The following is a 57,671-nucleotide window of genomic DNA, read 5'->3' on the forward strand; positions in this document are numbered from 1 at the left end:
AAACCGTTGTAGCCTTTGAAAGACGGCACAGCACCTTGACTGCGAATGTATTGATCGGCGATTCTGTCGAGCTCCCCCGTTGTAATGCCAGGCTCAATGGCTTCAGCAATTAGACGGTGACTCTCGGCAACAATACGACCAGCTTCCCTCATAAAGGCAAGTTCCTGTTCGGATTTACAAATGATCATTACATTAACCCCGCAATAAAGATACGATTTCAGAAGAAACGACATTGATTTCGTTTTCTCCATTTACCTGACGCAAAAGACCTTTATTATCATAAAACGCAAGCAGCGGCGCTGTCTTATTATCATACTCATCCAGACGCTTGCCTACACTTTCTTCGTTGTCATCCGGACGTTGATACAATTCACCGCCATCAATGTCGCAAATGCCATCTTGCTTCGGCGGGTTGAAGATTAAATGGTAGGATGCTCCGCAAACTGTACAAATGCGACGTCCAGTAAGACGTGCCATCAGTAGTCCACGGTCAACATTCAAGTTGATGACATGATCCAAAGAAGTGTTCAAACGGCTAAGAATTTCATCCAGCGCTTCCGCTTGCGAAAGAGTTCTTGGAAAACCATCCAATAGAAATCCTTTTTCGCAATCGGACTGCTGAAGCCGTTCTTCAACTATGCCAATGGTCACATCATCTGGTACAAGCAAACCTTGATCAATAAAGGATTTGGCCTTCAATCCAACTGGAGTCTCTTGTTTGATAGCCAAACGGAAAGCGTCTCCTGTCGAAATATGAGGAATTCCAAATTCTTTAATGATTTCAGCTGCTTGTGTTCCCTTGCCTGCCCCAGGAGGGCCCATGAATAATATGTTCACGATTTCTCTCTCCCCCCAAAAGTTCGCCACCAAGCAAGAAACAGCACAATAGGTGCCGGGAAGAATAAAATCTTAAGCTTCACCGGAACCTATCGCCTATTTATTGATGAAGCCTTTGTAATGGCGTTTGATCAATTGGCTCTCGATCTGCTTCATAGTATCCAATGCCACACCGATTACGATTAGCAGTGAGGTACCGCCAATTCGAACTTCTTTAGGCAATCCAGATAAAGCACCGAAGAACATCGGCAATACAGAGATCAAAGCCAGGAACAATGCGCCAGACATAGTCAGACGAGACATTACTCTAGTCAAATACTTCTCAGTAGCTTTACCAGGACGGATACCTGGAATGTAACCACCATTCTTCTTCATGTTATCAGCCATCTGTTGAGGATTCATCTGCACGAACGTATAGAAGAACGTGAACCCGATGATCATCACTACATACAGAAGCATACCAAGTGGTGCATCAGTTGCCAAATACTTAGCAATCCATTGAGCCCAGGCATGTGTTGACCAGAAACTGGAGAGAACAACTGGGAACTGAAGCAGTGATACGGCGAAGATAACCGGAATTACACCAGCCGCATTAATTTTCAGCGGAATGTGCGTATTCTGTCCACCGTACATCTTGTTGCCGACTACGCGTTTAGCGTATTGAACAGGAATCTTCCGAATACCTTGCTGTACGAAGATAACTGCTGTAATAATCGCTACAATCACAATCAGCACAATAACGACTTTAAGAATATTCAGGAACACTTGATCCGGCTGAATAAAGCTTGAGTTAGCCGTACTCGTGATATATCCCGGGATAGCGGCGACGATTCCCGCAAAAATCAGGATCGAAATCCCGTTCCCGATTCCCTTTTCGGTAATCTGTTCACCAAGCCACATCAGGAAAGAAGTACCAGCCGTCAAGATAATGGCAACCAGTAAGTAGTCAGCAAATGTCGCATTCGGCATCATTTGAGTTCCATAAATCCGGTTAAACCCTATCGACGTAGCAAAACCTTGGATCAGGGCCAAAATCACAGTACCATAACGAGTGATTTGCGCCAGTTGTTTTTTACCGTGCTCCCCTTGTTTAGCCCATTCAGCAAACTTAGGAACAACATCCATCGACAGCAATTGCACAATGATGGATGCTGTAATGTACGGATAAATACTGATCGCAAATATCGAGAAGTTTTTGAGCGCTCCGCCCGAGAAGGTGTTCAAAAGTCCCATCAAAGCGTCACCGCTCTGATTTGCTGTTTCCAGTACATCTTTGTTCACACCAGGAACCGGTACAAACGAACCGATACGGTAGATAATCAGAATGAACAAGGTAAACAGGATCTTTTTGCGCAAATCTTCCACATGCCAGATATTCTTAAGCGTCTTGAACATTAGATCACCTCGGTTTTACCGCCGGCAGCCTCGATTTTCTCTACCGCAGATTGAGAGAACTTATTTGCTTGTACAGTCAATTTAACGGTTAACTCACCATTGCCGAGAATCTTAATGCCGCTTTTGGAATTCTTGACAACACCAGTTTCAAGCAACAACTGCGGAGTCACTTCAGTTCCTTCTGCAAAGCTATTCAGATCTTCAAGGTTCACAATCGCGTACTCTTTACGGGTAGGATTAATGAAACCACGTTTAGGCAGACGACGATAGAGTGGATTTTGTCCACCCTCGAAGCCCGGACGAACACCACCGCCAGAACGTGAGTTTTGACCTTTGTGACCGCGACCGGAAGTTTTACCATTTCCGCTACTTGGACCACGACCAACGCGATTGCGTTCTTTTCGTGAACCAGGAGCCGGAGCAAGTTCATGTAACTTCATCGTTTGCACCTCCTTATGTTTGTTAATTTATGCGAGGCGTTTAGCCTTCAATTTCAGTTACAGATAGCAAGTGACTCACTTTATTGATCATTCCGCGAATTGCAGGACTGTCATTGTGAACCACTGTCGTGTTGAGTTTACGTAGGCCGAGCGTCTTAACAGTAACACGTTGTGTTTCTGGACGTCCGATTACACTACGTACGAGGGTAATTTGCAATTTTGCCATTGACGTTCCCCTCCTTAACCGCGCAATTCTTCGACAGATTTGCCGCGAAGTTTCGCGACCTCTTCAATGCGTTTCAGACGGGATAGTCCCTCCAAAGTTGCATTGACCATATTCATGGAATTCGAAGAACCCAGTGATTTTGTCAAAATGTCGCCAACGCCTGCCAATTCCAATACTGCACGAACTGGACCGCCAGCGATAACGCCAGTACCCTCTGATGCTGGTTTCAGCAACACACGTCCTGCGCCGAAGTGGCCAGTAACGAGATGGGGAATCGAAGTTCCTACGATTGGAATGTGAATCAGGTTTTTCTTGGCGTCTTCAATGCCTTTACGGATGGCATCCGGAACTTCGCCGGCTTTACCGATACCAGCACCGACGTAGCCATTGCCATCGCCCACAACAACGAGTGCACTAAAGCTGAAACGGCGTCCGCCTTTTACAACTTTTGCTACACGGTTAATGTGTACAACTCTTTCTGTCAGTTCTAAACTGTTCGGATCTACACGCAAGTCGTTAACCTCCTTTTAAGAATTATTCTAGAATTCAAGACCAGCTTCACGAGCTGCGTCAGCCAATGCTTGAATCCGTCCATGGTACAAGTAACCTCCGCGGTCGAATACGACCACTGCATAGCCTTTTTCTTTAGCGCGCTCAGCGACCAATTGGCCAACTTTTGCTGCAGCTTCAACGCTGCCGCCATTACCGATATTAGCGCTCAATTCTTTATCAAGAGTAGAAGCGGATACGATAGTAACCCCTTTAACATCATCGATCAGTTGAGCGTAGATGTGTTTCGAAGAACGGAACACGTTCAAACGTGGACGCTCAGTAGTACCCTGGATCTTTTTACGAACACGCAGGTGTCTTTTGAGACGAGCCTTGTTTTTATCTTCTTTTGTAATCATGACTTCCCTTTCACTCCCTTCAGTTTGCCGTAAACAGCTTCACTTTAAGATGCACGGGGTATCTTACAATTAAGTTTAAACTGGTTATTTCTTCTTACCAGCTTTACCTTCTTTGCGGATGATACGCTCGCCTTCATATTTGATACCTTTACCTTTATACGGTTCTGGTTCACGAACGGAACGAATTTTAGCAGCGTATGCGCCAACGCGTTCTTTATCGATACCTTTAACGATGATCTTCGTGTTCGCAGGAACTTCGAACTCGATACCTGCTTCCGGTGTAATTTCAACCGGATGGGAGTAACCAACGTTCAGAACGATTTTATCTCCGGATTTGCTTGCACGATATCCGACCCCAACCAATTCCAGAGATTTCGAGAAACCTTCAGTCACGCCTGCTACCATGTTGCTGACAACGGAGCGGGTTGTGCCGTGAAGTGAACGATGCAATTTGTTATCCGACGGACGAACAACGGTAATTTCGTTATTTTCAACTGTAACCTTCATGTCTTTATGAAGCTCACGAGTCAAAGAACCTTTTGGACCTTTTACTGTAATAACGGCGTTGTCCAAAGTGACATCTACACCGCTAGGTACTGCGATTGGTTTACGACCAATACGAGACATGTGTTGCACCTCCTTATCTTGTGACGTTTATTACCAAATGTAGCAGACAACTTCTCCGCCAGATTTTGATTGACGAGCTTCTTTGTCGGTCATAACTCCCTTAGATGTGGAGATAATCGCGATTCCAAGACCACCGAGTACACGAGGCACTTCATTGCTCTTCGTGTATACGCGAAGGCCTGGTTTACTGATTCTTTTCAAACCAGAAATAACACGCTCTTGGTTAGGGCCGTATTTCAAGAAGATACGGATAATCCCTTGTTTGCTATCTTCAACGAATTCCGCATCGCGGATGAAACCTTCACGCTTCAAAATGTCAGCGATTTGTTTCTTCATAGTAGAAGCAGGCATTTCTACCGTTTCGTGACGCACAATGTTAGCGTTACGAATACGAGTAAGCATATCTGCAATAGGATCAGACATAGTCATGTGTGTAAACCTCCTTCCCGTTTATAAACTTCTTACCAACTTGCTTTTTTCACGCCAGGGATCTGGCCTTTATAAGCTAATTCACGGAAACAAATTCTGCAAATTTTGAACTTTTGCAGTACCGAATGTGGACGACCACAACGTTCGCAACGTGTATATGCACGTACTTTAAACTTAGGCGTACGTTGTTGTTTAACTTTCATCGAAGTTTTTGCCACTTAGCCTGACACCTCCTAAACATTTTCGGAGAAAATGGATTAACCGACTTTATTTTGCGAAAGGCATTCCCAGCTGACCCAGCAGCTCGCGGGATTCCTCGTCCGTCTTAGCAGTAGTTACAATAACGATGTCCATACCGCGGACTTTATCCACTTTGTCATATTCGATCTCCGGGAAGATCAATTGTTCTTTAAGACCAAGTGTGTAGTTACCACGGCCGTCAAAGGCTTTAGTGGAAACACCACGGAAGTCACGTACGCGTGGAAGCGTTACGTTGAACAATTTGTCCAAGAAGTAATACATACGCTCACCGCGTAGTGTTACTTTAACCCCAATCGGCATATTTTCGCGTAGTTTGAAACCAGCGATGGATTTTTTAGCTTTAGTGATTACTGGTTTTTGACCAGCGATCAACTGCATGTCATTAACTGCAGCATCAAGTACTTTGGAGTTTTGAACAGCGTCACCCACACCCATGTTGATGACAACCTTCTCGATCTTAGGCACTTGCATAACAGTTGTATAGTTAAACTTCTGCATCAAAGCAGGTGTTATTTCATTGAGATAACGTTCTTTCATTCTTGCTGCCATGAAGATTTAACCTCCTTTCTTAAGGGCTAGATTAGTCGATAATCTCTCCGGATCTTTTTGCAATCCGAACTTTTTTACCGTTGTCCAATACTTTGTAACCGATACGTGTTACTTTGCCGGTCTTCGGATCGATGTGCATTACGTTGGACACATGAATCGAAGCTTCCTGCTCAATAATTCCACCCTGTGGATTCAGCTGGTTCGGCTTTTGGTGTTTCTTCACCATATTGACGCCTTCTACCAGAACGCGGTTTTCACGAGGATAAGCAGCGATGACACGGCCTTTTTTGCCTTTGTCTTTACCACTAATCACAAGCACCACATCATCTTTCTTCACGTGCAGTTTATTGTTATGGGATTCCAGAACTTTTTTCACTCTAGGCATTTATTACACCTCCTATAACTAACCTTCAACTTATTGGTGCTCGTGTTTATTAGATTACTTCCGGTGCCAAGGAAACGATCTTCATGTAGTCTTTATCGCGAAGTTCGCGAGCAACTGGTCCAAAGATACGTGTTCCACGAGGGCTTCTGTCGTCTTTAACAACAACAGCTGCATTTTCGTCGAATGCGATGTAAGATCCATCTTTACGACGAACGGAACGTTTCGTACGAACAACTACCGCTCTAACAACATCACCTTTTTTGACAACGCCGCCTGGTGTTGCTTGTTTTACGGAACAAACGATCAAATCACCGATTGCTGCTGTACGGCGTCCAGTACCACCCAGTACGCGGATACACATCAGTTCCTTCGCACCAGAGTTGTCAGCCACATGCAAACGTGTAAATGGTTGAATCATTATAATTTCCTCCTTCCGGAAAAACTCTTTTGATTATCTTAGATGATAACCGCTTTTTCAACCACTTCAACTAGTCTCCAACGTTTGTCCTTGGACAACGGACGAGTTTCCATGACTTTTACGGTATCGCCAATTTTTGCAACGTTTTCCTCATCATGTGCTTTGAATTTCTTCGTAGACTTGATGCGTTTGTGGTACAAGTTGTGTTTCTTATAGGTTTCAACAGCGACTACGATGGTTTTATCCATTTTATCACTGACCACTTTACCGATTAGCACTTTACGTGCATTACGTTCTTCGCTCATTAGTTAGCCTCCTTCCTGAATACGGATCTGAGATCCGTCTCACTTAACTAATCCCAAGCACTCTTTGATGGATCACGGTTTTAGCACGAGCTATTTCCTTACGCACGTCACGAATCCGAGTCGGGTTGTCCAGTTGGCCTGTTGCCAATTGAAAACGGAGATTAAAAAGTTCCTCTTTGAATCCAGCGATCTTTTGTTCAATCTCAGCAGTGGTTAAGTTGCGAAGTTCATTAGCTTTCATTTGCTTCACCACCCAATTCTTCACGTTTCACAAACTTAGTCTTAACAGGCAGCTTGTGAGCGGCAAGACGCATCGCTTCACGAGCGATTTCTTCCGACACGCCTCCGAGTTCGAACATAATCTTGCCCGGTTTAACTACGGCTACCCATTTCTCAACGTTACCTTTACCACTACCCATACGAACCTCGAGAGGCTTTTGAGTAATAGGCTTATCTGGGAAAATCTTGATCCAAACTTGACCGCCACGTTTGATATAACGTGTCATCGCGATACGAGCAGCTTCGATCTGACGGTTAGTGATCCAAGACGGTTCCATTGCAACTAGGCCGAATTCGCCGAAGTTCAATTCAGTACCGCCTTTTGCCATACCCTTCATGTGTCCGCGTTGTTGCTTGCGGTGTTTTACGCGTTTTGGTACCAACATGATTAGTTGCCTCCTTCCTGAGCAGCTTGTTTCTTAGCTGGGGGAAGAACTTCTCCACGGTAGATCCATACTTTTACGCCGATAAGACCGTAAGTTGTATGTGCTTCAGCCGTTCCGTAATCGATATCGGCACGAAGCGTATGAAGTGGAACTGTTCCTTCGCTATAACCTTCTGAACGAGCGATCTCGGCTCCGCCAAGACGTCCGCCTACTTGAGTTTTAATCCCTTTTGCGCCAGAACGCATAGTTCTTTGAATCGCTTGTTTGAGTGCACGACGGAACGATACACGACGTTCCAATTGTTGAGCAATGCTCTCAGCTACAAGAATTGCATCCAATTCAGGGTGCTTGATTTCATTGATGTTGATGTGTACTTTTTTGCCACCAGCGATTGCTGTAACTGCGCTGCGAAGTACTTCTACTTCTGCTCCGCCCTTACCAATAACCATACCTGGTTTAGCAGTATGAATTGTAACGTTCACTCGGCTAGCCGCTCTTTCGATCTCGATATGGGAAACAGCGGAATCCTTCAACTTACCTTTAAGGTATTCCCGGATTTTGACGTCTTCCATCAGAAGAGTACCGAAATCTTTTCCTGCATACCATTTAGATTCCCAATCGCGAATAATACCGATTCGGAGTCCGATTGGATTTACCTTTTGACCCACGTGTTATCCCTCCTTATTTCTCAGATACCACCAGTGTAATGTGGCTCGTGCGTTTATTGATCCGACTTGCGCGGCCCATGGCGCGCGGACGGAAACGTTTCATAGTAGGTCCTTGGTTAACGAAAACCTCGCTAACGAACAAACTGTTCACGTCCAAAGAATAGTTATGCTCAGCATTCGCAATTGCCGAATTAAGCAACTTCTCAACGACCGGAGAAGCGGATTTCGGAGTGTGGCGAAGAATTGCAATTGCTTCCCCCACTTGCTTACCACGAATCAAGTCAACAACCAGTTTCGCTTTACGAGCGGAAATCCGCACCGATCTTGCATGTGCTTTTGCTTCCATTGTTTAACCTCCTTTCAAACAGAGACCTTATTATTATCTTCTTGTTTTCTTATCGTCACCCGCGTGGCCTTTGTAAGTACGTGTTGGCGCGAACTCGCCCAACTTGTGACCTACCATATCTTCTGTTACGTATACAGGCACGTGTTTACGGCCGTCATATACACCAAACGTATGTCCGATAAACTGAGGGAAAATGGTTGAGCGACGGGACCAAGTTTTAACTACAACCTTTTTCTCAGCCTCGTTCAGTTCCTCAACTTTTTTAAGCAGGTAGCCATCGATAAACGGCCCCTTCTTTAAACTGCGACCCATGTGTGAATCCTCCCTTCATCCGGTTCTTCAAACCGCGAATCGACGCTTCGCGCTTTATTAACTTGCCAGAAGCGTCTTATTTAGTGCGGCGGCGAACGATATATTTATCAGATGCCTTGTTTTTCTTACGCGTTTTGTAACCAAGGGTTGGTTTGCCCCATGGAGACATAGGCGATTTACGTCCGATTGGAGCGCGGCCTTCACCACCACCGTGTGGGTGATCGTTAGGGTTCATTACTACACCGCGAACTTCAGGGCGACGGCCCAGCCAGCGACTACGTCCAGCTTTACCGATTTTGATCAATTCGTGATCTTCGTTACCTACGGAACCGATAGTTGCACGGCATACGCTAAGGATCTTGCGAACCTCACCGGATGACAAACGAACGGAACAGTATTTTTCTTCTTTACCAAGCAATTGAGCTTCTGTACCAGCAGCACGAACCAATTGTCCGCCTTTACCTGGTTTCAACTCGATGTTGTGGATAACTGTACCCACTGGAATGTTTTCCAGTGCAAGTGTGTTACCAATTTTAATGTCGGCTGTTGGGCCGGACTCTACTTTATCCCCAACTTTTAGGCCTTTAGGAGCGATGATATAACGTTTCTCTCCATCAGCATAGTGGATCAAAGCAATATTAGATGTACGGTTCGGGTCATACTCGATTGTAGCAACGCTACCTGGTATGCCGTCTTTAGTACGCTTGAAGTCAATAATACGGTATTTACGTTTGTGTCCGCCGCCATGGTGACGAACCGTAATTTTACCTTGGTTGTTGCGTCCCGCATGTTTGAACAGCGGAGAAAGCAACGATTTCTCTGGCTGGTTTGTTGTGATTTCTTCAAACGTAGACACAGACATGTGTCGTCTTGCCGGAGAGGTCGGTTTGTACTTTTTGATTGGCACTATAGTTTCCTCCTTACTTTAAGAGTATTATTCTACCGCTTCAAAAAATTCAAGCGGTTTGCTGTCCGGGCTAAGCTTAACGATGGCTTTTTTCCACTCTGGAGTGTAACCAGAATATTTACCATAACGTTTCAATTTGCCAGGTACGCGCATTGTGTTCACATTAGTTACTTTTACTTTGAAAATAGCCTCGACAGCTTTTTTGATTTCGGTTTTGTTAGCACGGATATCCACTTCAAAAGCGTATTTCATTTCGCTCATGTAGTCGGAAGTACGTTCCGTAATCACCGGACGTTTGATAATATCACGAGGATCTTTCATTACGCGAACACCTCCTCTACCTTCAGAACTGCTTCTTTAGTGATGATCAGTTTGTCGTACGTTAGTACGTCAAGAACATTAATGCCGTCAGCCGCTACGAATTTCACCCCAGGGATGTTACGAGCGGAAAGCGCTACGTTATCATCATAGCTAGTTGCTACGATCAACGCTTTACGATCTACTTTCAGGTTGTTCAAGATTGCCGCGAATTCTTTCGTCTTCGGAGCATTCATTGTCAAGCTATCCAATACGATAATGTCATTCTCGAGTACTTTCGAGGACAAAGCGGATTTGATGGCCAAACGACGAACCTTCTTAGGCAGTTTCCAGGAATAGCTACGTGGTGTTGGTCCGAAGACAACGCCGCCACCTTTCCATTGTGGAGAACGAATGGAGCCTTGACGAGCGCGACCTGTACCTTTTTGTTTCCAAGGTTTACGTCCACCGCCACGAACTTCAGAACGTCCTTTTACTTTGTGTGTACCACGACGCAGGGAAGCTCTTTGCATAAGCGCAGCTTCATGTAGAACGTGCTCATTCGGTTCAATACCGAATACTGTATCGCTCAGTTCCACTTCACCAACTTCGTTGCCACTAATATTAAAAAGTGTTACTTTTGGCATTTCATGTTCCTCCTTTCTTCAGTAATTATTTCTTAACGGTTTGTTTAACTTTCACGAAGCTGTTTTTAGGACCTGGGATAGCGCCTTTTACCAGCAATACGTTACGTTCAACATCAACCTTGATAATTTCAAGCTTTTGAACCGTAATAGTCGTGTGACCCATATGTCCTGGAAGGCGTTTGCCCTTAGGAACACGGTTAGCTTGGATAGAACCCATGGAACCTGGTCTTCTGTGGTAACGCGATCCGTGTGCCATTGGTCCGCGGCTTTGTCCCCAACGTTTGATGTTACCTTGGAAACCTTTACCTTTAGATGTACCAGTTACGTCAACAAATTCGCCCTCAGCAAAAATATCAGCTTTCAGTTCTTGTCCAACCTCGAGAGACCCGAGGTCAACACCGCGAATTTCACGAACGTAGCGCTTAGGTGTTGCATTTGCCTTTTTGGCGTGACCCTGTTCAGGCTTATTGGAGCGTTTTTCTTTTTTATCAGAAAAGCCCAATTGCACTGCTTCATATCCGTCGATATTCAGGTCTTTCTTTTGCAGTACTACACAAGGTCCTGCTTCGATAACAGTAACAGGAATTACGTTACCTTCTGGAGTAAACACTTGAGTCATACCGAGTTTTTTTCCTAAGATACCTTTCAATGTTGACACCTCTTTTCTTTTCCTAAGTTGCTAAAAATGAATTACAATTTGATTTCGATATCTACACCGGACGGTAGATCCAAGCGCATCAAGGCATCCACAGTTTGTGGTGTTGGGTTCACAATATCGATCAAACGTTTGTGAGTCCGTTGCTCAAACTGTTCACGGGAATCCTTGTACTTGTGTACCGCACGGAGAATAGTAATGATTTGCTTCTCAGTTGGTAACGGAATCGGCCCGGATACACCTGCACCCGAACGTTTTGCTGTTTCAACAATCTTCTCAGCGGATTGATCAAGAATTCTGTGGTCGTATGCTTTCAAGCGAATACGAATTTTTTGCTTTGCCATTTTAGTCCCTCCTTCTATCGCCCAATTTGGTATCGGACATACTCCGTGAAAATTTTCTGACCTCGTCCCCATGGCAAAGGGGCCGGGTGTGTCAGTAACCTCTCACATCATCGCAACGTCTCAGAACAACATTTATTATTATATATAATAGGCGGCAGTATTGCAAGCTAAAATAACAAAACAACGCATATTTTTTTCATACGTTGTTTTGTTTCTATTATATAGGTTAGAGATTCTCAGTTGCAGACTTGAAAAACTCAGCTGACTCCGCTGTCTGCGCTGTTGCTGTACCTATTCCTTCTATAGTCTGAATCAATGTCCTTATTTCTTCTTCTACTACAACTATCTCCTGTGTGCTACTGCTCATTGCCTCTACAATATCGGAAAACAAAAGACTAGTCTCAAGAGATTGATGCTTTCCACTTTTGGTTAGCTCTTGCACCTTACGTATCTCATCAACAACCTGTTGTGTGAGACTGCCCGATTTATTAGTTAGCTCCGCGATCTGAATTACAGTATTCTTCGTATCTTCTGCCAACCGACTAACTTCTTGGGCAACTACACTAAACCCTCTACCGTGCTCTCCGGCTCTAGCAGCTTCTATTGTTGCATTAAGAGAAAGGATTTTAGTTTGATCAGCTATATCTTTCACTGAGTTTACGATTTTTTGTATTTGTTTAGAGGAATTGCTTAATTCATAAATGGAGTGTTCCATCTCACTAGTGCTTTGATAAATAAGGTTAATCTGTCCTGTTAAGCTATCCAAATGTTCATGTCCATCTGTAGCCAGCCCCTGTGACTCTACAGAGGATCTAGCTGTACGTTGGAATGTTCTACTTACTTCATTACTACTGGCTACTAGCTGCTTCACAGCGGCATTTGTATCGATGCTAAAATCTATTAATTCGCTGCTAAATTCAGCAATTTTCTGCTTTAATTCATTTTTAACCAATAAGTACTGTTGTTCTTTTTCTTTGACGTTCTCTTTCTCGTATTCCTCTAAAACAAGTTGTTGCTCGAGGTTTAGCAGCTTGGTCACAGTCTGAACTACTTGTAGGCGTGCTTTGTCATCATTGGTTTCTTTATAGATAACTTGTATAAATACGTTCTGAAGATTTTGAAAAGCGGATAAGTACCATTTCGGCTCAAGTCCGACCCTTTTATGAATATTAGCAATCTTCAAGCGCTTTGCTATGTATTCATCATCAACTTTGCCATCAAAAATTTCAATGATATGCTCTCGGAGCGTTGTTTTCAATCTCTCGATGCTGCTATGCTTCAAAATTATGGCCTCAAGCTTATTAACACCTAACACCGAATTGTAAAATTGATCAGTAATGTAGTCTATATTCTGTTCAACAATAGGCTTCACCCTACGCAATAAATTCAAATCTGATTCAGTTAGATCAATCATCTTCATTTGTTCATTGAGCTCGCCATGACCTTCAATAGTATGAAATAAAAACTCAGTAGGCTTGCTCTGATCCTTGATATCTAAGGAATGAGAGGCAGGAGAATCCACATTGTTATTACGTGCAGTTAGCGCATGCATGAAGGAAAAAGGACATTTCCCCATATTACCACTCTCCCTTAATTCCTATATTTTTACATTATTAATCCTCCTTCATTTTACTCTATGATTAGTATAATTGTAAACAATTGATTGATGTATTTTGACGAATTATGTAGAAAGAACTCATATTAATACGTTTTATTTATCATTAAATGTCGAAAAATATATTATGATTTTCTGAACACAAAAAGCCCCGGATTCTCCGCAAGAAGAATCCGGGGCACTATGATTCAGAGTCTACCCGCAGATAGAATCTAATTTATTTTTGGATGGAAGCTACGCTACCTGCTCCAACTGTACGGCCACCTTCGCGAATGGAGAATTTAGTACCTTCTTCAATAGCGATAGGGGAGATCAAAGCAACAGTTACAGTGATGTTATCACCAGGCATAACCATTTCAGTACCTTCTGGCAAGTTGATGATGCCAGTTACGTCAGTTGTACGGAAGTAGAACTGTGGACGGTAACCAGTGAAGAATGGTTTGTGACGTCCGCCTTCTTCTTTAGTCAAAACGTAGATTTGAGCAGTGAACTCAGTGTGTGGTTTAACAGAGTTCGGTTTAGCCAATACTTGGCCACGCTCGATCATAGTACGGTCTACACCACGAAGCAAAGCTCCGATGTTGTCGCCCGCTTGAGCGGAATCCAGCAATTTACGGAACATTTCTACGCCCGTAACTACGGATTTCTTAGTTTCTTCGTGAATACCAACGATTTCGATTTCTTCTCCGACTTTAACTGTTCCGCGTTCTACGCGACCAGTTGCCACAGTACCGCGGCCAGTGATGGAGAATACATCTTCGACAGGCATCAAGAATGGTTTGTCAGTTTGACGCTCTGGAAGTGGAATGTACTCGTCGATTGTTTCGAACATTTCAACAATCTTCTTAGCATATTCACCATCTGGGTTTTGAAGAGCTTCACGAGCAGAACCACGAATGATTGGAGTGTCGTCGCCTGGGAAGTCATACTCGCTCAGCAAGTCACGAACTTCCATTTCAACCAATTCCAACAACTCTTCGTCTTCAACCATGTCGCATTTGTTCAAGAAAACAACGATGTATGGAACACCTACTTGACGGGACAACAGGATGTGCTCGCGAGTTTGTGGCATAGGGCCATCAGCTGCGGATACAACCAGGATAGCTCCGTCCATTTGCGCTGCGCCAGTGATCATGTTTTTAACATAGTCGGCGTGACCAGGGCAGTCTACGTGAGCGTAGTGACGGTTAGGAGTTTCATATTCAACGTGGGAAGTGGAGATTGTGATACCACGTTCGCGCTCTTCAGGAGCTTTGTCGATTTGATCGAATGCGATAGCTGCGCCACCGTAAGTTTTGGACAATACAGTAGTGATTGCAGCAGTCAGAGTCGTTTTACCATGGTCGACGTGACCAATAGTACCGATGTTAACGTGCGGTTTGTTACGTTCAAACTTTGCCTTTGCCATTTGAACAGTTCCTCCTTAATGTGGGGTTCCTTATATTTGAGCCGTCCGCCTATATGTTTATCTTAGATGACTGAGTGTTTATACCCGGACGGCAAGTTAAAACTAGTAATTATTCTACGCCTTTGTTCTTAGCAGCGATCTCTTCCGCAATGGATTTAGGAACTTCTTCATAGTGAGAAAGCTCCATTGAGAATACGCCACGTCCTTGAGTACCAGAACGTAGAGTTGTAGAGTATCCGAACATTTCGGAAAGAGGCACCTTAGCACGGATAATTTGCGCTCCACCACGGGAATCCATACCTTCGATACGGCCACGGCGGGAGTTCAGCATACCCATAACATCACCCATATATTCCTCAGGAACAGTTACTTCTACTTTCATGATTGGCTCAAGCAGGACAGGTTTACACTTGTCTTTAGCTGCTTTAAGTGCCATCGAGCCGGCAATTTTAAATGCCATTTCGTTGGAATCGACATCATGGTAAGAACCATCAACGATGGTAGCTTTAACGTCTACAAGCGGGAAGCCTGCAAGTACGCCGTTTTTCATTTGTTCTTCGATACCCGCAAGTGCAGGAGCGATGTACTCTCTAGGAACCGAGCCACCAACAACTTTACTTTCGAATTTGCTACCAGTACCTGGCTCGAGGGGTTCAAATTCAACCCATACGTGACCGTATTGACCACGACCACCAGATTGGCGTACAAATTTACCTTCGACGCGAGCAGGTGCCTTGAACGTTTCGCGGTAAGCAACCTGTGGTTTACCCACATTGGTTTCTACTTTGAACTCACGACGCATACGGTCGATGATGATGTCCAAGTGAAGTTCACCCATACCAGCCAGGATAGTTTGGCCTGTTTCTTCATCAGTATGAGCACGAAGAGTTGGATCCTCTTCAGTCAATTTACCGAGAGCAACGCCCAATTTATCTTGGTCAGCTTTTGTTTTTGGTTCAACAGCGATTTCGATAACCGGATCAGGGAAGTTCATTGATTCCAGAATTACTGGATGCTTCTCATCACACAGTGTATCACCTGTACTGGTGTCTTTCAAACCAACTGCTGCAGCGATGTCGCCAGAATACACGATGGAAATCTCTTGACGGCTGTTAGCATGCATTTGAAGAATACGACCAATACGTTCACGCTTGTTCTTAGTAGCGTTAACTACGTAAGATCCGGACTCTAGAATACCAGAGTATACACGGAAGAACGTAAGTTTACCTACATAAGGGTCAGTCATGATTTTAAATGCCAAAGCTGCAAACGGTTCTTCATCCGAAGAATGACGAACTGCTTCAGTTCCATCATCAAGATGTCCAGTGATAGCTGGAACGTCAAGAGGAGATGGCAAGTAATCAACAACTGCATCCAGCATAAGCTGAATTCCTTTGTTACGGTAGGAGGATCCAACAATTACAGGGAACAATTTAACTTCAACTACGCCTTTGCGCAGTGCAGCTTTAATTTCCGGAACTGTAATTTCTTCGCCTTCCAGGTACTTCATAGTCAGATCTTCATCAAGTTCAGCAACTTTCTCGATCAACTCGAGACGCAGTTCCTCAACTTTGGCCAAATATTCTTCCGGAATATCCGTTACTTCGATGTTTTGGCCTAGATCATCTCTAAACATGTGTGCTTTTTGCTCAACAAGGTCGATAATACCAGTGAAATCACTTTCAGCACCAATTGGCAATTGAATAGCAACTGCATTGGCTTGAAGACGATCACGCATAGTTTCGATTACGTTAAGGAAATCCGCACCGATAATGTCCATTTTGTTCACATATGCAATACGTGGAACGTTATAACGGTCAGCCTGTCTCCATACGGTTTCAGACTGAGGTTCTACGCCCTCTTTTGCACTAAATACACCTACTGCCCCATCCAATACACGCAGGGAACGTTCAACTTCAACAGTGAAGTCAACGTGTCCTGGGGTATCAATGATATTGATGCGGTGACCTTTCCACGCAGCAGTGGTAGCAGCGGACGTAATCGTGATTCCGCGCTCTTGTTCTTGCTCCATCCAGTCCATTGTAGCAGCACCTTCGTGAACTTCACCGATTTTGTGCGTACGGCCTGTATAGAAAAGAATCCGCTCTGTGGTAGTTGTTTTACCAGCATCAATATGCGCCATGATCCCGATGTTACGTGTATTTTTTAAGGAGAACTCTCTAGCCATGAAATGGATCTCCCTTCAAAATATAAGTTATTTGAATGACCTTAATCCTACCAACGGTAGTGAGCGAACGCTTTGTTTGCTTCAGCCATTTTGTGTGTATCTTCGCGTTTCTTAACAGAAGCGCCTGTGTTGTTGGAAGCGTCGATGATCTCAGCCGCCAAACGCTCTTCCATCGTCTTCTCACCGCGGTTGCGAGAGTAGTTTACGAGCCAACGTAATCCCAGAGCAGTACGTCTCTCTGGTTTAACCTCGATAGGTACTTGATAGTTAGCACCACCGACACGACGAGCTTTGACTTCCAAAACCGGCATGATATTCTTGATGGCAGCTTCGAAAACTTCCATCGGATCTTTACCCGTACGTTCTTCAATCAACTTGAATGAATTGTACAGAATGCTTTGAGCGACACCTCTTTTACCACCCAGCATAATGCGGTTAATCAAACGAGTAACCAACTTGCTATTATACAACGGATCTGGCAATACGTCTCTCTTAGTAACTGGACCTTTGCGTGGCATGGATATCCCCCTTTCTTAAATGTTTATTATTCTAGTACTTTTTCTTATTTCTTAGCCTTAGGACGTTTAGCACCGTACTTAGAACGAGCTTGCATCCGGTTAGCTACACCTGCTGTATCCAATGCACCACGAACGATATGGTAACGAACCCCTGCAAGGTCCTTTACTTTACCTCCGCGAAGTAATACAACACTGTGCTCTTGTAAGTTATGTCCGATACCCGGGATATAAGCTGTTACCTCGAGACGGTTCGTCAAACGAACACGGGCATATTTACGAAGCGCTGAGTTTGGTTTACGTGGAGTCATTGTACCAACACGAGTGCACACACCGCGTTTTTGCGGAGCGCTCAAATTTGTAGCCTCACGCTTGAGGGCGTTATACCCTTTTTGAAGAGCGGGAGATTTAGATTTTTCGATTTTGGCTTGACGGCCTTTACGAACCAATTGGTTAATTGTTGGCATGTTGTTGCCACCCCCTTCCTGAAATGATAGCCGATTTAAGAACTCTAAGCCCACAGACCCAGGCGGTTCATAAAAAGACAAATGAAAAGTTCTTGCCGCTGGAGTTCACTCCAGTACAAAAACATTTCCGTAGCTATTGTTTTAAGACGGCTGCCATCGCAGCGCCAACTTCTATTCCGCAGGCCTTGCCCAAATTCAGCATCGTATCCACATATGTGATCTTAACACCTTGTTTGTTACAAAGCATAACTATCCTGGAAGTAAGCCTTTGATCTCCGTCCTCTGCCACATAGACTTCTGCGGCTTGGCCCAACTCTACCGCCTTGACGGTTTGTTTGGTACCGATCTTGACCTGAGCATCCTGTAGTCCTCTATCATCAGTCATAATCATTACCTCCAATGAACAAGGATAACATGGCTACTCACGCACCTTAGACATTTTAGCATTATCAATAGATGGTGTCAAGAAATTCAGCAATAATTTTTATGAATATTGTACACAGCAGATATTCGTGTCACACCTATGAATAGGTATGACACGAGTACACTACCATGGTTGCTAATTTATTCAGCAGGAACCGTCTCTAAAGATTCAAGCGCGCTTTCTGCATTTGGATCACTTAGTTTAACATTACGGTAACGATTCATACCAGTACCGGCAGGAATCAACTTACCGATAATAACATTTTCTTTGAGTCCAAGCAACTTATCTACTTTGCCTTTGATAGCAGCATCTGTTAAGACGCGAGTAGTTTCTTGGAAAGACGCTGCTGACAAGAAGGAATCTGTCTCAAGAGACGCCTTGGTTATACCGAGCAAGACTGGTTTAGCAACTGCAGGCTCTTTACCAGACAAGATGGCTTCCTTGTTAGCACCTTCATATTCATGAATATCCGCAAACGCGCCTGGTAACAGACTTGTGTCACCTGCATCAATGATACGGATCTTCCGAAGCATTTGTTTGATCATAACTTCAATGTGCTTATCATTGATCTCAACGCCCTGGTTACGATATACACGCTGAACTTCTTGCAGAATGTAGTTTTGTACCCCACGGATCCCTTTGATTCGCAGCATTTCTTTAGGGTCAATCGAACCGTCTGTCAACTCATCGCCGGCTTCAATTTCTTGGCCTTCGCTGACACGTAGACGTGATCCATAAGTAATGGAATAAGTCTTGGATTCTGCTTCACCTTGAACTTCGATTTCACGACGATCCTTAGTTTCACGGATTTCCTTGATTACACCATCGATCTCACTGATTGTAGCCTGACCTTTAGGGTTACGGGCTTCAAACAACTCTTGAATACGCGGCAAACCTTGCGTGATGTCATCACCGGCAACACCGCCGGTATGGAACGTACGCATGGTAAGCTGGGTTCCTGGTTCACCGATAGATTGTGCAGCGATAATACCAACCGCTTCACCGATCTCAACGTGTTTACCAGTTGCCAAGTTACGACCGTAACATTTCTTACAAACACCATGACGAGCACGGCAGCTTAGTACAGAGCGGATTTGTAGCTTAGTTACACCAGCGTCTACGATTGCTTCCGCTTTATCGGAGTCAATCAAATCGTTGCGGTGAACAATGATTTCGCCTGTTTCTGGATGACGAACAGTCTCGAAGCAGTAGCGACCTTCAATACGGTCATACAGATCCTCAATAACCTCTTTACCATCCTGAATTCGACTAACTGTAAATCCTTTGTCCGTTCCACAATCTTCCTCACGGACGATAACGTCCTGAGCTACGTCAACGAGACGACGAGTCAAGTAACCGGAGTCAGCAGTACGAAGTGCGGTATCGGCAAGACCTTTACGCGCTCCGTGAGTGGAGATAAAGTACTCCAAGACCGTAAGACCTTCACGGAAGTTCGCTTTAATTGGTAATTCGAAAATCCGACCCGAAGGTGTTGCCATCAGACCACGCATACCACCCAGCTGGGTAATCTGCGATTTGTTACCCCGCGCTTTGGAGTCAACCATGAGCATGATAGAGTTGAAACGGTCCATCGATTTAAGCAGGATGTTCGTAAGATCATCCTTCGTCTTCGACCAGATCTCAATAACACGGTCGTACCGTTCGTCATTGGTGATCAGACCACGGCGATATTGGTTTGCTACCACATCAACCTTAGCTTCGGACTCTTTCAAGATCGTAACTTTTTCCTCAGGCACTATAACATCCGACACGGCAACTGTAACACCAGAACGTGTGGAGTAAGTGAAGCCGAGTTGTTTAATTTTATCCAAAATCATAGAGGTTTTGGTTGTATGATAAGTTTCAAAACAACGAGCGATAATCAGACCCAGATATTCTTTACCTACAGCGCTGGCTTCAGGAGCGGATTCAATCAACTCGCGAATGTCTGCGCCTTTTTCGTAGATGAAGTATTTTTCTGGCGTGCCTTGCAGCAAGTTAGTCTTTGTCGCCTCATTGATATAAGGGAAACTACTTGGGTAAATTTCGTTAAAGATAATCTTACCGATCGTAGTAATCAACATTGCACCTTGTTGTTTTTCCGTAAAACAAGTTTTGCCTAGTGCCTTAACTGGAATAGCTACACGAGCATGGAGACCTGCAGTTCCGCGTTGGTAAGCTGATACAGCTTCATTTACGGTACGCAGAATCATACCTGAACCCTTTTCTTCCTTGTTGTCCATGGTCAGGTAAAAAGTACCAAGGACCATATCCTGGGAAGGTGTTACAACTGGTTTTCCGTCTTTAGGGTTCAAGATATTACCGGATGCAAGCATGAGAATACGTGCTTCCGCTTGAGCTTCTGCTGACAGAGGAACGTGCACCGCCATTTGGTCACCGTCAAAGTCGGCGTTGTAAGCCGTACATACGAGTGGGTGAAGACGAATAGCATGACCTTCCACCAAAATCGGTTCAAAAGCTTGAATACCGAGACGGTGAAGTGTTGGTGCGCGGTTTAGAAGTACTGGGTGCTCTCTGATTACTTCTTCAAGTACATCCCATACTTCAGGACTTACACGCTCAACTTTACGTTTCGCGCTCTTTATGTTGTGGGCTAGGCCCTTGTTAACCAATTCTTTCATAACGAAAGGCTTGAACAATTCTAGCGCCATTTTCTTAGGAAGTCCGCACTGATACATCTTCAGGTACGGTCCTACAACGATAACGGAACGTCCAGAGTAGTCAACCCGTTTACCGAGCAAGTTCTGACGGAAACGTCCTTGTTTACCCTTCAGCATATGGCTGAGTGATTTAAGTGGACGGTTACCAGGACCCGTTACAGGACGTCCTCTACGGCCGTTATCGATGAGAGCATCGACAGCTTCCTGTAGCATCCGTTTCTCGTTCTGCACGATAATGTCAGGAGCACCAAGATCAAGCAGTCTTTTCAGACGGTTGTTCCGGTTAATAACACGACGATACAGATCGTTCAAATCAGACGTAGCAAAACGGCCACCATCCAATTGAACCATCGGACGAAGTTCCGGAGGAATAACCGGTAGTACATCCATGATCATCCAATCAGGTTTGTTGCCTGAGTTACGGAATGCTTCAATAACTTCCAGACGTTTGATCGCCCGGTTACGACGTTGGCCTTGAGCCGTACGCAGTTCTTCTTTGAGGAATTCCAGTTCTTTCTCAATGTCGATGTCTTGAAGAAGCTTCTTAACAGCTTCAGCACCCATGCCGGCTTGGAAACCGTAACCGTATTTTTCACGGTAGCTACGATATTCTTTTTCGGACAAAAGTTGTTTCTTTTCCAATGGTGTTTCACCTGGATCAGTTACAACATAAGAAGCGAAGTAGATAATCTCTTCAAGAGATCTTGGAGACATATCTAGTGCCAAGCCCATACGGCTTGGGATACCTTTGAAGTACCAGATATGAGATACCGGAGCAGCCAATTCAATGTGACCCATACGTTCACGACGAACTTTAGCACGAGTAACTTCAACGCCACAACGGTCGCAGACTACGCCCTTATAACGGACACGTTTGTATTTACCGCAATGACATTCCCAGTCTTTTTGCGGTCCAAAGATACGCTCGCAGAAAAGACCCTCTTTTTCCGGTTTCAATGTACGATAGTTAATGGTTTCCGGTTTCTTAACTTCTCCGCGGGACCATGAACGAATCTTCTCCGGAGAAGCGAGTCCGATTTTCATAAATTCAAAATTGTTAACGTCCAACAAGGAGCAACCCTCCTTAACCTAATCCTGATTTAGTACCGCTTTGCCCTCCTCTGACTGTTACATCAAAAGAGGGCGCGGTCCTTTATAAAATGGAACTCTAAAGCTCCTAGCGTGATTATTCTACTCCGACTTCTGCGCCTTCTAAATTGAGGCTTAGCTTGTCGCCTGACGTCTCGTCCTCATCGTCCAATTCTCTCATTTCAATTTCCTGCTCGTCACCGCTAAGAATCTTAACATCCATACCCAGGGACTGCAGTTCTTTGATCAATACTTTGAACGATTCAGGAACACCTGGTTCCGGTACATTTTCACCTTTGACGATGGATTCGTACGTTTTCACGCGACCAACCACGTCATCGGATTTCACGGTCAAGATTTCTTGCAATGTATATGCAGCACCATAAGCTTCAAGCGCCCACACTTCCATCTCCCCGAAACGCTGTCCACCAAACTGAGCTTTACCACCCAGCGGCTGTTGCGTAACTAATGAGTAAGGACCTGTTGAACGGGCGTGAATCTTATCATCAACCATGTGCGCCAGTTTAATCATATGCATGACGCCGACAGTAACTTCACGTTCGAAGCGTTCACCTGTCCGACCATCGTACAATACAGTCTTACCATTACGCTGCATACCTGCTTCTTCCATCGTATCAAACACGTCGTACTCACGCGCTCCGTCAAATACCGGCGTTGCAATGTGAATACCCAGACGCAATGCGGCCATACCAATATGGACCTCGAGCACCTGTCCGATGTTCATACGAGAAGGAACGCCTAGAGGGTTAAGTACAACCTGTACTGGCGTACCGTCCGGAAGGAACGGCATATCTTCTTCTGGCAGGATACGGGCAACGACACCCTTGTTACCGTGACGTCCGGCCATTTTGTCACCCTCAGAGATCTTACGTTTCTGAGCGATATAGACACGAACCAATTGATTTACACCAGGAGGCAGTTCATCACCGTTCTCACGTGTAAATACTTTAACGTCCACGATAATACCATCACTACCGTGAGGAACGCGTAAAGAGGTATCCCGTACTTCACGAGCCTTCTCACCAAAGATAGCGTGCAGGAGACGTTCTTCTGCTGTCAGTTCAGTTACACCCTTCGGAGTAACCTTACCAACCAGAATGTCACCAGCGCTGATTTCCGCACCGATACGGATGATTCCACGCTCATCAAGATTGCGCAGAGCTTCTTCACCCACGTTTGGAATATCACGAGTAATTTCTTCAGGTCCCAGTTTAGTGTCACGAGCTTCAGATTCGTATTCTTCGATATGGATCGAAGTGTATACATCTTCCTTAACTAGTTTCTCACTTAACAGGATCGCATCCTCGTAGTTGTAACCTTCCCAAGTCATGAACGCAACGACAACGTTGCGGCCAAGAGCAAGTTCGCCCATTTCTGTGGAAGGACCATCTGCCAGGATATCACCTTTCTTAACAATGTCCCCTCTTTTAGCAAGAGGACGTTGGTTAATACAGGTACCTTGGTTAGAACGCATAAATTTGTGTAATTTATATTTAACGATATCGCCTTTAACTTCTTTGCCTTCGACTGTTTCAACCCGGCGCAGCCAAATTTCATTAGCTGAAGAACGTTCGATAATACCGTCATACTTAGAAACAACACATACGCCAGAATCCTTAGCGGATTTATGCTCCATCCCTGTTCCGACCAGCGGAGCTTTAGGAATTAGAAGTGGAACGGCTTGACGCTGCATGTTAGATCCCATCAGTGCGCGGTTGGAGTCATCGTTCTCAAGGAACGGAATGAGCGCCGTAGCGACGGATACGACCTGTTTAGGCGAAACGTCCATGTAATCTACACGATTACTTGGCATCGTTGTAATGTTGTCAGAGTCTTTATTGTAACGAACGATTACCATGTCTTCCTTAAAGGAGCCATCTTCGTCGATCAATACATTAGCCTGAGCAACTACATAATTATCTTCCTCATCAGCAGTCAGATAATCGATTTGTTCAGTTACCTTACCTGTCTTTGGATCTACCCAACGATATGGAGCTTCAATAAAGCCGTATTCGTTGATACGAGCAAAGGTAGACAAGGAGTTGATCAATCCAATGTTCGGACCTTCCGGTGTTTCAATTGGACACATCCGACCGTAGTGACTGTGATGGACGTCACGAACTTCAAAGCCCGCGCGCTCACGTGTCAAACCACCGGGTCCGAGTGCAGATAGACGACGTTTATGCGTAAGTTCCGCAAGCGGGTTCGTCTGATCCATAAATTGAGACAACTGAGAGCTACCGAAGAACTCTTTAATGGACGCGATAACCGGACGAATATTGATCAGAGCTTGAGGAGTAATTGCATTAGCATCCTGAATCGACATTCTTTCACGCACAACGCGCTCCATACGGGACAAACCGATACGGAACTGATTCTGAAGAAGTTCACCCACAGAACGCAGACGACGGTTACCCAAATGGTCAATATCATCGGTATTACCAATTCCGTGAAGCAAATTAATAAAGTAGCTGATCGAGGATATAATATCAGCTTGAGTAATGTGCTTAACAGACTTGTCGATGTTGCCGTTAGCGATCAGCTTAATAACCCGACCTTCTTCAATTGGCGAGAATACGTCAATCGTCTGAAGAGGAATATCTTCGCTGTCCATAACCCCACCAGTAACACGGTAGTTTTTAAAGGCAACATTCTTTTCGAAATATGGGATCAATTCATCAAGCAGTCTGCGATCGACCATTTGGCCGGACTCTGCCAGGATTTCTCCTGTAGCTTCGTCAACCAAAGGCTGAGCAAGACGTTGATTGAAAAGACGGTTCTTAATGTGTAGCTTTTTATTGATTTTGTAACGGCCTACATTGGCTAGGTCGTAGCGTTTTGGATCAAAGAAACGCGCGACCAGCAAACTTTTGGCATTGTCTAGTGTCGGCGGTTCGCCCGGACGCAAACGCTCGTAAATTTCAATAAGCGCCTTCTCCGTGGAGTCCGTGTTGTCTTTATCCAGCGTATTGCGAATATATTCATCATTGCCAAGCAATTCCAGAATTTCGGCATCACTACCGAAACCGAGAGCACGCAAAAGTACGGTAACAGGAATTTTACGAGTCCGATCGATACGAACATACATAATATCCTTAGCGTCGGTCTCAAGTTCCAACCAGGCTCCGCGGTTCGGGATTACTGTGGCGGTGTAGGTTTTTTTGCCGTTCTTATCCACTTTTGTGCTGAAATAGACGCTTGGAGAGCGAACCAACTGGCTGACAATAACCCGTTCCGCACCGTTAATAATAAAAGTGCCGGTCTCCGTCATCAGCGGGAAATCTCCCATGAACACTTCCTGCTCTTTGACCTCACCGGTCTCCTTATTAATGAGCCGCACCTTTACACGCAGAGGAGCCGCATACGTCACGTCCCGCTCTTTAGCGTCGTCAACCGTATATTTTGGTTCACCCAGGCTGTAATCAATGAACTCTAGTACCAAATTACCTGTGAAATCCTGGATCGGCGAGATGTCCTGAAACATTTCCCGCAATCCTTCCTCCAAAAACCAATCATACGATTTTTGTTGGATCTCGATCAGGTTCGGGACCTCGAGTACCTCGTTAATTCTCGCATAGCTCCGCCGAGTGCGTCGACCATACTGAACAAGATGTCCTGCCAACTTTACTCACCCCTCATGTCTACTCACTTAAAAATTGATTGCGAACCCTTGTTTGGAACCGTATAATGGAACCATACTACAAGGATTCAGTCATAAATAAAAGAAAAGCCCTTATCGAAATCTTCGAAAAAAGAGCGCACTTATCCATGACCAAAATACTCCTTATCCAGTAGATTTGCCCAAAACGTACATATTATACGTCACCAAGCAACAGTTTATGCGCTATTATCTATTACCGCGTAACACTCGCTACGCCAGAGCATAGAGAACCAATTCGCACAAAACTTGCCGTACGGCTTGCGCTAGCCGGCGACAATATATCGCTTGACATTTTCAGCAAACTAAAGACATGGAGCCTATCTTAATACTGACATTTTATAATAATACCATTATCACTATCACATGTCAATAACCTATTGATTTTTATTTCTGAGCTTTAATAATACGATAACCTTTATCTTTCCCCACTTCTTCCACATTCGAGAACAAGCTTTCAAGTTTAGCTACCGCTGACGGAGCACCCTGCTTCTTCTGAATAACAATCCACAGAAAGCCACCCTCATTCAAATGATCATAAGCTTCTTCAAAAATCTGATGCACTACAGCTTTTCCTGCACGTATCGGAGGATTGGTAAGAATCACATCGAACTTTTGTTGTTCATTCAATGCGCCGAGTACATCGCTTTCCATTACCGTAACATTCCGGATTCCATTGTGCTGAGCATTCTCACGCGCAAGTTCTACCGCACGACTGTTAATATCAATCATCGTCACTTGCCCTTTGGGGGCTAGGTATGCTGCACTTATGCCTATCGGTCCATATCCGCAACCCACATCAAGCACTGCCGAACCGTCCGGAATGATCATAGCTTCAATAAGAACTCGGCTACCGTAATCGATATCTCCTTTAGAGAAAACACCCGCATCGCTCGTAAAACGAAAGCTTTTGCCTCTTAGAACGGTGTCGATGGTACGTCTGTCATGACGCACTTCCGGTTGCTGCGAATAATAATGTTGCGACATCTCTATCCTCCCTTTCCTTTATGTTAATAGTTTGTATTTACAAAACCCTACTAACTCTATTTATAAAATAAACCCCTTGAACAAGTTCAAGGGGTTTTCAGTATAGAAGGAATTACTTCACTTCTACAGCTGCGCCTGCTTCTTCCAATTTTGCTTTAGTAGCTTCGGCTTCTTCTTTGCTTACTTTTTCTTTGATTGCTTTTGGTGCGTTGTCTACAAGGTCTTTAGCTTCTTTCAAGCCAAGGCCTGTGATTTCGCGAACGATTTTGATAACGTTGATTTTGGAAGCGCCAGCGCCTGTCAAAATTACGTCAAATTCGGATTGCTCTTCAGCAACTGCTGCTACCGCACCGCCAGCTGCTACTGGAGCTGCTGCTGTTACGCCGAATTCTTCTTCAATTGCTTTAACCAGGTCGTTCAGTTCCAATACGCTCATGCCTTTAATTGCTTCCAAGATTGCTTCTTTACTCATGATTGAACCTCCATTTATAATTTAAATTTGTTTGTGGTAATGATTTATGCTGCAAGAGTCAAAGGCTTACGCGCTTTGTTCTTCTTTTTCAGCAACAGCTTTAACTGCAAGCGCGAAGTTGCGCATTGGAGCTTGAAGTACGCTAAGCAGCATGGACAGCAAACCATCGCGGGATGGAAGCTCAGCCAGTGCTTTCAGTTGGTCCGCGTCGATGACACGTCCTTCTACTACGCCGCCTTTCAATTTCAAAGCGTCGTTTTTCTTGGCGAAATCGTTCAAAATTTTAGCTGGAGCTACTGCATCAGTTGCGCTGAATGCGATAGCTGTTGGACCAGTCAAAACTTCATCCAACTCAGTCAACTCAGCCGCAGCAGTTGCGCGACGTAGCAATGTGTTCTTCAGGACTTGAAACTCAACGCCAGCTTCACGAAGTTGCTTACGCAGTTCAGTCACTTGGGAAACGTTCAATCCACGGTAGTCCGCTACAACAGTCGAAAGACTGTTTTGCAGTTTCGCAGTAACAACGTCAACCGCATCCTGTTTTGCTTGAATTACTTTTGCATTTGCCAATGTATACACCTCCTGAAAATTTATGTGTCGGCGTCCTTTCCAAGGAAAGCATCACCGCTCCTACGCAGGCATTAGAAAAGCCTCCGCAGAATCACGAAGGCTTGATAAAACGAAAGTTATACGAGCGAGCTCGTTACTTCTTGTTTCTATCACAACACCTCGGTAGGGAATTAAGCACTAAGGCACCTACTGTCTACGGTAAGCATATTCAAGGTTAAGATTGATACCTTAAGTTTCACAACTGTTATAGATTATCAAAATTGACTCAAAGAGTCAACCCTTATTTATCTGAAGACGGTTGTGTTCACACGAGCGCTAGGACCCATTGTGGAAGAAATCGAGATGCCTTTAAGGTATACACCTTTAGCAGCAGCTGGTTTCGCACGGTTCAAAGCGTCGATAAGAGCTTTAAGGTTATCGTTCAATTGTGCAGCATCAAAGGACACTTTGCCGATTGGCGCGTGAATTTGACCTGCTTTGTCGAGACGGTATTCGATTTTACCGGCTTTGATTTCTTGCACAGCCTTGGAAACATCGAATGTAACTGTGCCGGCTTTAGGGTTAGGCATAAGACCTTTACCACCAAGCAGACGACCTAGTTTACCGACTTCACTCATCATGTCAGGTGTAGCTACGCAGACATCAAATTCAAACCAGCCTTGTTGAATTTTGTTGATCATGTCTTGATCACCAACAAAATCCGCGCCAGCAGCTTCTGCCTCTTTCGCTTTTTCACCTTTTGCAAATACAAGCACGCGTTGTGTTTTACCAGTGCCGTGAGGCAAGACAACAACACCACGAACTGCTTGGTCTTGTTTACGCGGGTCTACACCCAGACGAACTGCTGCTTCAACGGTTTCGTCGAATTTTGCAGTCGCTGCCTTTTTCACAAGCTCTACAGCTTCTGAAGGCTCGTAAGTTGCTTCGCTGTTGATCAGCTTAGCAGCTTCTTGGTATTTCTTACCATGTTTAGCCATGAAAATGTTCCTCCTTTGTGGTGTTAGCGGAAATTCCTCCCACATACTTGCGGGTCACGAATGACCGATTCTTCGAAAACTACTAGTCTTCGATTGTGATACCCATACTGCGAGCAGTACCTTCAACCATACGCATTGCAGCTTCTACAGATGCAGCGTTAAGGTCGGGCATTTTTGTTTCAGCAATTTCACGAACCGCTGCGCGGCCGATTTTTGCTACTTTTTTCTTGTTTGGTTCGCCGGATCCTTTTTCTACTTTAGCAGCGATGCGAAGCAGAACAGCAGCCGGAGGAGTTTTAGTGATGAACGTAAAGGAACGGTCTTCAAATACTGTAATTTCAACCGGAATGATCAAGCCAGCCTGGTCGGCAGTACGAGCATTAAATTCCTTACAGAATGCCATGATGTTGACACCTGCTTGACCTAACGCCGGACCTACTGGAGGCGCTGGATTCGCTTTCCCTGCAGGAATCTGCAGTTTCACCATTTTAATAACTTTTTTAGCCATGAGTGACACCTCCTTGCAAAAATAGTGGTCTTCGAACGCCATTAGCGCTCTCCCACAAGAAACCCTTAGCTTATGTTATATTTTCTCCACTTGAGTGAAATCCAACTCTAGCGGGGTTTCCCGTCCAAACATGTTAACATGCACTTTAATCTTGCTCTTGTCAGCCAAAATTTCTTCCACGGAACCCACAAAATTCGCAAACGGACCAACCATAATACGTACGGATTCCTTGATTTCGAAATCAATCTTCGCTTTAGGTTCAACCATGCCCATATGCTTCAGAATTTGTTCTACCTCTTCCGGAAGCAAAGCTGTCGGTTTAGACCCTGAGCCTGTCGAACCAACAAATCCAGTAACGCCCGGAGTATTGCGGACAACATACCAGGAATCATCAGTCTGAACCATTTCCACCAAAACATAACCCGGGTAAACTTTACGCATGACGGTTTTTTTCTTACCGTCTTTGTTTACGATTTCTTCTTCCATAGGAACAAGAACGCGGAATATTTTGTCTTCCATGCCCATGGACTCAACGCGCTTTTCCAAATTGGCTTTGACCTTATTCTCATACCCAGAATAGGTATGAACGACATACCATCTTTTTTCCATATCAAGCCACCTGGGACCTCTCTAAATAATCGCTTCAATCACAGCGGAAATACCGATGTCCAGAACCCAGAAGTAAATAGCGACAACTACAATTGTACCGAGAACGATCAATGTATAGTTGGTCAATTCTTTACGACTTGGCCAGCGAACCTTTTTGAGTTCACTCCAGCTCTCAGTGAAAAAGGAAAACATAGACTTGAAACTACGTTTCATGCCGACTACACCTCCACAGACTATCTGGTTTCGCGATGAGGAGTTTGCGAGTTACAATACTTGCAAAATTTCTTCATCTCCATGCGGTCGGGGTGATTTCGCTTGTTTTTGGTAGTCGCATAGTTTCTTTGTTTGCAACTTGTACAAGCCAAAGTGATAATTACCCGCATGATGTGCACCTCCCGAGACGTCCTTCTAACTAAACAATTAGAAGACGTAAATATTGATCCTAAAAAAAGCCGCGAATTTAGGCCTACCTAAAACACTTTAGCATAATGTCAAGGTCTGTGTCAACGAAAGAATTCCGTTCTGCACTGGGTAATTTCGGGTGTTATAGTCATATGGCCGTACCCTGTCTTTGGGTCTATCTCTTCCTCACACTTCGCTGTCTTCCTTATCATTATGGGGTATTCCGACTGTGTATAAACCTACCCTCAACGGCAACGACTAAAATCGACTCAAATAGGAATTTATGGTATTAGACCCTAATTCTATCCGAGCAATTTCATGAGACTAAAAAAAAGAACTCGATGTACGAGCCCTCTTGTGTTCATTATATCATTAATTGTCGCGCACTTCTAGATATCTTTCTAATTTCCGCTTTACACGTTGTAAAGCGTTGTCAATAGATTTCACATGCCTCTTTAGATCTTCAGCAATTTCCTGATAAGATCTTCCGTCTAAGTACAGCATTAGAACCTTACGCTCTAGGTCACTTAAAATCTCTGCCATCTTATCTTCAAGTCCAATGAATTCTTCTTGATTAATAATTAGTTCTTCTGGATCTAGAACCTGAGTTCCACAAATGACATCCATAAGCGTTCGGTCAGAATCTTCATCATAAATGGGCTTGTCCAAAGAAACATAAGAATTGAGCGGAATATGCTTCTGACGAGTGGCCGTCTTAATAGCGGTTATAATTTGACGTGTAATGCAGAGCTCAGCAAAAGCTTTAAATGAAGAGAGCTTGTCACCTTTAAAGTCACGAATAGCCTTATATAGACCAATCATTCCTTCTTGAACAATATCTTCACGGTCTGCCCCGATCAAGAAATAAGAGCGGGCTTTAGCACGTACAAAATTACGGTATTTATTAATTAAGTGTTCCAATGCGCCACTGTCGCCACCACGGAAAGCCTCGACAATATCTTCATCACTTATGAAATCATACTCAGACAGCATTATTTCCTTGAGGTCGACACTCACCAAGAATCCCCCCGGCTGCAACGCAAGACACATCGTTACTTCGCGAAATATAGGATCAGTATATATTATGTTACCTTACACCGTCAACCGGATTTGTCCAAAAACAATCTGGAATAGCATATAATGGAATAAAAATATTACCTAAATCTTCCCAACTATCACTGTCTACGCCAATTTTCCAGTTTACTCCGCACATCAGGTGGCAGTTTGTCTCCTAAAGAATGACGTGTAGAACTGATACTTCCCAGTTCGATAGCCTTTTTCACTTGTTTCTGATTCTCTTCAATCTCTAGATGTAATTCTCTTGCAGAAATCCGCAGTGCACCTTGAGCAAAAATAATATGCTGCTCCACTAAGTCACTCGTTGCAACATAGATTTGGCGACGTCGGTTGCTAAATTCCCCAACCAGTCGCTCGATGCACTCGTCTGCGGTTTCTTTTTCCTTGGTGAAAAACACCTGGACTTTGCCTTGGACAAATGACCGTCCCAATCCTGGAACGCGGTATGCATCAAACACAGCAATAACCCTTCGTCCTGAGTAAGCCTGGTAATCAGCCAGCAAATCCATCAAGCGGTCGCGTGCTTCCTGCATACCAATCTGGGACAGTGCCGCAAGTTCCGGCCAGCCACCGATCATATTATATCCGTCCACAAGCAGCACATCACGCCAGTCGGCCATAGTTATCCCTGCTGTTGCCGAAGGCGTACCACTTCATACATAATGACTCCTGCGGCGACAGAGGCATTTAATGAATTGATCTTTCCGGCCATCGGCAGTTTAAGTAATACATCACATTTCTCACGAATCAGGCGTCCCATCCCTTTATTCTCATTACCGATTACAACAGCTACCGGTCCTGTGAAAATATTGGATCCAAACAGATTCTGATCTGTATCCACATCTGTACCTACTACCCAGACTCCCTGCTCTTTCAGACGATCAATGGTCTGACCTAGGTTAGTCACCCGCGCAACCGGAACATATTCAACGGCACCCGCCGATGTTTTGGAAACGGTAGCAGTAATCTGAGCCGAACGACGTTTAGGTACAATTACTCCATGCACTCCAGTACAATCTGCTGTCCGCAGAATGGATCCCAGGTTATGTGGATCTTCGATCTCATCCAGCAAAATTAGGAATGCAGGCTCTCCTTTAGCTTCTGCTGCAGCAAGCAAATCATCTACCTCGACATAGGCAAAAGGTGCCGCTTGAGCAACTACCCCTTGATGTTGAACTCCTGGAGCGAGTTGATCCAGCTTACGCTTGTCCACATGTTGAATGACAATCCCCGCTTTGCGTGCTTCAGCGACGATTGGTGCAGTCAGATGCTTCTGAGCCGTTTCTGCGATCCATATTTTGTTTAAAGTACGACCCGCACGAAGTGCTTCAAGCACTGAATGCTTCCCAGCTAATATTTCCTCTTCTGTCTTCAAATCTTCTTCCATGTCCACTTCTCCTATTCTCTATTTCACAAAAGCCTTATCACGGCTGATTCAACATAAACTGTATACCACTGTGTACAATTTCTTGTATTCGCTCTTGTTGACCTGTGTAGTATAAGTAACCAATCAGGCACTCAAAAGCAGTAGCATGACGGTATTCAAGCACATCTGCATTCTTAGGAATACTTCCCGACTTAGCGTTTCTCCCCTGACGGGCGACATCCTTTTCCTCTTCTGTGAGATTCGGCTCCAAAAATCCAAGAATGGCACTCTGCGCCTTAGCGGATACAAGTCCTGTAGCAGAGCGATGCAAATGGTTTGGGCGCAAATTCGGAAGAGATACTAAATACTGACGAACTGACACCTCGTAAATAGCATCTCCTACATAGGCAAGTACAATTGGTGAGAGGAGTCGCGCAGGTTTGGAAGGCTCGTAAGGAAACCACCCGTTCTGAAACTTGCGTTCCTCACTCATTTACGCCGCCACCGCATTCCTTGCGGAGTATCCTCAAGCAATATGCCCAAGCGGCCTAATTCATCACGAATCTCATCGGACCGGCTCCAATTCTTATTCTTACGTGCTTCAACCCGCTCCGCGATCAATCGTTCAACTTCTTCACTCGCGATCTCTTCTTCCTCATGCTCAGGTGTCAAACGCAGCACAGCATTCATTTCCCCAAAAGCTTGCAGCAACGCAGCAAAATCAGCAGGGGCTGCTTCACTATTCGCAAGGGTATGGTTTGCAAGACTCACCCAATCAAACATAGCGGTAATCGCATCAGGGGTATTAAAGTCATCCTGCATTTTAGCATGAAAATTGGCCACTATAGCAGATAATTTATCGTTAATCTCTAAGCTCACTTCACCTTGGGCAACTTCTGCAGCAAGCTCAAGACGATGCTTAACATTGCTCTCAGCTAGAGAGATACGCTCTACGCTCTTTTCGGCTGAAGTCAACGAATCAACAGAAAAGTTCAAAGGATTACGGTAATGTGTCGAGAGCATGAAGTAGCGGATAGTTCCAGCTTTAAATTGCCCACGGATATCTTTTACAAGCCAACCATTACCAAGGGATTTGGACATTTTCTCGTCCCCGATATTGAGAAATCCATTATGCATCCAGTAATTAGAGAGTGGTTTTCCTGTCAGAGCTTCTGTCTGAGCGCATTCGCATTCATGATGCGGGAACTGCAGATCTTGTCCGCCACCGTGGATATCAATTGTATCTCCTAAGAACTCTCTTGCCATGGCCGAGCATTCAATATGCCAGCCTGGACGTCCATTCCCCCAAGGGCTTTCCCAATACACTTCACCTGGCTTCGCCGCTTTCCATAGTACAAAATCCTCAGGCTTCTCTTTACGTGAATCAACCTCTACACGAATACCAAACTGTAATTCATCTAGATTCTGACGAGACAGCTTACCATAGTCTTCAAATTTGGAAGTGCGATAGAATACATCGCCGCCGCTTTCATATGCGTACCCTTTTTCCTCAAGGTCTTTAATAAATTTAATGATCAGATCCATGCTTTCTGTAACCCGCGGATTCAATGTCGCCGGCTTCACTCCAAGTCCTTCGAGATCCTCAAGATAGGCAGCGATAAAAATCTCCGCAACCTCCGCTACTGTTGTATTCATTTCCTCTGCTTTGCGTATCAGTTTATCATCTACATCCGTGAAATTCGTAACATACCGTACCTCATTGCCAAGTTGCTCCAAATAATTCCGGACCATATCAAAGACAATAATAGGTCTAGCATTTCCGATATGCATATATCCATAAACGGTTGGACCACATACGTACATTTTCACTTTGCCCGATTCCTGGGGCACAAACTGCTCCTTGCTGCGTGTCATTGTGTTGTAAATTTGTAAAGCCATCCTATTCCAACCCTTTCTGTTGTCCCGATTCCTTAGTACCGGATATGCTTAAATTTCGTAATCACCAATATACTGCTGAGTTTCAGCCAGTCGCTGTGCGGTCTTTTGCTTATCTTCTTCGCCAAGCTTCTCTCTGATCTCTTCGATTTCTTTTTGCAAAAAACGAAGTGAATCAACAAGCGGGTCTGGCATCTTGGTATGATCCAAACGATCGGATACACGTTCACCGTTTCGTTTTACTACACGGCCCGGGTTCCCTACTACCGTACTGTTATTTGGCACTTCACGCAACACAACTGCATTAGAACCTATATTTGAATTGTCGCCGATACGAAACGATCCTAATACCTTCGCACCAGAACCAATAACTACATTGTTGCCAACTGTGGGATGACGTTTACCTTTTTCTTTCCCTGTTCCCCCGAGTGTAACCCCTTGATAGATAATAACATCATCACCGATTTCACAGGTTTCTCCAATAACAATCCCCATACCATGGTCGATAAACAGCCTATTTCCGATGACGGCTCCAGGATGGATCTCAACACCGGTCATAAATCTACTAAACTGTGAGACCAAACGGGCCATTGTATACCAGCGGCGTTTGAAAAAAGAATGAGCAATTCGATGACCCCAAATGGCGTGCAACCCTGCATATGTGAAGACAACCTCGAACCAGCTGCGGGCAGCGGGATCGTTATCGAATACCGCCCGAATGTCCGACTTAATATGCTTAAACATCACGGTTCCTCTCTTCTTGACTCCCCCATCTCCTGTTTACAGGTACACAAGGGAGGTATTGTCTCCCAATCATCATTCTTATCATACATATGCTGTGGGTGTTTGCTTGGTTTGTTATATAAAAAAAGATACCTCGAAACAAAAAAAGCCCCTGCAGCATAAAGCTGCAGAGACGTTTAACCGCGGTTCCACTCTGCTTGAACGAATCAAACAGGCTGCGTTGTTACCATCGGCAGAGTTCCTTCGTTCCACTTGGCATCATTAACGGCGATGTACCCGGCACGATCTAACGAACCTTAAGGATCGTTCAACCGTGCAGCTCACAGGCGCATGTTCTGCCCCGGACAAATGAATAACTCCCAGCCCGAAAGGTATCCCTTTCTCGGTTATTCTCTCTGGCAATTGCCTTAATGGACGTACTTCTCCTGATCACAGCTATTATCATATGGTACTATCTTAGCGCAAAAGCTAAGGGACTGACAAGAGGCTTAGTGATAAGTAATCCTGCCTTAAGCTCCCTTAATTTGTGATTTCAAACGTTCGATAACTCGGTTTTGGCCGAGCAAAGCAATCGTTATATTGAGATCACGTCCGTGTGTTTGTCCGGTCAGAGCTACACGGATCGGCATAAATAACGCTTTACCCTTGTGACCTGTTTCCTTCTGTACTTCTTTAATTAGAACAGCCATGTTGCTAGCACTGAAATCCTGACAGGCTTCAACCTTAGCTAGGAAAGCAGACAAGACCTCCGGCACTTGGCTTTCAGCCAGAACCTGCGCCGCTTCTGTTTCTAACTCTAGATGACTGCGGAAGAATAGTTCAGATAACTCTACAATATCAGAAGCAGAGGTCATCTGCTCTTGATACAGTGCTACAAGGCTTTCTGCCCATGCCTGCTGCTCATCATTCAGCTCAGCCGGTATTTTCCCCGCTTTTTGTAGATGTGGAATCGCTAATGCCGAGATCCGTTTAGGATCAGCATGCTTAATATAGTGATTATTTAGATGCGCCAGCTTATTCTTATCGAATACAGCCGGACTTTTGGACAATCGGTCCGCATCAAAAATAGAAATAAGTTCTTCTTTACTGAAAATTTCTTCTTCACCTTCTGGCGACCAGCCCAGGAGAGAAATGAAATTAACCAAAGCTTCAGGCAAATAACCCAATTCGTCATACTGCTCGATAAATTGAATAACGGATTCATCCCGTTTGCTGAGCTTCTTGTGGTTGTCGCCAACAATAAGGGTCATATGACCAAACAAAGGCGGTTCCCAGCCAAGTGCTTCAAAGATCATAAGTTGACGCGGGGTATTGGAAATATGATCTTCTCCACGCAATACATGGGTAATAGCCATCAGATGATCATCAACAGCTACCGCAAAGTTGTAGGTCGGAATTCCGTCCTTCTTTACAATAACAAAGTCACCCATTTCCTTCGTGTCAAAAGAAATGTTGCCCTTTACGATATCATCGAACGCATACGTACGATCTTCTGGTACGCGGAAGCGAATACTAGCTACCCGTCCTTCAGCTTCAAAAGCAAGGCGTTGCTCTTCCGTCAAATCACGGTGTTTACCGGAATAACGAGGAGTTTCTCCACGAGCAGTCTGTTCTTCACGTTCCGCTTCCAGTTCTTCCTCTGTGCAATAGCAACGGTAAGCCAAACCTCTATCCAGCAAATCCTGCCAATATACGCGATAAAGATCCAGACGTTCAGTCTGGCGGTAAGGTCCATACTCTCCGCCAACATCAACGCTCTCATCCCAATCCATACCTAGCCATTTCAAATATTTAAGCTGGCTCTCTTCGCCACCTGCGACATTGCGCTTCACGTCTGTATCTTCAATTCTGATAATGAATTTACCGCCTTTATTACGGGCGAACAGATAGTTAAACAGCGCCGTTCTGGCGTTACCTATATGTAAATGTCCCGTAGGGCTCGGTGCGTAACGCACCCGGACTTGATCCGTCATTATATTCCCTCCGCTTCATATGGTTAAAACTTAGAATTTACTACTTAGACCATCTCAAGATGATATCACATCTTGGAGTAGACAGACAATAGATTGTGCGGCGATTCCTTCGCCACGACCGGCAAAACCAAGCTGCTCGGTAGTGGTGGCTTTAACATTCACCTTGGACGGGTCTGCATGAAGCGCACGAGCAATGATCTCCGTCATTTGAGGAATGTAAGGCGCCATCTTTGGTTTCTGGGCAATAATCGTTGAATCGATATTCCCAAGCTTATAACCACGCTCGCTAGCAAGCGCCCATACTTGTTCTAATAATTTCAAGCTATCCGCGTCCTTAAACGCCGGATCTGTGTCCGGAAAATGTCTGCCAATATCACCTAGTCCAAGCGCGCCTAGAATAGCGTCACTTACTGCGTGCAGCAGCACATCTGCATCGGAATGTCCCAATAGTCCTTTTTCATATGGAATCGTAACTCCTCCAATAATACAAGGCCTTCCCTCTACCAGTTGATGTACATCAAATCCTTGTCCTACAGCGATCATGATTGTCCCTCTCCCCTGTTTCTTTCTGTGAATTCTGCAAAATCTAAATCATCAGGCGTCGTAATCTTAATATTTCTGTAGCTTCCCTCTACCACAGAAACCGGAATGCCAGCACGTTCCGCTAAACTGGAATCATCTGTACCTAAAAAACCATCCCGCTCCGCTACCGCATAAGCATCCAGCAATTCAGAAAGACGAAAAGTCTGCGGGGTTTGAATCGCCCACAGACTTCGCCGATCCGGCGTAGAAAGTACTTTGCCTTCGTTATCTACCTGTTTGATCGTATCTTTGACTGGTACAGCAAGAACTGAAGCACCGATCTGCTTCGCTCGCTTGTAACATGCCTCAATTTCAATCGGCTGTACAAACGGGCGAACCCCATCATGCACCATTACCCACTGTGTCGTAAGTTTCAACAATCCTTTATGTACAGAATGCTGACGCTCAGATCCACCAGGCACGATAGCCTTAACCTTGTCCAGCTTATAGAGCTGTATCCATTCCCGGCAGCGTTCAATATCTTCCTTACCGGTTACAAGCACGATTTCGGAAATCAATTCGTGCTGCTGAAATACTTCCAGCGTATGAACGATAATTGGTTTACCCTGCAATAACAGATATTGCTTGCTCTCTACAGTCCCCATTCGCGTTCCTCTGCCTGCCGCCACAATGACGACGCCCACACTGTTTGACATTACTCAGGCTCCTGTCTTTCACGTATATTCCCATCATAACGTGTTTGGCGGGCATTTCCAACCCATAGGACAGTTGCCATGCACTTTATCTTTACTTATTGTGCTTTTTCCAAGAGCTTTGGCTTCGCAAATATCATCCGTCCAGCTGAAGTTTGAAGCACACTAGTGACAAGTACCTCCATCGTAGTCCCGATATATTCACGTCCGCCTTCCACAACGATCATCGTTCCATCATCTAAATAGGCTACGCCTTGTCCATGCTCTTTGCCATCCTTAATGACCTGAACCACGATTTCCTCACCGGGCAACACTACGGGCTTTACGGCATTCGCAAGATCATTAATGTTCAGAACTGAGACTCCCTGCAATTCGCATACCTTATTCAAGTTGAAGTCATTTGTAACTACTTTACCTCGCAGTACCTTCGCTAACTTCACCAGCTTACTATCCACCTCAGAGATTTCTTCAAAATCCCCCTCATAGATTAACACCTTCACATCAAGCTCTTTTTGAATCTTATTGAGAATATCAAGTCCCCGCCGTCCGCGATTCCGTTTCAGTAGATCGGAAGAATCTGCAATATGCTGGAGCTCCTCAAGTACAAATTCCGGAATAACAATCGTTCCTTCAATAAAACCAGTTTTACAAATGTCAGCAATCCGTCCATCAATAATCACGCTAGTATCGAGGATTTTATGCTCCTCCAGCCCACGACCTTCCGGCTCAGCCGCTTGTCCCCATCGTCCAGTTGTCCAAAGTGCAGCTAGTTCCTCTTTTTTCTCCAGTCCGATCCGCAGCCCCATATATCCAAAAGCTAACGTAACGGGTACCTGGAGCAGCTGTCCTGCTTTTCCAAGCCAAATCATCGCAGGATATAACAGAAGAGACAGCAGAAGCCCCCCTGTAAGCCCAGCTGCACCTGCAGCCAATTCATTCATTGGTATACGCGAACAGTACAGAACCGCCTCCCGCAGTTTTGAACCTCCCCATTCCGCGCATAAAGACCCCGCAAACAAAAAAATAATGGCACCCAGCACCGTAAATAAAATGCTTCCCTCTACAGGTAAACTTTCACTCAGCTTTTCCATCCCCTTGGGGAATCCTCTTTCAAGCGCATGGTATAGCGAAAAACCAGACCAAGCTCCACATATTAAAGCAAAAGACAATATCACTTTTTTCCACATAACCTAACGCACCTCCTTTTTATTCATCCTTAAATGATCTATACCTCACCAGTATGTTCCAATTTTCAAGACGATAAACTTGGAGTAGCGCTGTAATTGCAAAAAGGCTCTGCCATCCCTAGGGAAGACAAAGCCTTTAGTTATAAATGTATGAATTTATCCTTACTACGAGTGAATGCTTTAACCGTTCTTTGAGTGATACACTTTATCTTCGGAACGTCTTCTACGACGGTGACGGCGTCTTGCTGTCAATCGATCGATGTTTTGTTTAAAACCATATAACGCGTAAATCCCAAGTAAGACGAAGATTAGCTTAGCAATTTCCTCTGGGAATACAACGGCAACTGCCACAGCAACAATAATGACTACTGGCGCACCGACAACCACTTTTTTAGGCAAGCCGACCTTCTTAAAATTAGGATATTTAACAGTGCTGACCATCAAATACGATAAGAGCAGTGTAGCCACGATCATAAACGGAGCGGAAACATCTTTATTAAAAAGAGCTAATGTGGCAAGTACACCACCAGCAGCAGGAATTGGCAAACCGATGAAATAACCAGGAACCCCTGGTTGAACATTAAAGCGAGCAAGGCGCAATGCCCCAAACACCGGGAAAATTGCAGTTACTGTCCAGGCTAATGCAGAATTCAAATCATGCAGGCTTGAAACGTACATAATAACAGCCGGCGCTACTCCAAAGGAAACGACATCAGACAAAGAGTCCAGTTCCTTACCAAATTCACTCTCACATTTAAGTGCACGAGCAACTCGGCCATCCAATCCGTCTAACAGCATAGCAATAATAACCATGATAGCGGCCATGCTAACTTTACCGTCAAACGCCATCATGATACCAAACATTCCGAGCATCAAGTTACCTATGGTAAAAAGACTCGGAATTGATTTTTGTATCATTTCTTCACCTCAATTTTCTCACATTGGCCTTAAATAGCTCCAATATTACGTGATTGTATGTTATTTACATTTGCCTGTCAATAAGAACTTGCTTCTGTAAACGTTTGAGCCCATCCTGAATATTACGAGCTCGCACCTCCCCAATTCCGTCCACTTCATCCAGTTCGGCTATGCTTGCAGACATCAAATTAGGCAGCATTTCAAACCGCTCCACCAGATTATGAATGATCACATTTGGAAGCCGCGGAATTTTGTTAAGCAGACGATACCCACGTGGTGTAACCACTTCTTCGGATGAAATTGCCGTTGAAGAGTAGCCCAGCAATCGAGCAATATGGTTATCATCCATTAGGTCATCATCACTAATACGTTTGAGACCGGCAATAATTTCACGAATTTTATCTTCTTGCTCTTCCTTAGCATAGTCTCTGTATAGGAGCCATGCTTCTTCCTCTGTATTTCCAACCAGTTCTTCCATCTGCATGCTGATTAAGCGTCCTTCGTTGCCTAATTCATTTATATATCGTTTGATCTCCATTTTTATGCGTAGAACCATCTCTACCCGCTGAATCACTCCGACCACTTCGGCCACGGTTACGATTCCCTCATACTCTGAAGCAGACAAATTCGTCAGTCCTTGTGTAAGAACCGCTTTGTACTTTTCGAGGGTCTGAATCGCTTGATTAGCTTTAGCCAAAATAGCTCCGATTTCTTTTAGTGCGTATCGAATGGAGCCTTGATACAGAGTAATGATATTACGGCGCTGTGAAATGGAAACCACCAGTTTGCCTGTTTGCTTCGCTACACGCTCGGCGGTCCGGTGACGAATGCCTGTCTCGATTGATGAAATAGACGAATCCGGAATTAATTGTGTATTTGCATACAAAATCCGCTTTAAGTCTTCACTAAGAATAATGGCACCGTCCATTTTGGCGAGCTCATATAAATAATTGGGCGAAAAATCGCAGTTAATGGAGAATCCTCCATCCACTACCTCCATCACCTCAGGACTATACCCAACGACGATTAGCGCTCCCGTCTTAGCGCGCAGCACATTCTCAAGACCTTCCCGAAAGGGTGTCCCCGGTGCCGCCAGTCTGAGCAGATCATTCATATTCTCTAATTGGTTATATTCTTTCATAATCCCTGTGCCCCCTAATCTAACGCGACCGATAGTGCATCTGCTACGGTACTGACGCCAATAATCTGGATATCTTGCGGGTGCTTCCAGCCCTTCAAACTTTTCTCTGGCATAATCACCCGCCGGAAGCCTAGCTTCGCGGCTTCCTTCACACGCATTTCCGCGCGTGAAACACCTCTTACTTCACCTGTAAGTCCTACTTCACCGAAGAAAACATCGTAAGGTTTTGTTGAAATATCACGAAAGCTGGAAGCGATACTAACAGCTACTGCTAAATCTATCGCTGGTTCATCCAGCTTCACGCCTCCAGCAACATTAAGGTATGCATCCTGATTTTGCAGGAACATGCCCATCCGCTTCTCAAGTACAGCGATAATGAGTGCCATCCGCTGGTGATCCATACCTGTGCACACCCGGCGTGGGGAGGGGAAATGAGTGGCAGCGATAAGAGCCTGAAGCTCAACAAGCACCGGTCTAGTCCCCTCCATACTAGCCACGACTGTAGATCCGGCTACGCCGAGTGGACGCTCCGATAAGAAGAGCTCCGATGGATTTTCTACTTCTGTTAGACCCACTTCACCCATTTCGAAAATGCCGATTTCATTCGTTGAACCGAAGCGGTTCTTCACAGCCCGCAGGAGTCTATACGTATGATGCCGCTCTCCCTCAAAATACAGCACACAATCCACCATATGTTCAAGCATCCGTGGGCCTGCAATAGCGCCTTCCTTGGTGACATGCCCAACGAGAACTGTAGCAATTCCCCGAATCTTAGCGATACGCATAAATCTTGTCGTACATTCCCGAACCTGGGTCACACTGCCTGGCGCACTAGTTACTTCTGGCATAAATACAGTCTGAATCGAATCGATAACAAGAAATTGCGGCTGAATTTGTTCAATCGCTTCTTCTATGCTTTCCATATTCGTCTCACATAGTACATATAGCTCAGCTGACAACGCACCGAGGCGATCCGCACGTAGCTTAGTTTGCCTTACCGATTCTTCGCCCGAAATGTACAGCACTCGCAATCCCTGAGTTGTCAGAGCATGCGACGTCTGTAATAAGAGCGTAGATTTACCGATTCCTGGGTCTCCCCCTACTAGTACCAGCGATCCTGGTACGATCCCCCCACCGAGAACACGGTTAAGCTCACCTATACCTGTCAGTATGCGCGGTTCCTTGTCACTTTCTATACTTATGATCGATTGTGCCTTTTCTTTACTATGAAAAATAGGGGCATTCATTCCCTGTGTTTTGACTACGCTTTCCGTTTCCTCCACCATGGAGTTCCAAGCTTGGCACCCGGGACATTTACCGAACCATTTTGGCGATTCGTATCCACAATCAGTGCAAAAAAATTTAGTTTTTGGTTTAGCCATTTGTTCTCCTTACGGTCCGAACTTTTAAATTGCGGATATTTTCTTCTAATGAAAGTTTACCATTTCTGCCTCTTTAACGAAAGGTCATTCGGCATTTGTACTAAATGTATATTTTTAAGTGAAAAATTTACAACAAGTATAAACGCCTTCAGCGTCCATATAAGGACGCTAAGCGTTTAAGCAAGAGATATAAGAAATAAAGTATTGTTTCAAACTTATACTTTCTTATATTAAAAAAAGCTCCCACCCCTCTAAAAAACTGAGGAGCGGAAGCCTTATTTATTCCATTTTTTTATTCGGATTCTACTTCTTTTTCAAGCAATGGCGCTACAGGAGCATCCACTTTATTCACTACAAGTTCTCCGCCAACTTCATCAATGTTGAGCGAATCACCCTTTTGGATATTTCCTCGGAGCAATTCCTCAGAAAGACGGTCTTCAATATGCTTCTGAATCGCACGACGCAATGGACGTGCACCAAAGGCTGGGTCGTAACCTTCCTTAGCCAGGAAAGCCTTCGCCGCATCCGTGAGTACGAAATCAACATCATATTCACGCAGCCGCTTGCGCAGCTCATCAGACATCAACGTAACGATTTCAGCAATATGCTTCTCATCGAGGGAATGGAAGACGATGATTTCGTCAATCCGGTTCAAGAACTCAGGACGGAAGCTCTTCTTAAGCTCTTCCATAACCTTGCCCTTCATATTACCGTATTCTGCTCCAGCATCTTGCACAGCTGTGAATCCAAGTGTCGAATTCTTCTTGATCGCTTGTGCGCCTACGTTAGAAGTCAGAATAATTAATGTATTACGGAAATCAACTACCCGTCCTTTAGAGTCAGTCAAACGACCGTCTTCAAGAACCTGCAGTAGAATATTGAATACTTCTGGATGCGCTTTTTCAATTTCATCAAGCAGCACTACAGAATAAGGTTTACGGCGTACCTTCTCGGTTAATTGGCCGCCTTCTTCATAGCCAACATATCCAGGAGGGGCTCCGACTAAGCGGGACGTGGAGTGCTTCTCCATGTATTCCGACATATCAATACGGATGACCGCATTCTCATCGCCGAACATGGCTTCAGCCAATGCACGAGCCAACTCAGTTTTACCTACACCTGTAGGACCGAGGAAGATAAAGGAACCCATTGGACGTTTCGGATCTTTAAGACCTGCACGCGCACGGCGTAGTGCCCGGCTAACTGCCTTAACGGCTTCATCCTGGCCGATCACTCGTTCATGAAGTAAAGCCTCCATGTTAAGCAGACGGTCGGTCTCCTCTTCCTTCAGCTTGCTTACAGGTATCCCCGTCCAGCTAGCTACAACCTGTGCGATGTCTTCAGGTGTAACCTCTGAATCCGTGCGACCCTGTTTTTCTTTCCATTGATTCTTTGTCGTATCAAGCTCTTCACGGATCTTTTGCTCTGTATCACGCAAGGCCGCCGCTTTTTCAAACTCTTGACTCTGCACTGCGGAATCTTTCTCCTTGCGGATATCATCCAAGCGCATTTCAAGTTCCTTCAGATTTGGCGGGATGGTGTAAGAGTGAAGCCTTACTTTAGATCCTGCTTCATCGATAAGGTCAATCGCTTTATCTGGCAGGAAACGGTCCGGAATGTAACGATCGGACAACTTCACTGCTTCCACAATAGCTTCATCCGTAATCTTTACACGGTGATGCGCTTCATAACGATCGCGAAGTCCGAACAGAATTTGGACCGCTTCCTCTGGAGAAGGCTGATCCACCGTAATCGGTTGAAAACGTCGTTCGAGCGCTGCATCTTTTTCAATATATTTACGATATTCGTCAAGCGTAGTAGCGCCTATGCACTGAAGTTCTCCACGGGCCAAAGCCGGCTTAAGAATGTTAGATGCATCAATCGCACCTTCAGCGCCGCCAGCACCGATCAGCGTATGAAGCTCATCGATAAAGAGCACGATATTACCTGCTTGGCGAATCTCATCCATGATTTTCTTGAGGCGGTCTTCAAATTCACCGCGATATTTTGTTCCAGCCACTACTGAGCCCATGTCGAGCGTCATGACGCGTTTGTCGCGAAGTGTTTCTGGGATTTCATTGTTGATAATCTTTTGTGCAAGTCCTTCAGCGATAGCTGTCTTACCAACACCAGGTTCACCGATCAGTACCGGGTTATTCTTAGTCCGGCGACTCAGTACCTGAATAACACGTTCAATCTCCTTGCTACGGCCGATAACCGGGTCTAGATTGCCCTCCTTAGCATAGGCGGTCAAATCGCGCGCAAGACCATCTAGAGTCGGTGTGCTGACATTAGCCGGAGTTCCACTATGACTAGAGGCAGCCTCGCTGCTTCCCAGGAGCTGCAGCACTTGCTGACGAGCTTTATTCAAGCTGATGCCGAGGTTATTAAGCACACGTGCCGCGACACCTTCCCCTTCACGGATAAGTCCAAGCAAAATATGCTCAGTGCCGACATACGTATGTCCCAGCTTACGGGCTTCATCCATCGACAACTCAATCACTTTTTTAGCGCGAGGAGTATAAGCAATGTTCGTAGGCTGTTCTTGACCTCTGCCAATCAGTGTCTCCACTTCGTCCTGGATTTTTTCAAGACCTAGCCCTAAAGCAATTAATGCCTTAGCAGCAATGCCGTCTCCTTCACGAATAAGTCCGAGCAAAATATGTTCTGTGCCAATATTGTTGTGTCCTAAACGAACAGCTTCTTCCTGCGCCAGCGCTAGCACTTTTTGTGCGCGTTCCGTAAATCTTCCAAACATCATATCTCCTGCACCTCCATGAATAGTAAATATCTATATTAATGTTGTGTTCCCAGTGTCTCTCGGAGCAGTTTTGCCCGATACATATCTCGTTCAGTGGCGTTTAACTCATCGCCGAACATCTTTTGCAGAAATCCTGGCTGTGTCTTAACGTTAAGTTCATTTAGCACTGAAATCGAAAGACCTTCCAGAATGCCAAGATCAACCCCAAGTCTCACATCAGACAGTCGTTGTGCAGATTCTTTAAGCTCCATAAGAGCTGCATAACATAAAATCCCATAAGAACGCTTCACTCGGTCGGTTATTCTCAGTGCGGAATCAACAAGCAACCGTTCACGTGCATTTCGCTCATGCTCTATGATCTGCGTAACTACACTGTGAAGATTCTCAATAATTTCACTCTCCGTTTGACCGAGGGTGATCTGATTGGAAATTTGAAAGATGTTCCCTACTGCTTCGCTGCCCTCACCGTAAATTCCTCTTACAGTCAATCCTACTTGGTTCACTGCAGACAATATGCGATTGATCTGATGCGTCATTACAAGTGCTGGCAGATGCAGCATTACTGAGGCACGAAGCCCTGTACCCACATTAGTGGGGCAACTGGTCAAGTATCCTCTTTTATCATCAAAAGCGTAATTGACAGCTGCTTCAAATATATCATCGATCGCCGTCGCACGTTCCCATGCTTCTCTAACCTGAAGACCAGGAAACAGACATTGGATTCGCAGATGGTCCTCTTCGTTAATCATGATGCTGACCGACTCATCTTCATTTAACAAGACAGCCGCGCTGCGCGAATCATTAGCCAAGTTAGGACTGATTAGGTGTTTCTCAACCAGTACCTTTTTGTCCAGTTCATTCACTTCATCAAGCTTTAGGAGTTGAAAAGATCCGAAATCTGCAGCTGCTTCCTCATGAAACACAGGAGCCAACAGCTCTAACACTTCTTCCGATTGCTCTAAGGAAGCCAGCATTGGAAACGGAAGATGCTCTAGATTACGGGCAATACGCATACGACTGCTAATTACAATCTCGGAGTGGCTGCCTCCAGAGCGCATCCAATCACTAAGTGCTTGTTCAGTAAATCGGAGACTTGACATGTCATATCCCCCCTATATATCAAAGACTTTACTCTTGTGCTATTTCTTTTTCAAGTTTACGAATCTGATCCCGCAGCTCCGCTGCCTTCTCGAATTCTTCTTGTGTAATACTCTGCTGTAATTCCTTCTTGAGTTCATCAATTTGGCGTCTAAATACAATCTGAGCTCCTGCACGTTTCGGAATCTTACCTACATGTGAAGTACTACCATGCACTCGCTTAAAAAGCGGGTCAAGTGCGCTGTTAAAATATTTATAACAGGAGCTACAGCCAAAACGGCCTAACTTGCTAAACTGGGAGTACGTCATCCCACAATTCTCACATTGCAGACTCTGCGTTGTCTTCGTTGCAGCCGACTTCTCCTTGCCGGCACCCTCTAGATCAAGCAGACCTGACAGCAGACTGTGGATCGAGAACCCTCCAGCCGTTCCGGGAATGAGTTCCCCCTTCTCCCGTGCACAGCTCTCGCAGATATGAAACTCCGTCTTCTCTCCATTCACGATCTTAGTGAAGTGGAGTGTTGCCGGCTTGACGCCACATTCCTGGCATTGCATAAGCGAAAGCCCCTCCCTTATGGTTGACAATTATTTGCCTAACAAAGAGATTAACATCGCCTTCATAATCTTGGCACGAATCTCATCCCGGTATGGAATCTTAACCGTTAGGCATTCCCGAGAAACAGCAGCGCGCATAAGGCACGCTTCACGCTTACTTAGAAAACCGGCTTCCTCCAGCTGATAAATCAGCCCTTCAGCAGCGTTCTGATCAATCCCGCCACCTATAGTATGGTTTAAATGGGCATGCAGTGCCACGTTTGGTGGCAATTCAAAACGTTGAATACGAATATATCCCCCGCCACCACGCTTACTTTCCACCACATAACCTTTTTCCAAAGTAAAGCGTGTACTGATGACATAATTGATCTGTGACGGTACGCATGAGAACTGGTCCGCCAGGTCATTTCGCTGGATTTCCACCGTACCTTCGGGACTTTCATGCAAAATATTCTTCAGATATTGTTCGATAATATCAGAGATATTGCGCATCACTCATCCTCCAGTGCTTAAATCTTTATAATACCGATTGCAACTTGCATTCATAATGACAATGGTCTTTAATTGAACTTAAACATTTGTGGATAATTCCACGTGTTCAGAGGATCGGATCAATGTCATTAAGTTTCGTTGACTTTGACTTTCTTTGACTTTTTAATATTATAACATATTCTGTGCTAATTCCAAGTGGATTCTCTTATTTTTCACTTTTTTCAGCGAATGTATTCGGAAATAAAGAGCCCTCCCAACATCTTTCGAAGGGGAGAGCCCGAATTTTTATTTTAAAAATGATCAAATAATGCAGTGTGTGCTTGCGGTAAGATTTCTTCAAACCATTCCAGTGCAGCTGAATGACCTGAGATGCATCCATAACGAGCTAACTCTGCCGGACGTTTATATCCAAGCATTAATGCCGTCAATGTGCCGATATCACAGTTTAAGTCTGCTTCTGCCAGTTTCCCTTCCCCGCGTGTAAAAGTTGCCGATCCCTCATTAGAAATATTCCATTCCCACAATCCATCATTCCAAGGTGCGTATTTATCTTCTATATAAATAAGCTGTTTCTTTGGGCTGCTGTTTCCTCTGAAGGTATAACCTTCAATGAATGTCTTAGCATTCACAATACGACCCATAAAATAAGGATAATTCTCCTGTTCTATACGCGGATCTGGCAGCAAGAAGGGTAACATGTCGTCCGAAGGCACCAGCTTCAACGATGCACCGGTCACCATCGAATCATGGTTCGCAAGAAATGTCCACAGCCCCTGCCGAGCTTGTTCGTTCAAAAAAACAAATTCATCAATGACCAGTTCTCTGTTCTCTACCTTATACAGCACATATCCCTCTGGTTCACCACTTTTAGAGTAAAACACTGCACTTTTTCCTTCGTCATCTAATACAGAATTCTCCCACCAGTCCAAATCACGCTTAAGTGTCCCGTTATATCTGACAGCGAATTGATTGTATAAGCTATCCAATACTTCGATATCTTTAATGTCCCGTTTAACTTTGCCCTCAACTTCAACCTTCTTGGGAAACTTCGCTACAGGAATGGAGTATTTCTTATATTCACAATAAACTTCCCAACCAAATTTACGATAAAAGGGAATCAGGAACGGATGCAGAAAAGAGAGCGTTTGACCCGCTTCATACATCGTTTGCAGTGCATGTGTTAAAAGCTTTGCCACATGCCCTTGTCTGCGGTTCTCTGGCCATGTTGCTACCCCAGCGATACCACCCATAGGCACCACTTTCCCTTGTATGTACACTTGGAATGGCAGAAGCGTCAATTTTGCTTCGAGTGTCCCGTCTTCAAAGGCACCCCATACCCGTTCCGGCTTGAAACTTCTTTGAGCACTTTCCCGTTTGTCGCTAGGTAACTTGTATTGAAAAGCATATTCAGACAAGTTCATGCTTGCATCGAACTCATCTGGGCGTAACTGTCTTATTACCACAAACTCACCTCATCCTTTATAAAATTACTTTTAGGATAAGTATAACAAGAGCGTCAATTGTGCGCTAATCTATTGCATTATTTATAACTTTATTTTTAGTTATCCACAGCTCTATGCAGTTTTAAAAATAGTCTTGAAATCTTGTCACATCCAAGTTAAAATAGTTATCCACTTATCAATAGCTCTATCCACATAATCCCGGCTATATCCACAGCAACCCGTGTACTACTTAGGTTTTCTGTTGACAGATCCATATAAATATGTATTTAATCCACACTATTTAGGGATTATTTCTCTTTCAATCATCTATCCACATGTGCGTAACTTTTCTGCAAATTCAAATAATTATCCACAAGTTTTCCACAGTCTATAATAAACGCAAAAAAGCCACTGTCGATGACTCAACAGTGGTCTAATTGTGCTTGGCAACGTCCTACTCTCCCAGGACCCTTCGGTCCAAGTACCATCGGCGCTGGAGGGCTTAACGGTCGTGTTCGGGATGGGTACGCGTGGAACCCCTCCGCTATCGCCACCAAACATGATTTTTCGAAGCTTTCGCTTCTCGAAATCGCTGCGAGAAAATATCAGCCCTTATAAAGGACATGCAGCTTATTGGTTACAGGCTTAATCGCCTGAAAACTGAATCCGAATTGAATTTGCGTTTTAAGTATAGGATAAGCCCTCGACCGATTAGTATTGGTCAGCTCCATGCATTACTGCACTTCCACCTCCAACCTATCTACCTCGTCGTCTTCAAGGGGTCTTACTAATTGGGAAATCTCATCTTGAGGGGGGCTTCACGCTTAGATGCTTTCAGCGCTTATCCCGTCCGTACGTAGCTACCCAGCCATGCTTCTGGCGAAACAACTGGTGCACCAGCGGTACGTCCATCCCGGTCCTCTCGTACTAAGGACAGCTCCTCTCAAATTTCCTGCGCCCACGACAGATAGGGACCGAACTGTCTCACGACGTTCTGAACCCAGCTCGCGTACCGCTTTAATGGGCGAACAGCCCAACCCTTGGGACCTACTTCAGCCCCAGGATGCGATGAGCCGACATCGAGGTGCCAAACCTCCCCGTCGATGTGGACTCTTGGGGGAGATAAGCCTGTTATCCCCAGGGTAGCTTTTATCCGTTGAGCGATGGCCCTTCCATGCGGTACCACCGGATCACTAAGTCCGACTTTCGTCCCTGCTCGACTTGTAGGTCTCGCAGTCAAGCTCCCTTATGCCTTTGCACTCTTCGAATGATTTCCAACCATTCTGAGGGAACCTTGGAACGCCTCCGTTACTCTTTAGGAGGCGACCGCCCCAGTCAAACTGCCCGCCTGACACGGTCCCCGTACCCGATTAGGGCACTAGGTTAGAACCTAGATACGATCAGGGTGGTATCCCAACGGCGCCTCCACCGAAGCTTGCGCTCCGATTTCTACGGCTCCCACCTATCCTGTACAGATCGTACCCAAATTCAATATCAAGCTGCAGTAAAGCTCCATGGGGTCTTTCCGTCTTGTCGCGGGTAACCTGCATCTTCACAGGTATTAAAATTTCACCGGATCTCTCGTTGAGACAGCGCCCAAGTCGTTACGCCATTCGTGCGGGTCAGAATTTACCTGACAAGGAATTTCGCTACCTTAGGACCGTTATAGTTACGGCCGCCGTTTACTGGGGCTTCGGTTCATAGCTTCGGGTTACCCCTAACCACTCCCCTTAACCTTCCAGCACCGGGCAGGCGTCAGCCCGTATACTTCGCCTTGCGGCTTCGCACAGACCTGTGTTTTTGCTAAACAGTCGCTTGGGCCTTTTCACTGCGGCCCCCTCGTGCTATTCACACTACCGGGGCACCCCTTCTCCCGAAGTTACGGGGTCATTTTGCCGAGTTCCTTAACGAGAGTTCTTCCGCGCGCCTTAGAATTCTCTTCTCGCCTACCTGTGTCGGTTTGCGGTACGGGCACCTTCTCCTGGCTAGAGGCTTTTCTTGGCAGTGTGAGATCATGACCTTCGCTACTACAATTTTCGCTCCCCATCACAGCCCAGCCTTAACGATGTGCGGATTTGCCTACACATCAGCCTCACTGCTTAGACGGACATATCCATCAGTCCGCGTCACTACCCTCCTGCGTCACCCCATCGCTCATAGCGGATTACGGTGGTACAGTAATTTCAAACTGTTGTCCTTCGACTACGCCTTTCGGCCTCGCCTTAGGTCCCGACTTACCCTGAGCGGACGAGCCTTCCTCAGGAAACCTTGGGCTTTCGGCGGATCAGATTCTCACTGATCTTTTCGTTACTCATACCGGCATTCTCACTTGTATGCTGTCCAGCGCTCCTTACGGTACACCTTCAACCCACATACAACGCTCCCCTACCCCAGATACATACGTATCTAGCCATAGCTTCGGTGGTGTGTTTAGCCCCGTTACATTTTCGGCGCAGAGTCACTCGACCAGTGAGCTATTACGCACTCTTTCAATGGTGGCTGCTTCTAAGCCAACATCCTGGTTGTCTGTGCAACTCCACATCCTTTCCCACTTAACACACACTTGGGGACCTTAGCTGATGGTCTGGGCTGTTTCCCTTTTGACAATGGATCTTAGCACTCACTGTCTGACTCCCGGCAATAAGTATATGGCATTCGGAGTTTGACTGAGCTTGGTAATCCTTGCGGACCCCGCACCCAATCAGTGCTCTACCTCCACTACTCTTATACCGAGGCTAGCCCTAAAGCTATTTCGGGGAGAACCAGCTATCTCCGAGTTCGATTGGAATTTCTCCGCTACCCCCACCTCATCCCCGCACTTTTCAACGTGCGTGGGTTCGGGCCTCCAGTGCGTGTTACCGCACCTTCACCCTGGACAGGGGTAGATCACACGGTTTCGGGTCTACGTCCACATACTCAATCGCCCTATTCAGACTCGCTTTCGCTGCGGCTCCGTCTTCTCGACTTAACCTTGCATGTTAAACGTAACTCGCCGGTTCATTCTACAAAAGGCACGCCATCACCCATTAATAGGGCTCTGACTTTTTGTAAGCACACGGTTTCAGGTTCTATTTCACTCCCCTTCCGGGGTGCTTTTCACCTTTCCCTCACGGTACTGTTTCACTATCGGTCGCCAGGTAGTATTTAGCCTTAGCAGATGGTCCTGCTGGATTCATACGGGGTTTCACGTGCCCCGCACTACTCGGGATCCGTCTCGGAGAGAACACAGTTTAGGTTACAGGGCTTTTACCTCTATCGCGGGCCTTTCCAGACCTCTTCACCTACCATATTCCTTTGTAACTCCATGTGAGACGTCCCACAACCCCTAAGAGCAAGCTCTTAGGTTTAGGCTGTTCCGCGTTCGCTCGCCGCTACTGACGGAATCACTATTGTTTTCTCTTCCTCAGGGTACTTAGATGTTTCAGTTCCCCTGGTCTGCCTCTACATACCCTATGTATTCAGGTATGAGTAACTGCGAATTACCACAGCTGGGTTTCCCCATTCGGACACCCCCGGATCAAAGCTTGCTTACAGCTCCCCGAGGCAGTTTCGTTGTTCGCCACGTCCTTCGTCGGCTCCTGGCGCCTAGGCATCCTCCGTGTGCTCTTATTAGCTTAACCTTGATTTTTCCGCAGGAAAATATCATACGATATCTCTCTTGGAATCATCTCACTAATAACATTTACTTGTTCACACAAGTTGCTAAAAGATGTTCTAAAACGCAAATTCGTTTCGGTATCCAGTTTTCAAGGATCAAGATAAAACTATTCTAGACATAACAAATAGATGAAGTTTGTTGGTGGAGCCAAGCGGGATCGAACCGCTGACCTCCTGCTTGCAAGGCAGGCGCTCTCCCAGCTGAGCTATGGCCCCGCAAATTCCATCAAAACCGAACAAATGGATACGCGTTAAATAATTTTGGAAGTTTAACTTCCGATTTGAATGTCTTCATTGCAGAAGACGATTCTCCATAGAAAGGAGGTGATCCAGCCGCACCTTCCGATACGGCTACCTTGTTACGACTTCACCCCAATCATCTACCCCACCTTCGGCGGCTGGCTCCCTTGCGGGTTACCCCACCGACTTCGGGTGTTGTAAACTCTCGTGGTGTGACGGGCGGTGTGTACAAGACCCGGGAACGTATTCACCGCGGCATGCTGATCCGCGATTACTAGCAATTCCGACTTCATGCAGGCGAGTTGCAGCCTGCAATCCGAACTGAGACCGGCTTTGATGGGATTGGCTCCACCTCGCGGCTTCGCTTCCCGTTGTACCGGCCATTGTAGTACGTGTGTAGCCCAGGTCATAAGGGGCATGATGATTTGACGTCATCCCCACCTTCCTCCGGTTTGTCACCGGCAGTCACTCTAGAGTGCCCAACATTACTTGCTGGCAACTAAAGTTAAGGGTTGCGCTCGTTGCGGGACTTAACCCAACATCTCACGACACGAGCTGACGACAACCATGCACCACCTGTCTCCTCTGTCCCGAAGGCCGCTGCTATCTCTAGCAGATTCAGAGGGATGTCAAGACCTGGTAAGGTTCTTCGCGTTGCTTCGAATTAAACCACATACTCCACTGCTTGTGCGGGTCCCCGTCAATTCCTTTGAGTTTCAGTCTTGCGACCGTACTCCCCAGGCGGAGTGCTTACTGTGTTAACTTCGGCACCAAGGGTATCGAAACCCCTAACACCTAGCACTCATCGTTTACGGCGTGGACTACCAGGGTATCTAATCCTGTTTGCTCCCCACGCTTTCGCGCCTCAGCGTCAGTTACAGCCCAGAAAGTCGCCTTCGCCACTGGTGTTCCTCCACATATCTACGCATTTCACCGCTACACGTGGAATTCCACTTTCCTCTTCTGTACTCAAGTCACCCAGTTTCCAGTGCGACCTTAGGTTGAGCCCAAGGTTTAAACACCAGACTTAAATGACCGCCTGCGCGCGCTTTACGCCCAATAATTCCGGACAACGCTTGCCCCCTACGTATTACCGCGGCTGCTGGCACGTAGTTAGCCGGGGCTTTCTTCTCAGGTACCGTCACTCCGATAGCAGTTACTCTACCGGACGTTCTTCCCTGGCAACAGAGCTTTACGATCCGAAAACCTTCATCACTCACGCGGCGTTGCTCCGTCAGACTTTCGTCCATTGCGGAAGATTCCCTACTGCTGCCTCCCGTAGGAGTCTGGGCCGTGTCTCAGTCCCAGTGTGGCCGTTCACCCTCTCAGGTCGGCTACGCATCGTCGCCTTGGTGGGCCGTTACCCCACCAACTAGCTAATGCGCCGCAGGCCCATCCCTCAGTGACAGATTGCTCCGTCTTTCATTCTTCCTTCAGGAGAAAAAAGAAATTATCCGGTATTAGCTACCGTTTCCGGTAGTTATCCCAGTCTAAGGGGCAGGTTGCCTACGTGTTACTCACCCGTCCGCCGCTAAGTCATTTTGAAAGCAAGCTTTCAAAATGACTCCGCTCGACTTGCATGTATTAGGCACGCCGCCAGCGTTCGTCCTGAGCCAGGATCAAACTCTCCAATTAGTATTGAAAAGAGCGATATGCTCATTTTGAAACTGACGATTCATTAAATGAATCTTTTAAAAATTAACGCGTTCCATTTGTTCAGTTTTCAAAGAACTTGCTCCCAGCATTTCGACATTCAATGTCTCTTGCACAGGAATTTGAGTATATCACGTTTTCGTATTTCTTGTCAACTTATTTTTTCATCGTTTGTGTTTCATTTGTTCGATGCGTCATAAGCACAAGAGATAATATACCATGCGGTTCTTATGTTTGCAAGCTTTTTTTGAAATAAAAAATTATCGACGTATAAATACTTTCAAACCAGCACAAACCAACACAAATTGATTCCAATCATCCGTTATCTGTGGCTAAATAGAACTTATCGCAATCCCATATATTAACTTCGAATGATACGTACAGAGAGGAGTCTAAATGAAAAACCAACCATCTAGTGCTGCGACCCCAACAAACACTAAGGACAAGGAGCAGCGTAATCTGCAGCAAGCAACAATCTATAAGATTTTGCTGGCAGTCAGCTTTGTTCATTTATTTAATGATTCTATTCAGGCAGTTATCCCTGCAATCTTCCCTATTCTCAAAGATAACTTATTGCTCTCCTTTGCTCAGATCGGATGGATCTCCTTTGCCCTAAATATGACGTCCTCAGTTATCCAACCAGTCATCGGGTATGCTGCTGACCGCAAGCCTCGTCCTATATTATTACCACTAGGCATGTGCAGCACATTTTTAGGCGTACTTTTATTGGCTTTTGCCAACAACTATATCCTTGTATTGTTTTCCGTCATGCTAATCGGCTTTGGATCAGCTACTTTTCATCCGGAAGGCATGCGTGTAGCTCATATGGCTGCCGGGCAGCGGAAAGGCCTTTCGCAATCCATTTTTCAAGTCGGCGGTAATGCTGGGCAATCTTTAGGTCCAATGCTCACGAAATGGATATTCATCCCCTTTGGGCAGATTGGGGCACTTGGTTTCACTATCGTCGCAGCTGCCGGTATCGTCGTCCAGACTTACGTTGCTCGCTGGTATCGGGAGATGCTGGATGCGGGATATACATTTCATAAGAAATCAACAGCTCGTGCAATCGATCCTGCCCGCCGCAAAAGTATTCGAACAGCAACAATTATCCTTGTCTTCCTAGTCTTTGTAAGGTCATGGTACGGCGCTTCTATCGGCAGTTACTACGCTTTCTATTTAATGGACAAATACCAAATGACACTTGATAAAGCCCAAATCTACATTTTCATGTATTTAGCGGCTGGTGCCATTGGTACATTCTTTGGAGGCCCCTTGGCGGACCGCTTCGGACGGCGTAATCTCATTCTTCTCTCTATGGTCGGAACAGTACCCTTCGCGCTGGCTCTCCCCTTTGTGAACCAAATGTGGGCCGCTATACTCCTACTGATTGGCGGTTTCATCCTTTTGTCCAGCTTCTCTGTTACTGTAATCTATGCTCAGATGCTTTATCCAGGGAATATCGGAACAGTCTCAGGGTTAATCACCGGTCTTGCTTTTGGTCTCGGGGGAATTGGCTCCTTGGTACTCGGCAATCTGATTGACAGCATTGGGATTTCAAAAGTGTTTATAGCTTGTGGCTTCCTGCCTCTTCTCGGTTTCCTCGCTCTCCTGCTTCCTAGAGATGAGAAACTAGAAGAATGGGCCGCTCAATAAACATCAATAACATCATAGAATCAATAATTACTTAGCGCTTTACTCATCACTGTAGAAAATAGAGCGGCAGCCTTCCCGCTGCCCTCTGTCATATAATTATCCTTATTTGTACGATCAAACCCCATCCACACTGCAGCTGTCCATTCCGAAGTATAACCAACAAACCATAGATCCCGATTTGCTTTCTTGCTCACACCTGGCAGGTCCAATTGAGTTGTTCCGGTTTTCCCTGCTACGGGTCTGTTCATTTGTGCCTTTTTGCCGGTTCCTTCATTGACAACACTACGCAGCATATTCGTCATTGCATCTGCTGTTCGTTGCGATATTACCTGACGTGATACAGTGGGATGTGTATATACGACTTTCCCTCCTGCATTAGTTATCGAGCGCACCATATGAGCCTCATTGAATTTACCTCCATTAGCAAAGACACCGTAGGCCTGTGTCATTTTAAGTGGAGATACCCCTTTATGAAGCCCTCCTAAAGCTATTGATAAATGGTTGTCCTCTTCCGTCAGTACTATTCCTAATTTCGCGGCAAATTGCCGTGCAGAAGAGATTCCAACCTGCTTCAAAAGCCAAACGGCTGGCGCATTCACGGATTTTTGCAGCGCTCTACTCATTGTAATTTGACCTTGATACACACCATTCAAATTCTCAGGTACATAGTTGCCATAAGCATATTTATGATCAGACAGTATACTATTTGGGCTATACTTCCCGCTCTCTAGCGCGGGTCCATAATCAATGATCGGCTTGAAGCTGGAGCCTGGCTGCCGCGCATCAATTGTAGCTCTGTTCAAGCTCCCCTCGTTTTGCTCACGCCCACCAATAAGTGCCACCACTTCACCTGTACGATGATCAATGATGGTCATAGCTGCTTCCACCTGTTGATCTTTTCCATCGGGCGGGAAAGAAGACGCCTTAAGAAAAGCCTGTTCAAGCGCCTGCTGCGCTTTAATATTCAACCCTGTAACGATAGTGTAGCC

The 57,671-nt window shown here is 45.4% G+C and carries 60 protein-coding genes, 1 tRNA gene, 3 rRNA genes and 1 other annotated feature (2 of these 65 only partly in view); of the genes, 1 reads left to right on the top strand and 63 read right to left on the bottom strand.

The window, feature by feature from the left end; all coding sequences use genetic code 11:
- The 62 genes from map to R50345_RS27340 all read right to left on the bottom strand — a co-directional run.
- Positions 1-188, bottom strand: partial view of a type I methionyl aminopeptidase gene (gene map, locus R50345_RS27040; protein WP_042131216.1) — the start only. 565 nt of this gene lie to the left of the window's left edge; only the first 188 of its 753 coding nucleotides appear in the window; it begins with the start codon at positions 186-188; its stop codon lies off the left edge, out of view.
- Between the two features lie 4 nt (positions 189-192).
- Positions 193-837, bottom strand: coding sequence for an adenylate kinase (locus R50345_RS27045; protein ID WP_042131217.1), 645 nt, complete (start codon positions 835-837; stop codon positions 193-195).
- Positions 838-933: 96 nt separating this feature from the next.
- On the bottom strand, positions 934-2,232 hold the full coding sequence (gene secY / locus R50345_RS27050) for a preprotein translocase subunit SecY (RefSeq protein WP_042131218.1): 1,299 nt from the start codon (positions 2,230-2,232) through the stop codon (positions 934-936).
- Complete coding sequence (gene rplO, locus R50345_RS27055; RefSeq protein ID WP_042131219.1) at positions 2,232-2,672, bottom strand: 50S ribosomal protein L15; 441 nt, start codon at positions 2,670-2,672, stop codon at positions 2,232-2,234. The genes secY and rplO overlap by 1 nt, the downstream gene beginning before the upstream one ends.
- Positions 2,673-2,712: 40 nt before the next feature.
- Positions 2,713-2,898, bottom strand: a complete 186-nt coding sequence (rpmD, locus tag R50345_RS27060) for a 50S ribosomal protein L30 (protein ID WP_036680567.1) — start codon at positions 2,896-2,898, stop codon at positions 2,713-2,715.
- 14 nt (positions 2,899-2,912) lie between these two features.
- Positions 2,913-3,410: a 30S ribosomal protein S5 gene (gene rpsE, locus R50345_RS27065; protein ID WP_036652980.1), complete on the bottom strand. Its 498-nt coding sequence runs from the start codon at positions 3,408-3,410 to the stop codon at positions 2,913-2,915.
- Positions 3,411-3,437: 27 nt separating this feature from the next.
- The gene (gene rplR, locus R50345_RS27070) at positions 3,438-3,806 is read right to left on the bottom strand and encodes a 50S ribosomal protein L18 (protein WP_042131220.1); all 369 of its coding nucleotides are present in this window, start codon (positions 3,804-3,806) and stop codon (positions 3,438-3,440) included.
- Positions 3,807-3,890: 84 nt separating this feature from the next.
- A complete protein-coding gene (gene rplF / locus R50345_RS27075) occupies positions 3,891-4,433 on the bottom strand; it encodes a 50S ribosomal protein L6 (RefSeq protein WP_042131221.1) in 543 nt (180 codons plus the stop codon).
- Positions 4,434-4,463: 30 nt separating this feature from the next.
- A complete protein-coding gene (gene rpsH / locus R50345_RS27080; protein ID WP_036680560.1) occupies positions 4,464-4,862 on the bottom strand; it encodes a 30S ribosomal protein S8 in 399 nt (132 codons plus the stop codon).
- A 32-nt stretch (positions 4,863-4,894) separates the two neighbouring features.
- Entirely contained in the window at positions 4,895-5,080 is a 186-nt protein-coding gene (locus tag R50345_RS27085; protein WP_013312154.1) for a type Z 30S ribosomal protein S14, read from the bottom strand.
- A 49-nt stretch (positions 5,081-5,129) separates the two neighbouring features.
- A complete protein-coding gene (gene rplE / locus R50345_RS27090; protein WP_042131222.1) occupies positions 5,130-5,672 on the bottom strand; it encodes a 50S ribosomal protein L5 in 543 nt (180 codons plus the stop codon).
- A gap of 31 nt (positions 5,673-5,703) precedes the next feature.
- Positions 5,704-6,057, bottom strand: a complete 354-nt coding sequence (rplX, locus tag R50345_RS27095; protein ID WP_076099615.1) for a 50S ribosomal protein L24 — start codon at positions 6,055-6,057, stop codon at positions 5,704-5,706.
- Between the two features lie 49 nt (positions 6,058-6,106).
- Entirely contained in the window at positions 6,107-6,475 is a 369-nt protein-coding gene (rplN, locus tag R50345_RS27100; RefSeq protein WP_036680556.1) for a 50S ribosomal protein L14, read from the bottom strand.
- A 38-nt stretch (positions 6,476-6,513) separates the two neighbouring features.
- Complete coding sequence (gene rpsQ / locus R50345_RS27105) at positions 6,514-6,780, bottom strand: 30S ribosomal protein S17 (RefSeq protein ID WP_042131223.1); 267 nt, start codon at positions 6,778-6,780, stop codon at positions 6,514-6,516.
- 43 nt (positions 6,781-6,823) lie between these two features.
- A complete protein-coding gene (rpmC, locus tag R50345_RS27110; protein ID WP_019908232.1) occupies positions 6,824-7,021 on the bottom strand; it encodes a 50S ribosomal protein L29 in 198 nt (65 codons plus the stop codon).
- Positions 7,011-7,445 (bottom strand): 50S ribosomal protein L16, encoded by a 435-nt coding sequence (rplP, locus tag R50345_RS27115; RefSeq protein ID WP_042131224.1) that lies wholly within the window; start codon positions 7,443-7,445, stop codon positions 7,011-7,013. The genes rpmC and rplP overlap by 11 nt, the downstream gene beginning before the upstream one ends.
- Before the next feature lie 2 nt (positions 7,446-7,447).
- Positions 7,448-8,113, bottom strand: coding sequence for a 30S ribosomal protein S3 (gene rpsC / locus R50345_RS27120; RefSeq protein ID WP_038573452.1), 666 nt, complete (start codon positions 8,111-8,113; stop codon positions 7,448-7,450).
- Between the two features lie 13 nt (positions 8,114-8,126).
- Positions 8,127-8,459: a 50S ribosomal protein L22 gene (rplV, locus tag R50345_RS27125; protein WP_036680546.1), complete on the bottom strand. Its 333-nt coding sequence runs from the start codon at positions 8,457-8,459 to the stop codon at positions 8,127-8,129.
- Between the two features lie 33 nt (positions 8,460-8,492).
- Positions 8,493-8,771 carry a 30S ribosomal protein S19 gene (gene rpsS / locus R50345_RS27130; protein ID WP_036652940.1) on the bottom strand — a complete coding sequence of 93 codons (279 nt, stop codon included), beginning with the start codon at positions 8,769-8,771 and terminating at the stop codon, positions 8,493-8,495.
- Positions 8,772-8,847: 76 nt separating this feature from the next.
- Positions 8,848-9,678 (bottom strand): 50S ribosomal protein L2, encoded by an 831-nt coding sequence (gene rplB / locus R50345_RS27135; protein ID WP_042131225.1) that lies wholly within the window; start codon positions 9,676-9,678, stop codon positions 8,848-8,850.
- A 27-nt stretch (positions 9,679-9,705) separates the two neighbouring features.
- Positions 9,706-9,999: a 50S ribosomal protein L23 gene (rplW, locus tag R50345_RS27140; RefSeq protein ID WP_036680537.1), complete on the bottom strand. Its 294-nt coding sequence runs from the start codon at positions 9,997-9,999 to the stop codon at positions 9,706-9,708.
- Entirely contained in the window at positions 9,999-10,622 is a 624-nt protein-coding gene (gene rplD / locus R50345_RS27145) for a 50S ribosomal protein L4 (protein WP_036680536.1), read from the bottom strand. Before rplD ends, rplW begins: the two co-directional genes overlap by 1 nt.
- Positions 10,623-10,647: 25 nt before the next feature.
- Complete coding sequence (rplC, locus tag R50345_RS27150) at positions 10,648-11,271, bottom strand: 50S ribosomal protein L3 (RefSeq protein WP_036680532.1); 624 nt, start codon at positions 11,269-11,271, stop codon at positions 10,648-10,650.
- Positions 11,272-11,312: 41 nt separating this feature from the next.
- Positions 11,313-11,621 (bottom strand): 30S ribosomal protein S10, encoded by a 309-nt coding sequence (gene rpsJ, locus R50345_RS27155; RefSeq protein WP_017692074.1) that lies wholly within the window; start codon positions 11,619-11,621, stop codon positions 11,313-11,315.
- Positions 11,622-11,847: 226 nt separating this feature from the next.
- Entirely contained in the window at positions 11,848-13,197 is a 1,350-nt protein-coding gene (locus tag R50345_RS27160; RefSeq protein ID WP_042131226.1) for a globin-coupled sensor protein, read from the bottom strand.
- Between the two features lie 256 nt (positions 13,198-13,453).
- The gene (tuf, locus tag R50345_RS27165; protein ID WP_042131227.1) at positions 13,454-14,644 is read right to left on the bottom strand and encodes an elongation factor Tu; all 1,191 of its coding nucleotides are present in this window, start codon (positions 14,642-14,644) and stop codon (positions 13,454-13,456) included.
- A 109-nt stretch (positions 14,645-14,753) separates the two neighbouring features.
- On the bottom strand, positions 14,754-16,832 hold the full coding sequence (gene fusA, locus R50345_RS27170) for an elongation factor G (protein ID WP_042131228.1): 2,079 nt from the start codon (positions 16,830-16,832) through the stop codon (positions 14,754-14,756).
- Positions 16,833-16,879: 47 nt separating this feature from the next.
- Positions 16,880-17,350 (bottom strand): 30S ribosomal protein S7, encoded by a 471-nt coding sequence (gene rpsG, locus R50345_RS27175; protein ID WP_036680520.1) that lies wholly within the window; start codon positions 17,348-17,350, stop codon positions 16,880-16,882.
- Positions 17,351-17,394: 44 nt separating this feature from the next.
- The gene (gene rpsL / locus R50345_RS27180) at positions 17,395-17,814 is read right to left on the bottom strand and encodes a 30S ribosomal protein S12 (protein WP_036680518.1); all 420 of its coding nucleotides are present in this window, start codon (positions 17,812-17,814) and stop codon (positions 17,395-17,397) included.
- A gap of 133 nt (positions 17,815-17,947) precedes the next feature.
- Positions 17,948-18,199 carry a ribosomal L7Ae/L30e/S12e/Gadd45 family protein gene (locus R50345_RS27185; protein ID WP_042131229.1) on the bottom strand — a complete coding sequence of 84 codons (252 nt, stop codon included), beginning with the start codon at positions 18,197-18,199 and terminating at the stop codon, positions 17,948-17,950.
- 179 nt (positions 18,200-18,378) lie between these two features.
- Positions 18,379-21,990 (bottom strand): DNA-directed RNA polymerase subunit beta', encoded by a 3,612-nt coding sequence (rpoC, locus tag R50345_RS27190; RefSeq protein WP_042131230.1) that lies wholly within the window; start codon positions 21,988-21,990, stop codon positions 18,379-18,381.
- A gap of 115 nt (positions 21,991-22,105) precedes the next feature.
- Positions 22,106-25,651, bottom strand: coding sequence for a DNA-directed RNA polymerase subunit beta (gene rpoB / locus R50345_RS27195; RefSeq protein WP_042131231.1), 3,546 nt, complete (start codon positions 25,649-25,651; stop codon positions 22,106-22,108).
- Between the two features lie 423 nt (positions 25,652-26,074).
- Positions 26,075-26,674, bottom strand: a complete 600-nt coding sequence (locus R50345_RS27200) for a class I SAM-dependent methyltransferase (protein WP_042131232.1) — start codon at positions 26,672-26,674, stop codon at positions 26,075-26,077.
- A 112-nt stretch (positions 26,675-26,786) separates the two neighbouring features.
- The gene (rplL, locus tag R50345_RS27205) at positions 26,787-27,146 is read right to left on the bottom strand and encodes a 50S ribosomal protein L7/L12 (protein WP_042131233.1); all 360 of its coding nucleotides are present in this window, start codon (positions 27,144-27,146) and stop codon (positions 26,787-26,789) included.
- A gap of 66 nt (positions 27,147-27,212) precedes the next feature.
- On the bottom strand, positions 27,213-27,716 hold the full coding sequence (gene rplJ, locus R50345_RS27210; RefSeq protein WP_042131234.1) for a 50S ribosomal protein L10: 504 nt from the start codon (positions 27,714-27,716) through the stop codon (positions 27,213-27,215).
- A 64-nt stretch (positions 27,717-27,780) separates the two neighbouring features.
- Positions 27,781-27,933 (bottom strand) — a sequence feature (ribosomal protein L10 leader region).
- Between the two features lie 67 nt (positions 27,934-28,000).
- Entirely contained in the window at positions 28,001-28,693 is a 693-nt protein-coding gene (gene rplA / locus R50345_RS27215; protein WP_036680504.1) for a 50S ribosomal protein L1, read from the bottom strand.
- A gap of 82 nt (positions 28,694-28,775) precedes the next feature.
- A complete protein-coding gene (gene rplK, locus R50345_RS27220) occupies positions 28,776-29,201 on the bottom strand; it encodes a 50S ribosomal protein L11 (protein ID WP_042131235.1) in 426 nt (141 codons plus the stop codon).
- A 75-nt stretch (positions 29,202-29,276) separates the two neighbouring features.
- Positions 29,277-29,810 (bottom strand): transcription termination/antitermination protein NusG, encoded by a 534-nt coding sequence (nusG, locus tag R50345_RS27225; RefSeq protein WP_036680499.1) that lies wholly within the window; start codon positions 29,808-29,810, stop codon positions 29,277-29,279.
- Between the two features lie 21 nt (positions 29,811-29,831).
- Complete coding sequence (gene secE, locus R50345_RS27230; protein ID WP_036680497.1) at positions 29,832-30,023, bottom strand: preprotein translocase subunit SecE; 192 nt, start codon at positions 30,021-30,023, stop codon at positions 29,832-29,834.
- 20 nt (positions 30,024-30,043) lie between these two features.
- Entirely contained in the window at positions 30,044-30,193 is a 150-nt protein-coding gene (gene rpmG, locus R50345_RS31015) for a 50S ribosomal protein L33 (RefSeq protein WP_076099620.1), read from the bottom strand.
- Between the two features lie 391 nt (positions 30,194-30,584).
- Positions 30,585-31,229 (bottom strand): RNA polymerase sporulation sigma factor SigH, encoded by a 645-nt coding sequence (gene sigH, locus R50345_RS27235; protein WP_036680496.1) that lies wholly within the window; start codon positions 31,227-31,229, stop codon positions 30,585-30,587.
- A gap of 158 nt (positions 31,230-31,387) precedes the next feature.
- Positions 31,388-31,909 (bottom strand): NYN domain-containing protein, encoded by a 522-nt coding sequence (locus tag R50345_RS27240; protein WP_042131236.1) that lies wholly within the window; start codon positions 31,907-31,909, stop codon positions 31,388-31,390.
- A 2-nt stretch (positions 31,910-31,911) separates the two neighbouring features.
- Entirely contained in the window at positions 31,912-32,676 is a 765-nt protein-coding gene (gene rlmB, locus R50345_RS27245) for a 23S rRNA (guanosine(2251)-2'-O)-methyltransferase RlmB (protein ID WP_042131237.1), read from the bottom strand.
- A 37-nt stretch (positions 32,677-32,713) separates the two neighbouring features.
- Positions 32,714-33,148, bottom strand: a complete 435-nt coding sequence (locus R50345_RS27250) for a Mini-ribonuclease 3 (protein WP_042131238.1) — start codon at positions 33,146-33,148, stop codon at positions 32,714-32,716.
- Positions 33,145-34,554, bottom strand: a complete 1,410-nt coding sequence (gene cysS / locus R50345_RS27255) for a cysteine--tRNA ligase (RefSeq protein ID WP_042131239.1) — start codon at positions 34,552-34,554, stop codon at positions 33,145-33,147. Before cysS ends, R50345_RS27250 begins: the two co-directional genes overlap by 4 nt.
- Before the next feature lie 48 nt (positions 34,555-34,602).
- Positions 34,603-35,295, bottom strand: coding sequence for a serine O-acetyltransferase (gene cysE / locus R50345_RS27260; RefSeq protein ID WP_042131240.1), 693 nt, complete (start codon positions 35,293-35,295; stop codon positions 34,603-34,605).
- A 509-nt stretch (positions 35,296-35,804) separates the two neighbouring features.
- Complete coding sequence (gltX, locus tag R50345_RS27265) at positions 35,805-37,268, bottom strand: glutamate--tRNA ligase (RefSeq protein WP_042131241.1); 1,464 nt, start codon at positions 37,266-37,268, stop codon at positions 35,805-35,807.
- A gap of 54 nt (positions 37,269-37,322) precedes the next feature.
- Positions 37,323-37,811 carry a 2-C-methyl-D-erythritol 2,4-cyclodiphosphate synthase gene (ispF, locus tag R50345_RS27270; RefSeq protein WP_042131242.1) on the bottom strand — a complete coding sequence of 163 codons (489 nt, stop codon included), beginning with the start codon at positions 37,809-37,811 and terminating at the stop codon, positions 37,323-37,325.
- Positions 37,808-38,506, bottom strand: coding sequence for a 2-C-methyl-D-erythritol 4-phosphate cytidylyltransferase (gene ispD / locus R50345_RS27275; protein ID WP_042131243.1), 699 nt, complete (start codon positions 38,504-38,506; stop codon positions 37,808-37,810). The genes ispF and ispD overlap by 4 nt, the downstream gene beginning before the upstream one ends.
- A gap of 95 nt (positions 38,507-38,601) precedes the next feature.
- Complete coding sequence (locus R50345_RS27280; protein ID WP_042131244.1) at positions 38,602-39,690, bottom strand: PIN/TRAM domain-containing protein; 1,089 nt, start codon at positions 39,688-39,690, stop codon at positions 38,602-38,604.
- A gap of 180 nt (positions 39,691-39,870) precedes the next feature.
- Positions 39,871-40,608: a CDP-diacylglycerol--serine O-phosphatidyltransferase gene (pssA, locus tag R50345_RS27285; protein ID WP_042131245.1), complete on the bottom strand. Its 738-nt coding sequence runs from the start codon at positions 40,606-40,608 to the stop codon at positions 39,871-39,873.
- Positions 40,609-40,672: 64 nt separating this feature from the next.
- On the bottom strand, positions 40,673-41,749 hold the full coding sequence (disA, locus tag R50345_RS27290) for a DNA integrity scanning diadenylate cyclase DisA (RefSeq protein WP_042131246.1): 1,077 nt from the start codon (positions 41,747-41,749) through the stop codon (positions 40,673-40,675).
- A 14-nt stretch (positions 41,750-41,763) separates the two neighbouring features.
- Positions 41,764-43,131, bottom strand: coding sequence for a DNA repair protein RadA (radA, locus tag R50345_RS27295; protein ID WP_042131247.1), 1,368 nt, complete (start codon positions 43,129-43,131; stop codon positions 41,764-41,766).
- 292 nt (positions 43,132-43,423) lie between these two features.
- On the bottom strand, positions 43,424-45,892 hold the full coding sequence (gene clpC / locus R50345_RS27300; protein WP_042131248.1) for an ATP-dependent protease ATP-binding subunit ClpC: 2,469 nt from the start codon (positions 45,890-45,892) through the stop codon (positions 43,424-43,426).
- Between the two features lie 35 nt (positions 45,893-45,927).
- A complete protein-coding gene (locus R50345_RS27305; RefSeq protein WP_042131249.1) occupies positions 45,928-46,992 on the bottom strand; it encodes a protein-arginine kinase McsB in 1,065 nt (354 codons plus the stop codon).
- Positions 46,993-47,020: 28 nt separating this feature from the next.
- Entirely contained in the window at positions 47,021-47,545 is a 525-nt protein-coding gene (locus R50345_RS27310; protein WP_042131250.1) for a protein-arginine kinase activator protein McsA, read from the bottom strand.
- 30 nt (positions 47,546-47,575) lie between these two features.
- On the bottom strand, positions 47,576-48,037 hold the full coding sequence (locus R50345_RS27315; RefSeq protein ID WP_042131251.1) for a CtsR family transcriptional regulator: 462 nt from the start codon (positions 48,035-48,037) through the stop codon (positions 47,576-47,578).
- Positions 48,038-48,327: 290 nt separating this feature from the next.
- Positions 48,328-49,500, bottom strand: coding sequence for a GNAT family N-acetyltransferase (locus tag R50345_RS27320; RefSeq protein WP_042131252.1), 1,173 nt, complete (start codon positions 49,498-49,500; stop codon positions 48,328-48,330).
- A gap of 420 nt (positions 49,501-49,920) precedes the next feature.
- Positions 49,921-50,037: ribosomal RNA gene (rrf, locus tag R50345_RS27325) — 5S ribosomal RNA — on the bottom strand.
- Between the two features lie 133 nt (positions 50,038-50,170).
- A 23S ribosomal RNA gene (locus R50345_RS27330) occupies positions 50,171-53,099 on the bottom strand.
- A 177-nt stretch (positions 53,100-53,276) separates the two neighbouring features.
- A tRNA-Ala gene (locus R50345_RS27335) sits at positions 53,277-53,352 on the bottom strand.
- Positions 53,353-53,453: 101 nt separating this feature from the next.
- Positions 53,454-55,011 (bottom strand): 16S ribosomal RNA (locus tag R50345_RS27340).
- The 16S, 23S and 5S rRNA genes sit together here with 1 tRNA gene alongside, the layout of an rRNA operon.
- A gap of 414 nt (positions 55,012-55,425) precedes the next feature.
- On the opposite strand from R50345_RS27340, the gene R50345_RS27345 reads away from it, so the two are divergent.
- Positions 55,426-56,682, top strand: a complete 1,257-nt coding sequence (locus R50345_RS27345; RefSeq protein WP_052414753.1) for an MFS transporter — start codon at positions 55,426-55,428, stop codon at positions 56,680-56,682.
- A gap of 20 nt (positions 56,683-56,702) precedes the next feature.
- Here R50345_RS27345 and R50345_RS27350 read toward each other — a convergent pair whose 3' ends face one another.
- Positions 56,703-57,671, bottom strand: the 3' portion of a protein-coding gene (locus tag R50345_RS27350) for a transglycosylase domain-containing protein (RefSeq protein ID WP_081954206.1). The gene runs 939 nt beyond the window's last position; only the last 969 of its 1,908 coding nucleotides appear in the window; the start codon falls outside the window, past its right edge; it ends in the stop codon at positions 56,703-56,705.

The organism is Paenibacillus sp. FSL R5-0345, from assembly GCF_000758585.1.
In the GTDB taxonomy this organism is placed as follows: domain Bacteria; phylum Bacillota; class Bacilli; order Paenibacillales; family Paenibacillaceae; genus Paenibacillus_AQ.

Bases quoted from the DNA above. Each gene is read 5' to 3' on its own strand.
- secY (WP_042131218.1), bottom strand. From the start codon at position 2,232: ATGTTCAAGACGCTTAAGAATATCTGGCATGTGGAAGATTTGCGCAAA.
- rplO (WP_042131219.1), bottom strand. From the start codon at position 2,672: ATGAAGTTACATGAACTTGCTCCGGCTCCTGGTTCACGAAAAGAACGC.
- rpmD (WP_036680567.1), bottom strand. From the start codon at position 2,898: ATGGCAAAATTGCAAATTACCCTCGTACGTAGTGTAATCGGACGTCCA.
- rplR (WP_042131220.1), bottom strand. From the start codon at position 3,806: ATGATTACAAAAGAAGATAAAAACAAGGCTCGTCTCAAAAGACACCTG.
- rplF (WP_042131221.1), bottom strand. From the start codon at position 4,433: ATGTCTCGTATTGGTCGTAAACCAATCGCAGTACCTAGCGGTGTAGAT.
- rpsH (WP_036680560.1), bottom strand. From the start codon at position 4,862: ATGACTATGTCTGATCCTATTGCAGATATGCTTACTCGTATTCGTAAC.
- rplE (WP_042131222.1), bottom strand. From the start codon at position 5,672: ATGGCAGCAAGAATGAAAGAACGTTATCTCAATGAAATAACACCTGCT.
- rplX (WP_076099615.1), bottom strand. From the start codon at position 6,057: ATGCCTAGAGTGAAAAAAGTTCTGGAATCCCATAACAATAAACTGCAC.
- rplN (WP_036680556.1), bottom strand. From the start codon at position 6,475: ATGATTCAACCATTTACACGTTTGCATGTGGCTGACAACTCTGGTGCG.
- rpsQ (WP_042131223.1), bottom strand. From the start codon at position 6,780: ATGAGCGAAGAACGTAATGCACGTAAAGTGCTAATCGGTAAAGTGGTC.
- rpmC (WP_019908232.1), bottom strand. From the start codon at position 7,021: ATGAAAGCTAATGAACTTCGCAACTTAACCACTGCTGAGATTGAACAA.
- rplP (WP_042131224.1), bottom strand. From the start codon at position 7,445: ATGTTGGTACCAAAACGCGTAAAACACCGCAAGCAACAACGCGGACAC.
- rplV (WP_036680546.1), bottom strand. From the start codon at position 8,459: ATGGAAGCAAAAGCACATGCAAGATCGGTGCGGATTTCCGCTCGTAAA.
- rpsS (WP_036652940.1), bottom strand. From the start codon at position 8,771: ATGGGTCGCAGTTTAAAGAAGGGGCCGTTTATCGATGGCTACCTGCTT.
- rplW (WP_036680537.1), bottom strand. From the start codon at position 9,999: ATGAAAGATCCTCGTGATATTATCAAACGTCCGGTGATTACGGAACGT.
- rplD (WP_036680536.1), bottom strand. From the start codon at position 10,622: ATGCCAAAAGTAACACTTTTTAATATTAGTGGCAACGAAGTTGGTGAA.
- rpsJ (WP_017692074.1), bottom strand. From the start codon at position 11,621: ATGGCAAAGCAAAAAATTCGTATTCGCTTGAAAGCATACGACCACAGA.
- R50345_RS27160 (WP_042131226.1), bottom strand. From the start codon at position 13,197: ATGGGGAAATGTCCTTTTTCCTTCATGCATGCGCTAACTGCACGTAAT.
- tuf (WP_042131227.1), bottom strand. From the start codon at position 14,644: ATGGCAAAGGCAAAGTTTGAACGTAACAAACCGCACGTTAACATCGGT.
- fusA (WP_042131228.1), bottom strand. From the start codon at position 16,832: ATGGCTAGAGAGTTCTCCTTAAAAAATACACGTAACATCGGGATCATG.
- rpsG (WP_036680520.1), bottom strand. From the start codon at position 17,350: ATGCCACGCAAAGGTCCAGTTACTAAGAGAGACGTATTGCCAGATCCG.
- rpsL (WP_036680518.1), bottom strand. From the start codon at position 17,814: ATGCCAACAATTAACCAATTGGTTCGTAAAGGCCGTCAAGCCAAAATC.
- R50345_RS27185 (WP_042131229.1), bottom strand. From the start codon at position 18,199: ATGACTGATGATAGAGGACTACAGGATGCTCAGGTCAAGATCGGTACC.
- R50345_RS27200 (WP_042131232.1), bottom strand. From the start codon at position 26,674: ATGTCGCAACATTATTATTCGCAGCAACCGGAAGTGCGTCATGACAGA.
- rplL (WP_042131233.1), bottom strand. From the start codon at position 27,146: ATGAGTAAAGAAGCAATCTTGGAAGCAATTAAAGGCATGAGCGTATTG.
- rplA (WP_036680504.1), bottom strand. From the start codon at position 28,693: ATGGCTAAACATGGTAAGAAATACCAAGAAGCTGCTAAGCTGATCAAC.
- rplK (WP_042131235.1), bottom strand. From the start codon at position 29,201: ATGGCTAAAAAAGTTATTAAAATGGTGAAACTGCAGATTCCTGCAGGG.
- nusG (WP_036680499.1), bottom strand. From the start codon at position 29,810: ATGGAAAAAAGATGGTATGTCGTTCATACCTATTCTGGGTATGAGAAT.
- secE (WP_036680497.1), bottom strand. From the start codon at position 30,023: ATGAAACGTAGTTTCAAGTCTATGTTTTCCTTTTTCACTGAGAGCTGG.
- rpmG (WP_076099620.1), bottom strand. From the start codon at position 30,193: ATGCGGGTAATTATCACTTTGGCTTGTACAAGTTGCAAACAAAGAAAC.
- R50345_RS27240 (WP_042131236.1), bottom strand. From the start codon at position 31,909: ATGGCCGACTGGCGTGATGTGCTGCTTGTGGACGGATATAATATGATC.
- rlmB (WP_042131237.1), bottom strand. From the start codon at position 32,676: ATGGAAGAAGATTTGAAGACAGAAGAGGAAATATTAGCTGGGAAGCAT.
- R50345_RS27250 (WP_042131238.1), bottom strand. From the start codon at position 33,148: ATGAGTGAGGAACGCAAGTTTCAGAACGGGTGGTTTCCTTACGAGCCT.
- cysS (WP_042131239.1), bottom strand. From the start codon at position 34,554: ATGGCTTTACAAATTTACAACACAATGACACGCAGCAAGGAGCAGTTT.
- cysE (WP_042131240.1), bottom strand. From the start codon at position 35,295: ATGTTTAAGCATATTAAGTCGGACATTCGGGCGGTATTCGATAACGAT.
- gltX (WP_042131241.1), bottom strand. From the start codon at position 37,268: ATGACGGATCAAGTCCGGGTGCGTTACGCACCGAGCCCTACGGGACAT.
- ispF (WP_042131242.1), bottom strand. From the start codon at position 37,811: ATGATCGCTGTAGGACAAGGATTTGATGTACATCAACTGGTAGAGGGA.
- ispD (WP_042131243.1), bottom strand. From the start codon at position 38,506: ATGTCAAACAGTGTGGGCGTCGTCATTGTGGCGGCAGGCAGAGGAACG.
- R50345_RS27280 (WP_042131244.1), bottom strand. From the start codon at position 39,690: ATGTGGAAAAAAGTGATATTGTCTTTTGCTTTAATATGTGGAGCTTGG.
- pssA (WP_042131245.1), bottom strand. From the start codon at position 40,608: ATGATACAAAAATCAATTCCGAGTCTTTTTACCATAGGTAACTTGATG.
- disA (WP_042131246.1), bottom strand. From the start codon at position 41,749: ATGAAAGAATATAACCAATTAGAGAATATGAATGATCTGCTCAGACTG.
- radA (WP_042131247.1), bottom strand. From the start codon at position 43,131: ATGGCTAAACCAAAAACTAAATTTTTTTGCACTGATTGTGGATACGAA.
- clpC (WP_042131248.1), bottom strand. From the start codon at position 45,892: ATGATGTTTGGAAGATTTACGGAACGCGCACAAAAAGTGCTAGCGCTG.
- R50345_RS27305 (WP_042131249.1), bottom strand. From the start codon at position 46,992: ATGTCAAGTCTCCGATTTACTGAACAAGCACTTAGTGATTGGATGCGC.
- R50345_RS27310 (WP_042131250.1), bottom strand. From the start codon at position 47,545: ATGCAATGCCAGGAATGTGGCGTCAAGCCGGCAACACTCCACTTCACT.
- R50345_RS27315 (WP_042131251.1), bottom strand. From the start codon at position 48,037: ATGCGCAATATCTCTGATATTATCGAACAATATCTGAAGAATATTTTG.
- R50345_RS27345 (WP_052414753.1), top strand. From the start codon at position 55,426: ATGAAAAACCAACCATCTAGTGCTGCGACCCCAACAAACACTAAGGAC.